General features: G+C 36.7%; 37 protein-coding genes and 1 tRNA gene (2 of these 38 cut by a window edge). 18 read left to right on the top strand and 20 right to left on the bottom strand.

Going from position 1 to position 57,671, the window contains the following annotated elements:
• From VHP32_10855 to VHP32_10840, 4 genes are all read left to right on the top strand, one after another.
• Positions 1-1,582 carry the 3' portion of an aconitate hydratase gene (locus tag VHP32_10855; GenBank protein ID HEX2788394.1) on the top strand. Its footprint begins 677 nt before the window's first position, so the window shows 1,582 of its 2,259 coding nt (coding positions 678-2,259); its start codon lies off the left edge, out of view; it ends in the stop codon at positions 1,580-1,582.
• Positions 1,583-1,648: 66 nt separating this feature from the next.
• The gene (locus VHP32_10850; GenBank protein ID HEX2788393.1) at positions 1,649-2,347 is read left to right on the top strand and encodes a M23 family metallopeptidase; all 699 of its coding nucleotides are present in this window, start codon (positions 1,649-1,651) and stop codon (positions 2,345-2,347) included.
• Entirely contained in the window at positions 2,337-3,179 is an 843-nt protein-coding gene (locus VHP32_10845; GenBank protein ID HEX2788392.1) for an exodeoxyribonuclease III, read from the top strand. The genes VHP32_10850 and VHP32_10845 overlap by 11 nt, the downstream gene beginning before the upstream one ends.
• 15 nt (positions 3,180-3,194) lie before the next feature.
• A complete protein-coding gene (locus VHP32_10840; protein HEX2788391.1) occupies positions 3,195-4,307 on the top strand; it encodes a zinc-binding dehydrogenase in 1,113 nt (370 codons plus the stop codon).
• On the opposite strand, the gene VHP32_10835 is transcribed toward VHP32_10840, so the two are convergent.
• From VHP32_10835 to lpdA, 3 genes are all read right to left on the bottom strand, one after another.
• A complete protein-coding gene (locus VHP32_10835; GenBank protein HEX2788390.1) occupies positions 4,304-4,921 on the bottom strand; it encodes a hypothetical protein in 618 nt (205 codons plus the stop codon). The genes VHP32_10840 and VHP32_10835 overlap by 4 nt on opposite strands.
• Positions 4,922-4,958: 37 nt before the next feature.
• Complete coding sequence (locus VHP32_10830; GenBank protein HEX2788389.1) at positions 4,959-5,384, bottom strand: YtxH domain-containing protein; 426 nt, start codon at positions 5,382-5,384, stop codon at positions 4,959-4,961.
• A 247-nt stretch (positions 5,385-5,631) separates the two neighbouring features.
• A complete protein-coding gene (gene lpdA, locus VHP32_10825; GenBank protein HEX2788388.1) occupies positions 5,632-7,038 on the bottom strand; it encodes a dihydrolipoyl dehydrogenase in 1,407 nt (468 codons plus the stop codon).
• 195 nt (positions 7,039-7,233) lie between these two features.
• Between lpdA and VHP32_10820 the strand changes: the two genes are divergently transcribed.
• Positions 7,234-7,464 (top strand): DUF2905 domain-containing protein, encoded by a 231-nt coding sequence (locus VHP32_10820; GenBank protein HEX2788387.1) that lies wholly within the window; start codon positions 7,234-7,236, stop codon positions 7,462-7,464.
• Here VHP32_10820 and VHP32_10815 read toward each other — a convergent pair.
• Complete coding sequence (locus VHP32_10815) at positions 7,461-8,525, bottom strand: hypothetical protein (GenBank protein HEX2788386.1); 1,065 nt, start codon at positions 8,523-8,525, stop codon at positions 7,461-7,463. The two genes, VHP32_10820 and VHP32_10815, sit on opposite strands and share 4 nt — an antisense overlap.
• 7 nt (positions 8,526-8,532) lie before the next feature.
• Here VHP32_10815 and VHP32_10810 point away from each other — a divergent pair, with 7 nt between their 5' ends.
• The 3 genes from VHP32_10810 to VHP32_10800 are packed head-to-tail and all read left to right on the top strand — an operon-like array spanning position 8,533 to position 12,074.
• Positions 8,533-10,086, top strand: coding sequence for an ABC transporter ATP-binding protein (locus tag VHP32_10810; GenBank protein HEX2788385.1), 1,554 nt, complete (start codon positions 8,533-8,535; stop codon positions 10,084-10,086).
• 2 nt (positions 10,087-10,088) lie between these two features.
• Complete coding sequence (locus VHP32_10805; protein HEX2788384.1) at positions 10,089-11,123, top strand: ABC transporter permease; 1,035 nt, start codon at positions 10,089-10,091, stop codon at positions 11,121-11,123.
• Positions 11,124-11,165: 42 nt separating this feature from the next.
• Complete coding sequence (locus VHP32_10800; protein ID HEX2788383.1) at positions 11,166-12,074, top strand: ABC transporter permease; 909 nt, start codon at positions 11,166-11,168, stop codon at positions 12,072-12,074.
• A gap of 250 nt (positions 12,075-12,324) precedes the next feature.
• Here the strand turns inward: VHP32_10800 and VHP32_10795 are convergent, their stop codons facing one another.
• The 9 genes from VHP32_10795 to VHP32_10755 all read right to left on the bottom strand — a co-directional run bounded on the left by VHP32_10795 (position 12,325) and on the right by VHP32_10755 (position 20,983).
• The gene (locus tag VHP32_10795) at positions 12,325-13,179 is read right to left on the bottom strand and encodes an NAD(+)/NADH kinase (protein ID HEX2788382.1); all 855 of its coding nucleotides are present in this window, start codon (positions 13,177-13,179) and stop codon (positions 12,325-12,327) included.
• Positions 13,176-13,496 (bottom strand): DUF1844 domain-containing protein, encoded by a 321-nt coding sequence (locus tag VHP32_10790; GenBank protein ID HEX2788381.1) that lies wholly within the window; start codon positions 13,494-13,496, stop codon positions 13,176-13,178. The genes VHP32_10795 and VHP32_10790 overlap by 4 nt, the downstream gene beginning before the upstream one ends.
• A 10-nt stretch (positions 13,497-13,506) precedes the next feature.
• Positions 13,507-14,613 carry a lipase family protein gene (locus VHP32_10785; protein HEX2788380.1) on the bottom strand — a complete coding sequence of 369 codons (1,107 nt, stop codon included), beginning with the start codon at positions 14,611-14,613 and terminating at the stop codon, positions 13,507-13,509.
• Between the two features lie 106 nt (positions 14,614-14,719).
• Positions 14,720-15,895 (bottom strand): O-antigen ligase family protein, encoded by a 1,176-nt coding sequence (locus VHP32_10780; protein ID HEX2788379.1) that lies wholly within the window; start codon positions 15,893-15,895, stop codon positions 14,720-14,722.
• Between the two features lie 4 nt (positions 15,896-15,899).
• Positions 15,900-16,757 carry a glycosyltransferase gene (locus VHP32_10775; protein ID HEX2788378.1) on the bottom strand — a complete coding sequence of 286 codons (858 nt, stop codon included), beginning with the start codon at positions 16,755-16,757 and terminating at the stop codon, positions 15,900-15,902.
• Positions 16,754-18,586, bottom strand: a complete 1,833-nt coding sequence (locus VHP32_10770; GenBank protein ID HEX2788377.1) for an ABC transporter ATP-binding protein — start codon at positions 18,584-18,586, stop codon at positions 16,754-16,756. The genes VHP32_10775 and VHP32_10770 overlap by 4 nt, the downstream gene beginning before the upstream one ends.
• On the bottom strand, positions 18,583-19,341 hold the full coding sequence (locus VHP32_10765) for a glycosyltransferase family 2 protein (GenBank protein ID HEX2788376.1): 759 nt from the start codon (positions 19,339-19,341) through the stop codon (positions 18,583-18,585). Before VHP32_10765 ends, VHP32_10770 begins: the two co-directional genes overlap by 4 nt.
• Positions 19,342-19,343: 2 nt before the next feature.
• Positions 19,344-20,156: a glycosyltransferase family 2 protein gene (locus VHP32_10760; protein ID HEX2788375.1), complete on the bottom strand. Its 813-nt coding sequence runs from the start codon at positions 20,154-20,156 to the stop codon at positions 19,344-19,346.
• Entirely contained in the window at positions 20,156-20,983 is an 828-nt protein-coding gene (locus VHP32_10755) for a glycosyltransferase (GenBank protein ID HEX2788374.1), read from the bottom strand. The genes VHP32_10760 and VHP32_10755 overlap by 1 nt, the downstream gene beginning before the upstream one ends.
• Before the next feature lie 76 nt (positions 20,984-21,059).
• Between VHP32_10755 and VHP32_10750 the strand changes: the two genes are divergently transcribed.
• Together VHP32_10750 and sugE are read left to right on the top strand one after the other, a co-directional pair.
• Entirely contained in the window at positions 21,060-22,373 is a 1,314-nt protein-coding gene (locus tag VHP32_10750; GenBank protein ID HEX2788373.1) for a Clp protease N-terminal domain-containing protein, read from the top strand.
• 98 nt (positions 22,374-22,471) lie between these two features.
• A complete protein-coding gene (gene sugE / locus VHP32_10745) occupies positions 22,472-22,789 on the top strand; it encodes a quaternary ammonium compound efflux SMR transporter SugE (GenBank protein ID HEX2788372.1) in 318 nt (105 codons plus the stop codon).
• Between the two features lie 9 nt (positions 22,790-22,798).
• Here the strand turns inward: sugE and VHP32_10740 are convergent, their stop codons facing one another.
• The 6 genes from VHP32_10740 to VHP32_10715 form a co-directional block, all read right to left on the bottom strand.
• A complete protein-coding gene (locus VHP32_10740; GenBank protein ID HEX2788371.1) occupies positions 22,799-24,895 on the bottom strand; it encodes a tetratricopeptide repeat protein in 2,097 nt (698 codons plus the stop codon).
• 1 nt (position 24,896) lies between these two features.
• On the bottom strand, positions 24,897-25,394 hold the full coding sequence (locus VHP32_10735; GenBank protein ID HEX2788370.1) for a DUF6790 family protein: 498 nt from the start codon (positions 25,392-25,394) through the stop codon (positions 24,897-24,899).
• Positions 25,395-25,471: 77 nt separating this feature from the next.
• Complete coding sequence (locus tag VHP32_10730; protein ID HEX2788369.1) at positions 25,472-27,124, bottom strand: acyl-CoA carboxylase subunit beta; 1,653 nt, start codon at positions 27,122-27,124, stop codon at positions 25,472-25,474.
• Between the two features lie 40 nt (positions 27,125-27,164).
• Positions 27,165-27,536, bottom strand: a complete 372-nt coding sequence (locus tag VHP32_10725; protein ID HEX2788368.1) for a four helix bundle protein — start codon at positions 27,534-27,536, stop codon at positions 27,165-27,167.
• A gap of 35 nt (positions 27,537-27,571) precedes the next feature.
• The gene (gene clpX, locus VHP32_10720; protein HEX2788367.1) at positions 27,572-28,855 is read right to left on the bottom strand and encodes an ATP-dependent Clp protease ATP-binding subunit ClpX; all 1,284 of its coding nucleotides are present in this window, start codon (positions 28,853-28,855) and stop codon (positions 27,572-27,574) included.
• Positions 28,856-29,134: 279 nt separating this feature from the next.
• Positions 29,135-29,216, bottom strand: a tRNA-Leu gene (locus VHP32_10715).
• Positions 29,217-29,534: 318 nt separating this feature from the next.
• On the opposite strand from VHP32_10715, the gene VHP32_10710 reads away from it, so the two are divergent.
• On the top strand, positions 29,535-29,771 hold the full coding sequence (locus VHP32_10710; GenBank protein ID HEX2788366.1) for a hypothetical protein: 237 nt from the start codon (positions 29,535-29,537) through the stop codon (positions 29,769-29,771).
• Positions 29,772-29,805: 34 nt separating this feature from the next.
• Here the strand turns inward: VHP32_10710 and VHP32_10705 are convergent, their stop codons facing one another.
• Positions 29,806-31,293, bottom strand: a complete 1,488-nt coding sequence (locus tag VHP32_10705) for a cellulase family glycosylhydrolase (protein HEX2788365.1) — start codon at positions 31,291-31,293, stop codon at positions 29,806-29,808.
• Between the two features lie 304 nt (positions 31,294-31,597).
• Between VHP32_10705 and VHP32_10700 the strand changes: the two genes are divergently transcribed.
• The 7 genes from VHP32_10700 to VHP32_10670 form a co-directional block, all read left to right on the top strand.
• Positions 31,598-33,076: a T9SS type A sorting domain-containing protein gene (locus VHP32_10700; GenBank protein ID HEX2788364.1), complete on the top strand. Its 1,479-nt coding sequence runs from the start codon at positions 31,598-31,600 to the stop codon at positions 33,074-33,076.
• A gap of 111 nt (positions 33,077-33,187) precedes the next feature.
• Complete coding sequence (locus VHP32_10695; GenBank protein HEX2788363.1) at positions 33,188-38,287, top strand: T9SS type A sorting domain-containing protein; 5,100 nt, start codon at positions 33,188-33,190, stop codon at positions 38,285-38,287.
• Positions 38,288-38,316: 29 nt separating this feature from the next.
• On the top strand, positions 38,317-39,267 hold the full coding sequence (locus tag VHP32_10690) for a T9SS type A sorting domain-containing protein (GenBank protein HEX2788362.1): 951 nt from the start codon (positions 38,317-38,319) through the stop codon (positions 39,265-39,267).
• A 122-nt stretch (positions 39,268-39,389) separates the two neighbouring features.
• A complete protein-coding gene (locus VHP32_10685; protein HEX2788361.1) occupies positions 39,390-45,104 on the top strand; it encodes a T9SS type A sorting domain-containing protein in 5,715 nt (1,904 codons plus the stop codon).
• A gap of 340 nt (positions 45,105-45,444) precedes the next feature.
• Entirely contained in the window at positions 45,445-51,108 is a 5,664-nt protein-coding gene (locus tag VHP32_10680; GenBank protein ID HEX2788360.1) for a T9SS type A sorting domain-containing protein, read from the top strand.
• Positions 51,109-51,329: 221 nt separating this feature from the next.
• Positions 51,330-53,651, top strand: a complete 2,322-nt coding sequence (locus VHP32_10675; protein HEX2788359.1) for a T9SS type A sorting domain-containing protein — start codon at positions 51,330-51,332, stop codon at positions 53,649-53,651.
• A gap of 245 nt (positions 53,652-53,896) precedes the next feature.
• Positions 53,897-57,671 carry the 5' portion of a T9SS type A sorting domain-containing protein gene (locus VHP32_10670; protein ID HEX2788358.1) on the top strand. Its footprint extends 335 nt past the window's final position, so 3,775 of the gene's 4,110 nt are visible here — the first part of the coding sequence; its start codon is at positions 53,897-53,899; its stop codon lies off the right edge, out of view.

Here is a 57,671-nt window from a genome sequence, read left to right as displayed (position 1 = left end):
CGGAACGGGCTGTATCGTTGAATATTACGGCGACGGTGCTAACACAATTTCATGCACAGGCAAAGGAACGATTTGCAATATGGGTGCTGAAATAGGCGCGACAACTTCGCTATTTCCTTATGATAAAAAAATGTATGACTACCTTGTTGCTACAGGCAGAAAAGAAATCGGTGACTTAGCTGATGCGAATAAAGAATATTTAATTGCTGATGAAGGAAGCGAAGCTTATTATGACCAGGTGATTGAAATAAATTTAAGCGAACTCGAACCGCATATAAACGGACCTTATACTCCGGATTTAGCTTGGCCAATTTCAAAATTCAAAGAAGCAGTTAAAGAAAATAATTACCCGGCATCGTTAAGCGCGGCATTAATCGGAAGCTGCACGAATTCTTCTTATGAAGATATGGAGCGCGCTTCATCAGTTGCCGAGCAGGCAGTAGAGCAGGGCTTAAAGGCAAAAGCAATTTTTGGAATTACTCCCGGTTCTGAACAGGTTAAGGCAACCATCGAGCGTGACGGGCATCTTAAAATTTTTGAAACTGCCGGTGGAACGGTTCTTGCAAATGCCTGCGGTCCATGCATAGGTCAATGGAAACGCCACGACATAAAAGACGGAGAAAAAAATTCTATCATAGTTTCATATAACAGAAATTTCTCAAAACGTAATGACGGCAATGCTGCAACGCATTCATTCGTTGCATCTCCTGAGATTGTTACTGCGTTTGCTTTTGCTGGAACGCTTGAGTTTAATCCTCTTACTGATATGCTTGTAAATGAAAAAGGTGAGCTTGTAAAACTTAAAGAACCTGAAGGTGATGAACTACCTCAGGATGGTTTTATAAGAGATGAGGAAGGATTTCAGGCACCTCCGGCTGATGGAAGTGGTATTCAGGTAATTATAGAACCTGATAGCAATCGTTTGCAGAAGCTTGAACCGTTTAGAGCACCTGATATAAATAACGATTTCAAAAATCTTGCACTGCTCCTGAAAGTAAAAGGCAAATGCACGACCGACCATATTTCAATGGCAGGTCCATGGCTGAAATACCGCGGTCACCTTGATAATATTTCCAATAATATGTTCATCGGAGCTGTGAATTATTTTAACGATAAAATGAATCATGTTAAAAATACTCTGACAGGAAAATACTCCGAAGTTCCGAAAGTTGCGCGGGATTACAAAGCAAACGGAATCGGATGGATTGTAGTCGGTGAGGAAAATTACGGTGAAGGTTCATCACGCGAACACGCTGCGATGGAACCGCGTTATCTTGGTGCGAGAGTGATTATAGTAAAATCATTTGCCCGAATCCACGAAACTAATTTAAAGAAACAGGGAGTTCTTCCTCTGACTTTTGTCGATACGAATGATTATGATAAAATTTATGAAGATGACAGATTTGATTTACACATAGAAGATTTAAAACCCGGTGAAAGACTCCGCATGAGAGTAATTCATAAAGACCCGACAAAAGATGCTGATGTAATTTGGTTAAACCATACAATGAACGAACAGCAAATAGAATGGTTCAAAGCCGGCAGCGCATTGAATTTGATTGCAAAAAATAAAATAGGTTAAGGATTGATTTTATTTCTATGTTTTGTATTTATGTTTAATTACCCCTTAGAAAAGGGGGTTGGGGGGTTGTCTCAGGATTCTCTGCAATCCCTTGCAAACAAATGGGATGCTCTTGATAAGAAAATCGTTCTTAAACAAGTCGAAGATATAGATGAAGCAGTTGAGGAAATTGATTATCTCAATGCTGAATTAAAAAAGTTGTACTATAAATCAGGCGGAAAAAATGTTAAGCGCAATGATTGGGTTTTCCCTCTGAAGAACTGGACATCAATTTCTCATCGGCAGAACGGCAATGATTACATAGAAGAAAAGTTTGACTATTTTGATGGAAGCAACACAATAGGTCATCCCGCGCATGATATTATGATTCTGGATAACGATAAAGATTTGCTTGATGATTCAACAGGCAAGCCCGTTGATATAGTGAGCATGTCATCAGGGATTGTTGTTGCAACCGATACAACCTGGAAAATCGGCTCACTGCTTCGCGGCGGGAAATATGTTAAGATTTACGATGTAACGAACGACAAGATGATTTATTATTCGCATCTTTCGACTGTCAATGTCAAGCCCGGTGACATAATAAATGCCGGTGATAAAATTGGCGAGGTTGGAAGAACAGGACGCAAGACAATTTTGCCTGAAGGAAAGACACATTTGCATGTTGCGCTTTTATATTTCGATGATGGATATCCAATGCCTGAACCGATTATAAAAGATATTTTTTCAACAAAAGAAAAATTTTTGAAAGAAAATGCCCGTTAAAAAAACTACAAAGACTGTAACCAAAACTACTACAAAGAAACCTTCCAAAAGCTCCAAAGGAAATCAGATTAAAATTTATTCCTGGAACGTGAACGGAATCCGTGCTATCGAGAAAAAAGGTTTTCGCGACTGGATAAATAACTGCGCAGGTGACATTGTTTGTTTGCAGGAAACAAAAGCGCAGCCCGACCAGATTACCGACAGCTTAAAAAACATCGGCAGTTATAAATCTTATTGGTTTTCTGCGCAGAAAAAAGGTTATTCAAGCGTTGCGATTTATTCAACTATTGAGCCGCAGGCAATCGTTAATGGTCTTAACGTCGAGAAATTTGACGTCGAAGGTCGCGTTATTTTTGCCGAGTACGATAAGTTTGTTCTTGCGAATGTTTATTTCCCGAACGGCGGCAGAGGACCTGAGCGTGTTGAATTCAAATTAGATTTTTATGACGGTTTATTTTATTATCTTAACAGAAATTTCAAAGGCAGAAAAGGAATTATCGTAACGGGTGATTATAACACCGCGCATCAGGATATTGACCTTGCAAAACCCGACAGATGGAGCAAGGTTTCCGGTTACCTTCCCGAAGAAAGAAAATGGATTGACCATATTGTGAATCTTGGTTACACCGATGTGTTCAGATTATTTAATAAAGAAGGCGGACAATATACATATTGGGACCAGATTTCGAGAAGCCGCGACCGCAACGAGGGCTGGCGAATTGATTATTTTATGGTGTCAAATGAGTTTGTGCCTTATGTAAAAGATTGCAGAATTTATCCCGAGATTATGGGCAGCGACCATTGTCCAATCAGTGTAACAATTGAAGTCTAAGTCAATTAAATCAAAATGAAAGCTGCAGTCCTGCATCAGGTTGGAAAAATTGAAGACTTAGAAAAAAATCTTCTTGTCGAAGAAGTTGACACCCCCCAAATAAATTCCGATGAAGTTTTAATCCAAATTAATTATGCTGCTTTAAATCACCGTGATGTATTTATTACTCAAGGATTGTATTCGGGCATAAATCTCCCGTGTATTCTTGGTTCAGATTGCAGCGGTGTAGTTGTTGAAAAAGGAAGTAATGTTAAAAATGTTTCCGAAGGCGATGAAGTGGTTGTTAATCCGTCACTCAATTGGGGTGATAACGAAAAACACCAAATAGAAAAAAATTATAAAATACTCGGACTTCCCGATAACGGAACGTTTGCAGAGTATCTTAAAATCAATAAATATTTCGTTCACAAAAAACCCGGCAATCTTTCAATGCTCGAGGCAGGCGCTCTTCCTCTTGGCGGTGCAACCGCTTACCGTGCAACGATTTTAAAAGGTGATATTAAAAAAAATGAAAATCTTTTAGCCGCAAGAAAAGGCAAACTTGGTTACAGTGCTGTTACTTCGCAAAGTATGATTATAAAATCAAATATTAAAAATAATGAAAATGTTTTAGTAACGGGAATCGGCGGGGGAGTCGCAACGTTTGCATTACTGTTTGCTCTTTCAAGAACACCGAATGTTTTTGTAACTTCGGGTAAGGATTCTAAAATTCAGAAAGCAAAACATCTCGGAGCAATAGATGGTGTGAATTATAAAAACGAAAACTGGTCTAAAGAGCTTCTGCAAAAAATGAATTATAAAATCGATGTGATTATCGATGGAACAGGCGGTGAACCATTAGCAAAGCTTATGGAAATGTGCTCTTATGGAGCAAGGATTGTTTCTTATGGCGCAACGCTTGGTGATATTCCGAACTTTGCAGTGCGCAGAATTTTCTGGAAACAGCTTCAGTTATTGGGCACTACTATGGCTTCTGACAAAGATTTCAAAAAAATGCTGGAATATGTTGAGGTCAATAACATAAAACCCGTTATCGATGATGTATTTGAGTTAAATAATATTGCGAAAGCGTTTAAAAGAATGGAATCCGGTCAGCAGTTTGGGAAAATTGTAATAAAAATAAACTAATCTTTTCTTAATTCCTCGAGTTTTTTTCTCACTTCATTCAATTCCTTATCTATATCATCAAATTCATTCTGAAATTCCTGTGAAGAAAAATAATCTTCTTTCTTTTCAGGTATATCAACTTCAGCGGAAAGTTTTAAAGAGGGGGATTTGCGTGTAGCTTTGAATGATTTATATTTCTCAATAAATGTTTTTACTCCCTGAACGATGCCGCTATATGTGTGGATGGTATCCATAATGCTCGGCTCGATGTTGCGCTTAATCTTCTGTTCAAATTCAACGATATCATCGACAGCATATTTCACTTTGTCAACGGCTGAGTTGACTGTATCCATCGTGGTATTAGCTTTTTCGGTAATCATATTTGCCGTATCAATGAATGTGTTAAATTTTTCAATTGATGGTTCAATTTTTGTCTTAATTTCGGCGAAGTTTTTATTTAAGTCATCAACTTTAACTTTCACGGCATCAACGCCTTTTATCAACTTTGAAACCAAAATTACAAAAAAGAGAAAAAGCAAAAGCACGATAATGTTAATTGCAATCTGTGTATAAGTTAAGATTTCGTTTCCCATCGTTATAAAATTGAAAGTTAAGAAAGAGATATCCCCGCTCATAAGTAATGAACGGGGATATTTTAAAGATTATAAAAGATTAATTATCGGACTTATTTTTTTCTTTGTTGTAAGCCTCTACACCTGCATTGAAAGCATCTTTTATCTTGCTTGCTTCAACGTTCATTTTATCTTTTGCAGTTGAAAAAGAATCTGAAGCTTTGCCTTTTGCATCGGTTAAGATTTTGTTGGCATCATGAATTAAAGAATTTGCTTTTTCCTTTGCTTCGTGAATGAGCTTCTCCGATTTTTTCTTCCCTTCATTAATCATTGTCTGGGCTCTTTCTTTTGCAATCTGCATAAATTCAGATGTATCGTCAATGAATTCATCTTTTTTGATTTTGATGTCTGCTCGCAATTCACGTCCGCTTTTAGGCGCATATAGTAAAGCTACAATGCCTCCAACTATGCCGCCTGCAAGTAATCCGAGTAAGAATCCTTTTGTTCCTCTGTTATTGTCTTCCATTTAAATCTCCTTAATTTTATAAAGTTTTCATCTATAGTAATTATAACTTATCAAATTATAACCACTATAGACGTATAAAAATTTATGTATATATTGGATATTAATCAATTGAAAAGATTATATACCCGAAAGTAAAAATGTCACCCTGTACTGGTTTCAGAGCCAAAAACTTTAATTTCTTTATGAATTTTTGCTTGGATTCCCGCGTGACCCATAGGGTACCCCGCGGGAATGACAACCGGGAGTTTTATATATTTATTGCCTCGCCGTGAGCCACGCCTGCTGCCTCAAGAATAGACTCCGCATATGAAGGATGCGCATGAACAGTCTGAATTATGCTTTTTCCTGTTCCTTCAAGTGTTTTTGCCATCACAAGCTCACTGATAATCTCAGTTGCTTCAGCTCCAACAATATGCGCTCCGATTAGCTCATCAAATTTCTTGTCAAAAATCAGTTTTACCATACCTGCAGTTTCTCCAGTTCCGCGCGCTTTTCCGTTTGCAGAATAAGGAAACTTGCCAACTTTAACTTCGTATCCTGTCGCTTTTGCTTTTTCCTCGGTTAAACCGACTGATGCAACCTGCGGTATGCAATATGTACATCCCGGAATGTTTAAATAGTCTAAATCGATTGCATCCAGCCCTTTTATTTTTTCTACGCAATTAACTGCCTCAGCAGAGGCAACATGAGCAAGAAATGGTTTTCCTTTCGCGTCAATCAATGCGCAGTCGCCGATTGCATAAAATCCGGGAACGTTTGTTTTGTAATCCTTATCAACCTTAACAGTATTTTTGTAAAGCTCAATTCCGGCATTTTCAAGTCCCATGTCTTCAATGTTTCCCATAACACCTATTGCAAGCAACACACAATCGGATTCAAGGGTTTCATTTGTCTTGCCTGAAACTTTTGTAAGAACTTTGTTGCCTTTCACTTCTATTGATTCTGTCTTTGTGTCTGTAAAAATCTTGATTCCTTTTTTCTTGAACTCCTTTGCAACAACGTCTGAAATTTCTTTATCTTCTACAGGTAAAATGCTTGGAAGCATTTCAATTATTGTAACTTCAGTTCCGAAAGCATTATAGAAGTATGCAAATTCAGCTCCGATTGCTCCGCTTCCGACGATAACCATTGTTTTGGGCACTTTTTCCTGAATCATTGCTCCGGTTGATGAAAGAATTTTTTTCTCATCGAATTTTATTCCGGGCAGAGTCCTTGCTCTTGCGCCTGTTGCAATAATCGTATGCTTGCTTTTAATTGTCTCAAGCACTTTTCCGTCTTTGCCTGTAATTTTTATTGTCTTATCTTTATTTATGTATGCACTTCCTACAAAAACGGTAATTTTATTTTTCTTCATCAAATATTTTACACCCTGCTCAGATTTATCGGCAACACCTCTTGACCTTGCAATGATTTTTGGAAAATCAAATGAAATATTATCAGCGCTGAGAGCATAATCTTTCAAATGTCCAAGCGTATTCATTATTTCCGCATTTTTCAGCAATGCTTTTGTCGGGATACATCCCCAATTAAGACAAACTCCGCCCAAACGGTCGCGTTCAATAATTGCAGTTTTAAATCCTAATTGTGCCGCTCTCACCGCTGCGGTGTAGCCGCCCGGTCCGCTTCCTATTACAACCACGTCAAATTCTTGCATCTTTTATAGTATGTTTTGTGTTTAATAATATTATGAGAATATATAAATTAACTATACTCTTTTTTTAACTCAATGTAATACGAAATCTAAAGCGAAACTTGTAAAAAATGTTCGAAAAACTCTTTAAATCCATCTTGTTTATTACATCGATTATCATAATAATCGCAATTGTTATTCTTATTTATAATTATTTCGATGAACTCTTATAATTTAGGAAAAATATTAATTTATACGGGGATTGTAATTGTTGTAGTTGGAGGGATTTTAATGCTCTTCAATCGTATTCCTTTTATCGGCAAGTTGCCCGGCGACATTTCAATCAAAGGAAAAAACTTTGAGATTTATTTCCCGATTGTAACGTGCATTGTAATCAGTATAATTCTTTCTCTTATTTTTTACTTGATAAGATATTTTAAATCAAATTAGTAACTCAATAATTCTTCGATTTTATTTTTAATTTGTTTTATGTCGGAGGAATTTAATGTCCTCACGGGTGCGTCTAAATTCTCAAAACAATTTTCAATAACCATCCTTAATACGCGGTTTGAAATAATTTCAAGTTCTTTATGGTCATAAATAATTAATACCTTTCCGCATTTATTTACTGAACCGCATATTAATCCTTCGTTTACATCAGAAATGTTTAAAATTGTAAGAAGGTTGAATTTTAAATCGTCACTATAAAGCTTCTGAACATCATCGTTTAATTTACTCTTGCCGATTAATATCACCAATAGCTCATCACTTTCGCCGCTTAGTTCATAAGCATTAAATTCCTCTGCTGAGCCGGGATTATCATTAAGAGCTTCTTCTTTAATCGTATCAAGTTCTTTTTTTGAAAAAATTTTATTTTCTTTTAAGTAATTTTCAAAACTTTCCAATGAAGTAATTCCGGTTACTTGATTAAGAATCACCAGAGGTTTATTCCCTTTTTTGAAGCTATTAACTCCGGATTTTATATGATTAAATGTTTCAAAAAAATTGTTTTCATCAACTTCAATTAAATTAATAACCGCAGGATTCAAAATATTCAAATTATTAATGTCATCAGTATTAATATTAAAAATAATATTTAATTCATGCTCGCGTGAAGTTAATAAATTATCCAATAATTCTCCTTTCGCATTTGAGTCATAACTCAAATCAACAAGAACAATTTCATCACTTAAATTTTCTTTATGCTCAAACGCTGTCTTCATTGGTATTAAATATTTCGTAATGTCGTTTGAGTTTCTGAAAATTTTATTTTTTTCATTTGAACCCCATAACATTTTATAAATCGATGTGTCGTTATCCGTATAAACCCAATCGCTGTTATGCTTCAGGAGCAGGCAAAGAATAGCCTGAGTAATACCTGATGATTGATTTTGGATTGATGAGTATAAAACCAAAAATTTATAAATTTCCTTGAATTGTATCTCGGAGAGACCGCAGAGATTATCGGTAACGGGTTTTTTCTTATTTGACCTTTTTCGTTCCTGTTCCAATAAGCTAATGATTATTAATTCATTAAATATAAATCAATTGTTTAGTATATTAAAGCCAATTGAAACAAGCATCTACAGTCCAGTGCAGTCTTTAGAGTTTAGAAACATCTCAAAAAACTTCGGTAATTTTTGCGCATTAAAAAATATTTCTCTTCAAATTCCCGTTAATTCAATTTATTGCCTTCTCGGAGAAAACGGCGCGGGAAAGTCTACGTTAATGAAAATCCTTGCAGGCGTTTATCAGCCGGATTCCGGAAGCATTTATTTAAGTGGCAGTGAAATAAATTTTTCTTCGCCGCATGATGCAATTGATAAGGGAATCGGGATGATTTATCAGCATTTTATGCTTATCGAGGACTTTACCGTTCTTGAAAATGTGATTCTGGGCAATGAGTTTGTAAAAAATGCCAAAATAGATTTCAAAAAAACATATAAAATTTTAAATGATTTAATTGCAAAATATAATTTAAATCTCGATTTAAAGAAAAAAATTTCTACGTTGAGCGTAGGTGAACAGCAAAAAGTTGAGATACTTAAAATACTTTATAGAAATCCCGATATAATAATTCTCGATGAGCCGACCGCAGTTTTGTCTCCCGATGAAATTAAAAACCTGTTTGCAATTATAAAAAGATTTAAGGAAGAAAATAAAACCGTTATTCTCATAACTCACAAGCTTAATGAAGTAAAAGAAATCAGCGACTATGTCTCGGTTCTGCGAAGAGGCGAGTTAGTTTTTACCTCTGAAACAAAAAATCTTGATATAGATAAACTTGCATTTGAAATAATAGGAGAGAAGTTTGAAATTTCAGATTTTGAAAAACAAATAATTGATGATGAAAGCGTTCTTCTTGAATTTCTAAATGTGAACACTTCCTCGATTGAAAAAAATAATCTCAAAAATTTTTCATTTAACTTAAATAAATACGAAATTCACGGTATTTGCGGTGTTGAAGGAAACGGCCAAAGTGAACTTGTTGATATTCTTGCCGGATTGGATGAAGACTTTTCAGGGGAATTAAATTTAAAAACAAAAAAAATCTCGGTTGTTCCTGATGACAGAATAAAAAAAGGATTAATTGCCGAATATGATATTCCGGAAAATATTTTTATTAAATCTTCACAAAATATTTATAATAAAAGCGAGCATAGAGATAACTCTCTAAGGTTAATTTCGAAATATGATATCCGGACTCCCGATGTTCTTCAAAAAACAAAATACTTGTCGGGAGGAAATCAGCAAAAAGTAATTTGCGCTCGTGAAATTGAGCTTGGTAATGACATTCTTGTCTTTTATAACCCGACGCGAGGCATAGATATCAAAGCCACTTATTCAATTCAGTCAAAAATTATCGATGAACGCAATAAAGGCAAAGCAGTTTTGCTAATCTCATCGGATATTGATGAGTTACTATCTTTGTCTGATAGATTAAGCATCATTTATCGCGGTGAGATAATTAAGACCTATGAAAAAAATGAATTTCAGAATTTATTGCAGGAGGATAGAAATCTTCTTCAGCAGGAAATAGGAAAATTAATGATTGGAATAAAGCTTAAATAAAATTGAATAAAGAATTAAAGATAAATACCATTTCAATCTCGCTTTCTTTAATTATTACTCTCGTAATAATTACTTTATTCCTGTTTACGCTCTCAAAAAATCCTTTTGAAATATATTCCGTTATGCTCGGTGAAGTGTTCGGGAGTTTTTACGGCTTCGGACAAATGCTTTTTAAGGCAACACCATTAATTATCATCGGATGCGGACTTGCAATTTGTTTTCACGCATCGTTGTTTAACATCGGCGCAGAAGGACAATTAAATGCAGGTTCGTTTGTTACAGCAATTGTTCTTGTTGCATTGAGTGACCTGCCGTTTATATTAGCATTTATTATCTCTGTTGCCTGCGGTTTTTTAGTTAGCGGATTGTTCGGGCTTATTCCTGCAATCATAAAAATCAAAAAAGGTGTAAATGAAGTCATTACAACTATAATGATGAATTTCATAATTCTTTATCTTGTAAATTATTTTTTAATGAATTTCTTTACAGTTCCTGCAACCCAGCGAACGATAAAAATTCCTGAGAGTTTTATGTTGCCGCAGGCATCCGATTTAATTTCCGCTTTTCAGGGTTCTGCATTAAACATAACTTTCATATTTGCAATCCTTCTTGCTTTGATAATTTATTTTATTATTTACAAAACAAGATTTGGCTACAACATCCGCGCGGTTGGCTTTAATGAAATTGCATCCGCATACATAGGTTTGAAGCCTGCAAGAATAACTTTGCTTTCATTTTTTATCGGAGCAGGTGTAATTTCCCTTGCGGGAATTAATTTCGTAATGGGTTATAAAGGTTATTACGAATTCGGTTACACAAACAATATCGGCTTTACTGCAATTGCAGTTGCGCTTCTTGCTCGCAATCATCCCATTGGAATAATTTTTTCAGCCCTACTATTTGCATTTTTGGATTTTGGTGGATTGGCAGTTAATCAGATAATTCCAAAAGAAGTGATTCTTGTAATTGAGGCGCTTGTAATTTTGAGCATCATATCGGTTAATAAACTAACCGAAAATTATTTTAATAAAACTTAAGAAGTCATCCTCGCGAAAGCGGGGATCCCAATACGTCAGAATTTGGAAATTCTTTCAACAATATTTTCAGTTGCATTTTTAGCGCAGGTAATCCGCCTGATGACTCCGTATTATCTCGGTGCTTCCGGTGCGAATTTTTCCGAACGTGGGGGAGTAATAAACATTGCAATAGAAGGATTTATGATTTCAGGGGCATTTTGCTTTGCCTTATTCAGCATAACATTCGGCAATTCAATGCTCGCATTATTTTTAACTCTTCTAATAAATTTACTTCTTGCAGGTTTTTATTCTTTGTTTGCGCTGAAATTAAAGCTTAACCAGATTTTAATCGGTGTCGGGTTTAATATGCTTATTACCGGACTTGCAAAATTTTTTATGATGTTAATTTTTCAAAGCTCAAGCAACACCTCAAGATTTGATGAGCTTCCAAGATTAGAATTTTTAAGAATCATTCCTTTTGTTGGTGATGTGCTGTCCGACTTTATTATTCTTTTTGCCATTGCTCTGATTTTCATTTCTAATTTCCTTCTCTATAAAACGAAGTTTGGTTTGAGACTGCGCGCGTGCGGAGAAAATCCCGAAGCTGCAGAGTCATCAGGCGTGAATGTTCATCTTTATAAGCTGTATGGAATTTTATTAAGCGGATTTCTCAGCGGGCTTGGCGGAATCTGGCTTGCATCAGTACAGAATAGTTACTCCGATGGAATGATTGCTGGCAGGGGATACATCGCAATTGCCGCAATGATAATCGGGAAGTGGAAACCTGTCAATATTTTCTTTGCGTGTTTACTTTTCGCTTTCTTTGAAGCGCTTGAAATCAGCCTGCAGATTGTGGAAACAGGATTCCCAACGCAGTTTATACAAATGCTTCCTTATTTAATAACGATTTTGGTTTTGATTGGATTTATCGGTAAGACGAAACCGCCTGCCGCAGATGGCGTGCCTTATTAATTTTTTTAAATAATAAAGTATCCTCCTTAATAAAGGTAAATACAAAATTTGGAGAAAATTTAAATAGCCACGAGCTTTAGCTCGTGGTTGCTTATTGTTAAAAATTTTGGCTTTAGCCGCAAATAAATTAATGGCTAAAGCCCTAAACTTCAAAATCTTTACTCCACGAGTTAAAACTCATGGCAAAGTATTTTTATCCAAAATAATATATAGTCATCTTAATAAAGGGGAACAAAGGGAGTTGTAAAAATTAGTTTCTTACATCTTTACCCCAGAACAATTTTCTATTCAAGGTATTAAAATAATTCGAACGCTTACGTTTTATTATCTTAATCGAGTAATCGGCTTTAGTAATTTTAAATTCTGCCGGAGCTTTAAAATTTTTGAATTCCTGTCCGTCAGATGTAACGCGCACGTCAACATTTTTATTTACACGAATGTTTATCTCTCCATTATCAGGGAAAATAATCGGTCTTACGGTCAAGGTATGCGGACAAATCGGAGTAGATATAAAAACTTTGCTGTCAAGCGTGATAATCGGTCCTCCGGCTGACATTGAATACCCGGTTGAGCCGGTCGGAGTTGAAAGAATAATCCCATCGGCAACAAACTTGACAACTTTATTTGAACTATAATCAACCTCAAGTTCTATCATTCTTATCGAATTCGCGCGGTCAATAACAATGTCATTCAACGAGTAAAAAAATTTACCTCCCGGCAATCTCGTTTTTAGAACAACCCTTTCGCTTAATCTATAATTTTCGTTCAGAATATCTTTCAATAATTCCGAAAGGTCCTTCACCGAAAACTCAGCCATAAAACCGAGGTTACCTGCATTGATGCCAAGTATGGGTATCCCGCTGGCACCTATTTTCCGGGCGGTATAAAGGAAAGTTCCATCTCCACCTAAAGAAATAATAAAATTTACTTTTTTAAGAATGTTTGAAAACTTTGTGCAATGCCTCGATAAAGATTTATCAAGTCTGTTTTTAAAAGAATCATCTATATAAAACTCAATATCTTTTTTAGCAAAAAGATTTGCAACCTGATTTAAGATTATGCAGACCTGCTCTTTATTTATATTTCCCGTTATTCCGAAAATCATTTGTTTTCTTCGCTTGATGCGGAATCCTGTGACGGTAATTCAGATGCTCCTGCGCTTTCTTTATTTTTCTCATTGACATAATTAAGTTTCAATTCAGCCAAAACAGCATCAATAAATCTGGTTTCGGATTCATCCAGATTACCTGCAGTTTTGTTTTTCAGCATTTCGACCATGTCAATTGAAATTTCAGCCTGCCCTAAATCACGCTCGATTTTATTTGTCATCGGATTATGAATCTTGCCAAGCTGCATCATGGTCTGCAGGTGAAAACTGTGAATGAGTGCTCTAAATAAATCTAAATTCTTTTCTTCGCTCATTATATAAATTTTATTTATCTAAATAATTTTTTTGTAGCAAATACATATAAGGTTGAATCAGATGATTCTCAAATAAATAAGGCAAGTTTAACGTTTTAACATAATCATAATAATCCGGTGTAACCATCAAAACAATAGGAACACCTGCAGGATAATAATCCATTGTCTTCGCGTAGCTCGGCTCGCCAAGCTTTGGAAGATATTTACTGATTGAAGTCATGTATATTAAATTTCCCATATAATCATTCAGAATATCCCGCGCGTTGGTAAGCGAATTTGCAATTTCACCTACCATCAAATCAAATATTATTTTATCTATCAAGCCCATTTTAGAAGTAATGGAATCCAAATCACTGTAAGGATTTACCTTACTGAAATCATCTAACGTTTGAACAGTCAAAGGAGTTTCAGGCACCCAGTCTTCTGAATTATAAACTCTCAGAGACCATCCGCCTTTGGTAATGTTATCATAATCATAAGCATAAAAAAGATTTCCGGGTTTCGGCGGAGCGCTTGAGTATGTTTTGAACTTTACATCACCAGGAATCTGTCCTTCCCTGAAATAATACAAATAAGAAGTAAGCAAATATGAGATTGCGCCTCCCTGGCTGTGACCCATTATAAGATAGTCTTTCACGCCTTTACTATAATATTCATTTATTTTTTTTACAATGTCAGGTGCGAGACTTGCCATGCCGATGAGCCATCCTGAATGCACAAATGCCCGCGGATGCTCTGCGAGCTTATATGCAAAAATATTTTCAGGAGATATTATTATTGTTCCCGTTGCAGGGGTCATTGCGGCATAAAAATCCTCAGCCCATGAATTCGTCTGAAGCGTTGTTCCTCTGATGCTTATAACTCCGACAGAATCATCTCTCAGCCACAAATCCCAGCGGTTATCGAGCCCGACTGAATCAGACCGGTAAACCATTTCATATCCCTGAGGCACAGCAAATGGCAGTGTATTCCATATTGAAGTATCGACCTGATGATCTGTTATGCTGAGCATTGCAGAATATTCTACAGGGTCAAAATACGGCTGCAATTTATTCTGTGCGGTAACAAAATTAAAACTGATAAAAATTAAAAAAATAGAAAAAATGATTTTTCTCATTCTTATTTTTTAATCTTTTTTTAATTTGCAAACTGTTTAATCTTAAATTACTAATTAATAGTGTAATCATAAATCCTAATCACGTAACCCTAATTGTAAATTTAATTTACGTAAAGCTATTTGGTTTTGTATATAAAATAAAAATACTAAGGATTACACTGTAAGTAATATTTCCTATCGGGTCAAATGAACCCCCTGCAAAAAAGAAAACTGATAATGCAAGAAAAATTCCGGTTAACACATACTTATAATTTTGAAGTATTTTTTTATCGCGGATATATTTCAAAAAATTAATACACACAAATACATATATTGAGACATAAATCAATAAAGCAAATATCCCGCGTTCCATATAAATTTGTACAAAGTCATTGTGCCAGCTATTGATGCTTTTATCGACAATTTCATTCTTTAATGGAAAAATAATGCTAAAGGTGTTAGGACCAAAACCTGTAACAGGACGTTGCCCCATTAGCTGTATAAATCCCTGCCACAGAAAATTCCTGTCACTTGTAAACTCGGTAATGTTTAACAGCATACTGAACCGTTCATTCACTTCGGGAACGAAAATTAGTGCAAGAACAGAAACAATTATTAGTAATAAAAGCAAAAATCTTTCTTTCATAATCCCGCATATTAAAATCAAAATTCCTGCGGCAACCCAATGCACACGGTTTAAAGTAAAGAAAATTCCGGCAAAAATTATGATGATAAATATATACCAATAAATTTTTTTCGGGAATATTTTTTCGTTCTTTGCTGAAAAAAGTCCAAGTGATAACACAGAAGTTAAATATATTCCCAGTGTGTAATATCCGCTTGTAGTTGATTGCGCTCTTTCAGACCATTCAAGAAAAAAACTCAAAGAACCGTATATCGATGCAATTAAAGCTGTAGTAAAAAGAAAAGAAAAAATTAAATTTAATTTTTCTGAATTAAGGTTATTAATCGCATACAGGCAGGCAATGAATGAAAAATTAAAAATAATTATGAAAGGAATATTTTTGCTGCTTGCGGTAAAATCAACTGATAAAAAAACCGATATAAGGCTAAGTACCGCAAATAGTGAATACAGATAAACAAGAGTATTTTTTAAAAAAGAAAAATTCTTCTTAAAAATTATTAATGCAAACGAAAAAATTATAGTGAGTGAAACTAAAAACTGCCCTGCCGCGGTAGAAAAAATATTAAAAGTTATAAGCAAAAGAAATAAAATCCATAGAATTCTTCTGCTTGTAGAATCGTACGAATCGAGTTGTAAGTAAGAGCTTAATTTATTCAATCGTTTAGTTGAAAATTTTCTTAAGTCTTTTAGTTACCGGATGAAAAAAAATCAGAATTTTTCTTATCCAATCGGGTTTTTGTTTGTCTAATTGAGCATCAAAATTCCAACGGCTTTCTGCTATGCGTTCCTTCATAACTTCAGGATGCGGTTCATTAAATTTTTTCAGATTGCCAATTTCATCATAATTCTGAAGCTTTGAAATTTTTTCCTGAATTTTCTCAGAATCATTATATAGCAGCTCAAAGTCTATTCGTTTTTTAATAAGCTTTTCAGGCGGACGAACCCAACCGTAATGATAAATCTCTGCATTAATATCTTTGACAAACAGCTTGCTCCCATCTTTATGCCTGAAATCCATCGCATCACCCCATGAAACTATGTCATCTCTTCTTCTGATGACCCGTGATTCTTTTGGGTACCATTTCCGGTAATTATCCTGATAGTAGTCATAGCTTCCGTAAAAATGTTTATATCTGAATCTTAATCCCTCAACTTTTTCCTCATTCAAATATTTTTCCATCGCATTACGGACTACAGGATAATATTTTTCATGCAAGACTTCATCCGACTGAATATAAAAGCACCAATCGCCGGAACATTTTTTTAATGCTTTATTAGTTTCTTCGGATAAAACCAATCCGTCCTTCAGCTTGTCATCCCATTCGCTTTCAAAAATTTTTATCTTCTTGTCATTAATTGTTTCAGCGATTGATTTAACTGCTTCAAGAGTTCCATCCTTTGACTTACCAACGTTAATAATCATCTCATCGCATAAGGGAAGAATGGAAAGAATGGCTTCCTTAAACGGATAAACATACATAATCCCGTTTCTAATAATCGTAAATCCGGAAACTCTCATAAATTTGTTTCCTGAAATCTGAACTGCATGTTATAAAGTTTTTTGTAAAGCCCGCTTGTGAGAAGCAGTTCCTGATGCGTTCCGGTTTCTACAATTTTTCCTCTTTCAAGAACAATTATCTTGTCTGCATTTTGTATTGTCGAAAGACGGTGAGCAATAACAATTGAAGTTCTGCCCTGCATAAGGGTTTCAATTGCCTGCTGGACAAGTATTTCAGATTCCGTATCGAGCGCAGACGTTGCTTCATCCAGAATAAGTATCGGAGGATTTTTCAAGAGTGCTCTTGCAATAGATAATCGCTGTCTTTCACCGCCGGAAAGTTTTACTCCGCGGTCACCGATTAATGTATCATAACCGTTCGACAGTTTTTCGATGAACTTATGCGCGTTGGCAGCCTTTGCAGCTTCAACAATTTTTTCAATTGGAATTTCATTTTCACCATAAGCAATATTATTTTGAACAGTATCATTAAACAAAATCGTTTCCTGATTTACAATGCCCATCAAACTTCTGAGCGATTCAATCTTAATCTTTTTAATGTTTGTTCCGTCAAAAAATAAATTTCCTTCAGTTAAATCATAAAATCTCGGAATCAAATCTACAAGCGAAGTCTTTCCCGCACCGCTTGGACCAACAATGGCAATGATTTGTCCTTTCTTAACTTCAAGATTTATATTTTTAAGTATGTAATCACTTCTCTCATATTTAAATGAAGCATCTTTGAACTCGATATTATTCTTGAACTCTTTCAGCTCAACTGCATCAGGTGCATCTTTTATTTTTGTTTCCGTATCAAGAAGGTCAAAAACTCTCTCTGCAGCCGCAGAACCTTCTTTGTAGCTGTTAAAAACTTGTCCGAAAAGTTTCAGCGAAGGCATCATCTGAAAAAACACTGCAAGATAAAAAATAAATCCTCCCGGCGTCATGTCACTTTGCCCTAAAAGAATTTCCTGTCCAAAGAAATAAAGAATAATAACTATGGTAAGAACTCCAATTGTTTCCGATATAGGTGAAGCTAATGCTCTTTTCCTGAAAATCTTTACCATCAAATCAAAATAAGAATTATTTTCCTCATTGAATTTTTTCTTCTCATAATTTTCCATTCCGAATGCCTTCACTATCCTGATAGCGCCAAGCGTTTCATCGAGTGTAGATGTAATATCGGAAATCTTTTCCTGTGACTTTCTGCTGCTTCGCTTCAGCGAGTTGCCGATTTTACTTAAAATAAAAGCTGTTACCGGTGAAAGAAGAAAAATTATAAGTGTCAGTTTCCAGTTGAATAAAAATAATACAATCGAAAACACGATTATCGTCGGAGGGTCGCGGAACAAGCTGTTCATAACTGCTATCACCGAGTCTTTTATAATCTGAATGTCATTTATTATACGCGATATTAAATTTCCTTTGCGCTCTTCTGTGAAAAAGCTCAGAGGTAATTCAAGGTAATGTTTATATAAGTCGAATCTCAAATCTTTTAGAATTCCTTGTTCGACAAACGCCATATAATATGACTGCAGGTAACTGAAAAGATTTTTTAACGCGAATGTGATGAGAATCAGCAAACATAAATATTTCAGAACATCAAGCTTATCATATTGCGTTACAATCTGTCCGAAATAATTTACAATCATGTCCTTAATGTCAAAGACAGATGTTACCTGTGAGGGCGCAACGGTCGGAGTTTCTTTAAACAATAAATCAATAAACGGAAAAATCATCATTAATGAGAGAAGGTTGAAGATGACAGTCAGCACCGTAAAAACATTTGACAGCATCAGCTTCTTAAAATACGGCTTTACGTATCTGAATATTCTTCTGTAAATTTTCATTTAGCTTCAGGTTTATTTTGTATTTCACGCATCTTCATATATGTCAAAAGTTTTGTTATCATGTGAAAATATGAAACCATCAAGCCTGTTATTCCTTCAAGAAATCCTGCCTGGAAGACAAACTTTTTAATGAATTCAAAAGACGGAATGAAAAATAAATATAAAAAAGTAATTTTTTTCTTATTTGATTTTTCAATTGCTGACAGGGAGGAATAATGATTTATCTTCTCCGTAAATTCTGAAATTGAATTTACAGTATAATGCAAAATATCATTTTTTAATTTTCCGGTATCACCTTTTACTTCATAACCCTCGTGAACAAGTCGGTCAGTGATTTTCACAAAATTTTTATCAAATAATCTTAATTTATAATCAGGATACCATCCGCAGTGCTTTACCCATTTATTAAGAAAAAAACTTTTGCGCGGAATATAAAACCCTTTTGTCTGTAAATTAGCCGGTGACAAAATTGTTTTTATTTCAGTTGCTAAATCACCCGTGCATCTTTCATCGGCATCAAGAACAAACACCCAGTCATTTGAGACTTTCGTTAATGCAAATTTTCTTTGATTGGAAAATCCTTTCCACTCATTAAAAAAAAACTTATCCGTATATTTTTTTGCTATCTCAACTGTTTTATCGGTGCTTCCTGAATCAACAACCACGATTTCATCGAACCATTGAATGCTTTTCAAACACTCTTCAATGTTCTTTTCTTCGTTTTTACAGATTATAATACCGGAAATTTTTTGCATAATCAGACCCGGCTTTTTTGCTTTTGAAAATCGGAAACGGTAATCGGTGGAAGCTCCAGTTTATTTGCAGCTGAATACTGATATTCCCAAAGTTTTGAATACAAAACTAAATTATAAATGGCAGAATATAATGCAAGAATAAATCCCTGCATTTTATCCTTATAACCTTTTTGCCCGATAAACATTCTCAAAAAAGTTGATAGAGGATTTAAAATTAACTTATACCATTTAAATTTTTTGTTTTTATCTATCCTTTCGGAAACGTGCAATGATGTATAGCTATTTATTCTTTCAAGATATGCAAATAAATTTGAATATGTGTAATGATAAATCTTGTTTTGAAGCTTTCCTGCCGTACCATTTGGACGAACCGAACCATGCACTTCAAGATGATTGAACTTAATTTTTCTTTTATTGAATAACCTGAATTGATAATCGGGATACCACCCGCCATGAGATATCCATTTCCCGAGAAAATATACCTGCCTGTTAATTTCAAAACCGCAGTAATTACTTAGAGAGTTTGCATCCAAATTTTGTATTTCTGAGATTAATTCAGGACTGAGCTCTTCATCGTGATCCAAAACTAAAATCCACTCGTTAGAAGCTTTCCTGATTCCATATTCAAGCTGTCTGCTGTAACCTAAATATTCTTTTTGCTCAAGCTTAACATCAAACTTGTTGAGAAGCTCAAGAGTATTATCTTTACTGAATGAATCTATTACAATAATTTCATCTGCCCACTTTACGCTGTTTAAACACCGCTCGAGATATTCACCGCTGTTGTATGTGAGTATTATAACTGATAGTTTCATTAAGCGGTTTTAGTTAATCCATTTTGGCACATAAAATCATCTCTTTGTTTTACTTCTTCATTAAAGTATTTCAAATTTTTATGCTCTTCTTTTGTCTTAGGATGATATAAATGATATTGAATTGCAAGATTGCGGACTGATTTCATTTTATATCCGGCTTTGCGCAATCTGAATTCAATATCAGTGTCTTCGCCAATCCCCGGACCTATATAATTTTCATCAAAGCCGTTTATCTTAATCAAGGCATCTCTATGTAAAGAAAAATTTGAGCCAAGCAAATGAATGTCCTTTCTCAAAATCGTATCTCTCACCATTTTATTTTTTATCAGCAATCCTTCTTCAAGTGCATAAGTACTCGTTTTCTTTTTCAGAAAATTATCTATATACACCGTGATATTTTTTCTCTCGAGATATTTTTTTTCAATGAGTTCGGGAGTTAAGCTTTCCGAAACTCTTTCACCAAGATATACTCTTCTTCCTCCAAGCACTGCATCTTTTTCTTTATTTTGTAGATGCGAGTTCACAAAATCACTATGCGGAATGCAATCGCCGTCAATAAAAATCATATAATGCGCTTTCGCCTGCCTGATTGATTCATTTAAAATTTTGTTCTTGCGAAATCCGTCATCCTCTTGCCAGACGTGATTAATGGATAAACTTGAACTACTGTTGTAGCCACTAATAAACTTTTTCATTTCGTCAGCTGAGCCGTCGTCAGCAATTATTATTTCAAAATTTTTAACGGTCTGAATTTTAAGTCCTGAAAGAACAAGTTCGAGCTCACGAACCTTATTATATACCGAAATTACAACTGTAGCATCGAACATACTGTTAAAATATGTATATATACATAAATCTTACAGTTAATTATATTTACATAAATACATTAATTCGACAATAAATATGGCATTTAATTTCAATAAACTCACGCTAAAATCTCAGGAAGCCCTTCAGGAAGCTCAGCAGATTGCTGCTGACAATTCAAATCAGCAAATCGAACCCGAACATTTATTTGCAGCATTAATTAAAGACCCTGCAGGAATAACTTCCTCAATCTTGATGAAGCTTGGAGTAAATAAAGATTTAATGGCTTCACGTAATGAGGAATTTATCCGTGCATTCCCTAAAGTTTCAGGTGCAAGCGCAGGCAGCGCAACAATTTCAAGAGATACCTCTGATGTTCTCGATGCAGCTTCTAAGGAAGCATCTGCAATGAAAGATGAATATGTTTCCATTGAACATTTATTATTAGGCATTGCTGAAAATAAAAGAAGTAAAATAGGGGAACTGCTTCGAACCGAAGGTGCAAATAAAAATAATATACTAAAAGTTTTAAAAGATGTTCGCGGTTCCGGAAGAGTAACGGGACAAAATCCTGAAGAAACTTTTCAGGCGCTTCAAAAATACGGACGCAACTTAAACGAGCTTGCTGCAAAAGGAAAGCTTGACCCTGTAATCGGACGCGATGAAGAAATCCGCAGAGTGCTTCAGGTGCTTTCACGCAGGACTAAAAACAATCCTGTTCTCATCGGCGAGCCGGGTGTCGGCAAGACTGCAATCGCAGAGGGCATTGCTCACAGGATAATTCAGGGGGACATTCCTGAAAATTTGCGTGACAGACAAATTATTGCTTTGGATATGGCTGCGCTCATAGCAGGCGCTCAATATCGAGGGCAGTTTGAAGAGCGACTTAAAGCTGTTCTCAAGGAAGTGAAAGAATCCGAAGGAAAAATAATTTTGTTCATTGATGAGCTTCATACTGTAGTCGGCGCAGGCGCATCGGAAGGCTCAATGGATGCATCTAACATGCTTAAGCCTGAACTTGCAAGAGGGGACTTGCGCTGTATCGGGGCAACGACTCTTGATGAATATAGAAAATACATAGAGAAAGACCCTGCGCTTGAAAGAAGATTCCAGCCGGTATTTGTAGCACAACCCGATGTTGAGGACACAATAACGATTCTTCGCGGTTTAAAAGAAAAATATGAAGTTCATCACGGTGTTAGAATAACTGACGGCGCAATTGTTGCCGCCGCGCAACTATCCGACAGATACATTGCCGATAGATTTTTGCCGGATAAAGCAATCGATTTAGTCGATGAAGCTGCTTCAAAGCTTCGAATTGAAATAGATTCAATGCCTGAAGAACTCGATACCATTGAACGAAAAATTAAACAGCTTGAAATCGAACGAGAGGCACTAAAGAGGGAATTGTAGTTTTAGTTGGTAGGACAGACATTCCTGTCTGTCCCGACAGGCAAGAATGCCTGTCGTACTAAATAATTATTTACAAAGATTAAATATTCGAGATGAACATCCAATGGCTTATACTCATCATCGCGGGACTTTTTGAAGTCTGTTGGGCAATCGGATTGAAATATTCCGAAGGTTTCACAAAACTCGGATGGAGCATTTTTACCATTATCACGCTTGCAATTAGTATGCTCCTCCTTGCGTACTCATTAAAATCATTGCCTGTGGGAACGGCTTATGCAGTATGGACAGGCATCGGAGCAATCGGCACGGCAATACTTGGAATGTTTTTATTCAACGAATCAAAGGATGTTTTGCGGATTGTTTTTATACTTCTGATAGTAGCGGGAATTGCAGGATTGAAATTCGTAACGAAATAATTTCGTGGATTAAAAAACTTTTTTAAACTTTATAATAAACGTTGCGCCTTTTCCTTCTTTGCTCTCAACTTCGATTTTACCTTTCATAGATTCAACCAATCTTTTTGTAATGGAAAGACCGAGTCCCGAACCCTCATATTTTCTGACTAAGCCCTCGCTTCCTTGTCTGAAAGAATCAAAAATAAATTCCATCTGGTCAGGAGCAATGCCGATTCCCGTATCGGAAACTTTTATAATCAAAAAATTTTCATCCTGATAAAGAATAATATCAACCTTTCCTTTTGAGCTTGTGAACTTAATTGCATTATCTATTATGTTGACAAGTATTTTTCTTAAGGCATATTTATCAAGGTTGACTATGATAAGAGGTTTCGATGTTATCAGGTTCAAGCTGATTTTTTTCTTCTCGGCTTTTTTCTTGAACGTTGTCATCAGTTCATAAATCAAATCCATCAGATTGAACTTTGCATATTTCAGATTGTAATCACTGTTCTCAAGCTCTGAAAATTCAAGAAGCTGATTAATCGAGTTCATTAATCTTTCAGCACTTTCGTTTATAGTCTCTGAAAGCTCATATTCTTCAGTGTTTTTTCCTGAAAGCTCTTTCAAAATTACCGATAATCCCAAAATTCCGTTCATAGGTGTCCTTAACTCGTGACTCATATTCGCAAGAAAATTAGATTTGAGCTTGCTCATTTCCTCAGCTTTTTCTTTGGACTCCTTAAGCATCTTTTCATTTTCAAGAAGAATTTCATTTTTTATCTTAAGCTCATTATAAAAAATTTCGAGCTTATTTTTTTGTTCTTCGATTTCATTATATAAAAGTTTTTCCTGTTTTTCTTTTTCATATTTAATCTTCATGTCGGAAATTCTCTTATTGTACTCGTCCTTGAATAGCGCATCTTTTATCTGCGAATATTTCTCATGATACACATAAGCATTCTCAAAATCTTTTTTTATCGAGCTTAATTCGGACATATATTTATAAATATCAATTAAAACCGTGTTAAGCTTATTTTCTTTTGAAATTTTAAGTGATAAAATAAAGTACTCTTCGGCTTTTTTGTAATTTTTAATTCTGAAATAATATACTCCCATGTTTAGATAAACATTTGCAAGCCCTGTCTGATTTTTCAGTTCACTATTTATTGCAATTGCTTCATCAAAATATTTATCGGGGTTTTCATGCTTCAGCTCCGATACAACCTCAGCGATTTTTGTAAGTGCATAGCCGGATGCGTTCTTATCGCCGATTTCTTTTGCAAGTGCAAGTGATTTTTCCTGATAAAGAAATGCCTGATTAAAATCTTTTTTAAGTGAGTGAATCACACCCATATTGTTAAGAATCTGCGAAAGCCATCTTTTTATTCCGAGAGAATTGAGAATGTCATATGCTTTCTTATAATTCTCGAGTGCAAGGTCATATTCCTCAAGGTTTTTGTAAACGTTTCCAATGTTATTGAGAGTAATCGCTCTTGACTGGTTGCGGTTAAGTTCTTCCTGAACGTTTAATGCTTTAAAATAAAAATCCAGAGCTGAGTATAAATCACCTGTATGCGCATTTAGATTCCCGATACTGCTGTAAGAAAGCGCAAGACCTTCCTTGTCATTATTTTTTAAGTCAATCTCGAGAGCTTTATAAAATAATTTCGTTGCATCGTCGAACTTTCCGATGTCTTTATATAAATTACCAAGATTTAAGCTGTTTGTGCTTATGCCCTTCGTATAATTTATTTTCTCATTTATGGTTAAGGATTGCTGGTAGTATTTAATTGCTTCGTCGGTCTCGCCGAGATTGACAAAGCAATTTGCAAGCTGATTATATGTTCTGCTTGTCTGAATCTCATTATTTAATCTTTCACGAATCTCAACACATTTGAGAAGACTATCGAGAGCGACTTTGAAGTTGCCGAGGCGTGAGTTTATCATTCCGATGTCACCAAGACAATTTGCTATGCCTTCATCATCATCTGCCTTTTTATATAATGCATGAGCCTTGTCGAGGAGCTCAAGAGAATCATTGAAATGTTCGTTCTTTAAAGCAGTCTGAGCTTGTTCTAAAAGTGAATTTGCCTGGGTTAAGGTGTCAGCTTTTTTTTCTTTCAAATTAGTTAGTTTGTCGTTGAGCTTTCTTTAGTTGAAGGTCATAAAAGAAATATAATATCAATCCAAGGATGGGAAATATTAAGTCGGTATATAAAATTATGCCCGCATTGTTCGGGGCATAATCGTGATTGTTTACAATTTGAACTACGTGCCCGATTCCATCTGCAAACAAAAATACCCCACTGCCGATGATTGTTGCTAACCAGAATTTTTCTCTAATCCATATGCATAAAACTCCTAAAACTCCGAACGCAAGATTGGCAAAAGCAACTTCTGTCTGAAAAGGACTACCCGTTGGCCATCCGATTGACTGAGCAACTTCATTTGCCATAAAAATATGCGCATATGCAGCAAACAAACCGGTGATACCAATGGTAAATACGATATAATACATCAGAATGATTTCCAGTTTTTTATGCTTCTCTTGAACATTTGCAGGTTTCCTGAAGATATGTATTGCTGCAAAAACCATACCTAAAACAAAAAAGAAGAGCGTCATATTTTATTGGTTAATTTTCACAAATTAATAAATTAGAACAAAATTCACTAAGCAAATAATAATCGAAAAGTAAGTATTCAGGTTTGTATTACACCGGGATTGAACTTAGGAATGTCTGGATTATGATTTGAAAGCTCAATGCAATAAGAAACAACCTCCCGTGTTTGGGCAGGGTCAATTATTCCATCAATCCATAATCTGCTTGCAGCATAAAGAACATGAGTTTGCTCGTCATATCTTTTTTTGATTTCTTCGAGAAACTCCTTTTTTTCTTTCTCGGTAATTTCCTTGCCTTCTTTTTTCAATTGACCGAGTTTTATATCCAGAAGTACATTGCTTGCCTGTGAGCCCCCCATAACGGCAATCTGCGCATTTGGATACGCAAAAATAAATCTTGGGTCATAAGCTTTTCCGCACATTGCGTAATTTCCCGCGCCGTAACTGTTGCCTACAATAATTGTAATTTTCGGAACAGTAGAGTTTGCGACAGCATTAACCATCTTCGCACCGTCTTTAATAATTCCGCCTTGCTCAGAGCGTGAGCCAACCATAAACCCTGTTACGTCCTGCAAAAATAAAATCGGTATTCGCCGTTGATTGCAGTTCATTATAAATCTCGCACCTTTGTCGGCGCTGTCGGAATAAATAACTCCGCCGAACTGCATCTCGCCTTTTTTTGATTTAACTATGCTGCGCTGATTGGCAACAATACCAACCGCCCATCCGTTGATTCTTGCATAACCCGTGATTATCGTTTTTCCATACTCCGGCTTGTATTCATCAAAATCGCTGTTATCAATAATTCTTGCAATGACTTCATACATATCATACGGCTTTGCAGGGTCATCACCTAAGCAACCATAAATTTCATTAACCGGATATTTTGGTTTAACACTTTCTACTCTGTCAAATCCTGCAACAGGGAAGTCGCCGAACTTGCTTACAAGACTTCTGATTTTTTCTATGCATGTTTCATCATCGGGCATTTTTTCATCTGTTATTCCTGAAATTTCAGTTGTAACAGTTGCTCCGCCTAAAGATTCATTATCAATGCTTTCACCAATCGCTGCTTTAACCAAATGCGAGCCTGCAAGAAATATGCTTCCGGTTTTATCAACGATTAATGCTTCATCACTCATAATAGGGAGGTAAGCGCCGCCCGCTACACATGGTCCCATAATTGCTGCAATCTGCGGAATGCCAATCGAGCTCATCACAGCATTATTTCTGAAAATTCTTCCGAAGTGTTCTTTGTCAGGAAAAATCTCATCCTGCATTGGAAGAAAAACTCCAGCAGAGTCAACAAGATAAATTATCGGCAGATGATTCTCCATCGCGATTTCCTGTGCGCGAAGATTTTTCTTTCCCGTGATAGGGAACCATGCTCCTGCTTTCACTGTCGCATCATTAGCAACGATAACGCAGTCACGCCCCGATACTTTTCCGATACCAAATACCGTTCCCGATGACGGAGCGCCGCCGTATTCTTCATACATTCCGTATCCTGTGAATAAACCTATTTCCTGAAAATACGAATCTTTATCTATTAATAAATTAATTCTCTCACGGCAGTGTAGTTTTTTCTTTTCGTGAAGTTTTTGAATGGCTTTCTCACCGCCTCCAAGCTTAATCTTATCACCGGTGGAATTTATTTTGCGAAGAAGATTTTTTTGGTAATCTTCCCGAGCATTAAACTGATTGTCTTTTTTTATGGTGGATTTCAGTATCATTAATTATTTAGTCAAAAAGCAAAAGTAAAAAGGCAAAAAATTATTTAGTTGATTGTAACATTTTAGTTAGCAGAGCAAATACTTGATTAAGATATTCATAAATTTTATCACAATTATCTTTACTTAAAAAATTTAATTTAAATGAAATTTCGAGTTGAGTGTCCAGTTCAACTAATGACGACCTCGCGATTTGATAAAACCTCTTTCTTTCGATTAAAGAACTTCGAGAAGCTCCTTCTGAAATATTTGAAACAATTGAGACACTTGCGCGTCTTATCTGGTTTGTTAATCCAAAAGTCTCAGTTTTAGGAAAATTTGAAGTAGCATTGTAAATTTCTTTGACGAGACTAACACCTAATTCCCATGCTTTTAAATTTTTGTGATTTAACTTAAGGAATTTTGGTTCGTCCAATTTATTTTTGCTTTTTTACTTTTGCCTTTTGCTTTTTATGCGAAGTTCTTCTTCCCTTCATTCAGATAAACTGCTTTTTTCTTTCCTTGAATTACTTCTTCATCAACGATACATCTTGAAACATTTTCCTTTGAAGGTATCTCATACATTATATCGAGCATGATTTCTTCGAGTATCGAACGCAGAGCTCTTGCTCCCGTGCCTCGTTTCATTGCAATCTCTGCAATCTCTGCAAGAGCAGGCTCGGTGAATTCCAAATCAACGCCTTCCATTCTCATGAGTTTCTGATATTGCTTTACGATTGCATTTTTTGGTTCCTGCAAAATCGAAAGCAATGCTTTTTTATCGAGTGAATCAAGTGTTGCCATCACCGGCAGTCTTCCGACAAGCTCGGGAATCAATCCGAACTTAACCAAATCATCGGGTTCAACTCTTTGCATTATATTGTCGCGTTTTGCGTCGCGTTTTGATTTGACTTCAGCGCCGAATCCCATAGAAGAAGCATCTGTTCTGCTTTCAATAATTTTTTCGAGACCGTCAAATGCACCGCCGCAGATGAATAAAATATTTTTTGTGTTGATATTAATAAGCGGCTGTTCAGGATGTTTTCTGCCTCCACGCGGTGGAACACCTGCGACTGTGCCTTCGAGAAGTTTTAACAATGCCTGTTGAACACCTTCACCCGATACGTCTCTGGTAATCGATGCGCTGTCGCCTTTGCGCGCAATCTTGTCGATTTCATCAAGATAAATTATTCCGCGTTCAGCTTTATTTAAGTCAAAGTCAGCATTCTGCAATAAATGAACAAGTATGGATTCAACGTCATCACCTACATAACCTGCTTCAGTCAAAGTTGTTGCATCTGCAATTGCAAACGGAACATTAAGCATCTTTGCAAGAGTCTGCGCAAGATAAGTTTTACCGGTTCCTGTCGGACCTATTAATAAAATATTACTCTTGTCAATTTCAACATCATCTATGTAATTATAAACCTGTGAATCAATTCTTTTGTAATGATTATAAACTGCAACCGATAAATTTTTCTTTGCCCTGTCCTGACCTATTACATATTCATCTAAAAATTTCTTAATTGTCTGCGGCACCATATTAGTGCGCAGCTTGTTCACGTTCTTGCTCTTTGCGGAAATCGAGTTCTGCTTTATGATTTGCATCGCTGCACCTACGCAGATTTCACATATGTAAACGTCATCGCCGAAAGTATTGGCAGGACCTTTAATCATGTTCGTAACTTTATCCGCTGTTCTTCCGCAGAAAGAACATTTGGGCTGGGAATTTCTCGGTGTTAGATTTTTTGCCATAAGTTTTAAGTTGTGAAGTTGTGATGTGGCGAAAATTTAAATGCGAAGTCGTGAATTTGCGAATTTGTGAAATTAATAAACAGAATTGAAAATCTTAATGAAGAACTTATTTGAGGAATGAATAAACTATAAATTTTATTCAGATTATTCAAAAATTATTCTAATTATTTAAAATTACTCATTTATCCCTATGGGATTATTAATTATTCATTACTAATTTTTAATTGCACATTTTTCATTCACAACTTCATCATTTCACCACTTCGCCATTTAAAATCGTGCGTGATGAGGGAGTCGAACCCCCACGCCTTGCGGCGCTAGATCCTAAGTCTAGTGCGTCTGCCAGTTCCGCCAATCACGCGTCATACATTCACTTAAAATAATACTTTATTTATTTAATTTAAATACAAATCTTAAAAGGAAGTTAGAGAACGAAATATTTTAATTTTTTGGTATTTTTTGCATACTAAACTTTGTATGAATATTAGTTTTACAACTCTTTTAATTTATTTTTTTTAGGGTTTGTTTAAAAACATTTTATTTAACTTCAAAAAGATATCAAAAATCAATTCTTATTCAAAATTTTTCTATCCTAAATTGCTCTATATTTAAATTTTGAATAATTATAATTAATTAACAGTTAGGTAAAAGTATTTAGTTATGCTTTTTATATTATAGCATGATGGAATTAATCGGAACAATTTTTGTGTTCGTATTAACCGCGTGCTTCATTGCAATGGGTTTATATATTGCAATAAAGCGTATAGTTAAATTTGTCAGAAGAAATTATAAAACGCCCGGAGAAGATAGCGAACGAATTAAAAATGCACGGCTTAAGCAATGGGATTCATTAAATGAATCCATAAAAAAAATCAAAACCGCTTCTCAAGATTCAAAATCTTCGCTTTCAAATTAGGATTCCAAACATAGAAATATCTTGTCAATAAATCCTATGGCTTCACCTCCACCTCAACAACATCAGCACCGGAATCATTTTTTAATTTTAATATTATATCATTCTGCCCGGAAGCAACCGTTGCACCTTTGACGGTGACGGTATAACCATTCGGATAAAAAATCTTCGGACAGAAAATTTCAGTCTCGCCCTGAGCATTTGACGGTTTATAAACCATTTCAAAAACTTTACTTGTGTGATTAAAAGAAAAACTTACAGGTATTCCCGTAATAGCCCTTGGATAAACTCTCGTTAACGCATTTAATCTATCCATATGAACATTGCCCGATGTTCGCGGTTTTGTTAAATCTAAAACAATTCCCTGATTTTCACTTCCTCCGGGAAGTCCGCCGACACCGCCGGGAATATTGAACGGAGTTTTATTTGCCCATGCCCAGTATAACCACGACATCATTGCAACGTCCATGTCGTTTACTCCCGCAAGAATTGCAGATGTATCCGTAGTTGCACCCCATTCCGAAGCAAGCAGGGCAGTGCCGGTTGCAATTGAATGCTGCTGCGCCATGCCAAGTCCGCGAGGAGTCTGGACATAAGGATGAAAACTGAACCCTAATCTTTCGCCATTAATCACAGGCACTGTTGTCGCAACACCGAAATCAAACAAAACGTTCGGTTCATAAAAAATTATTGTCGATGCATCATTCTTACGGATTGCAGGTATTAATTTATTATAAAGTCCCGTTAAAAACTTCTCGTCAAAATCACCGCAGCCGATTGCGCTGCACTCTTTCCATCTGCTTCCGGGAAAAGGTTCGTTCATTAAATCATAGCCCATAACTCCCTCAACATTTGCAAAACGTTTTGCAACATGAGCCCACGCAGCTGTGTAATGGTCTTGCAAACCAATGCCGTCAGGACCGGGTTTGTTGTTCCAGAAATTATCGAACGCTCTTTGAATGGCAGGCGACTCAAAATATGCATTCGGAAAATTATAGTTTGAATCAATCGGCAGTCCGTCTGTTAAAGTTGCCCATGCAGGAAAACCTTCTCCATGAAAAACAGAGCCATATATATCCTGATGCATGTCCACTAAAGATAAAATTCCATACTTGTTCAGCATCTCGACAGTTTTAACTATGTCGTTAATGTAATTATCATCGTAAACTCCGGGAGTCGGCTCAACTCCGCTGTAAATTATTCCCACACGCATCGCATTGAACCCCGCATCTGCAATCATCTTCGCATCTTCTTCATTAAAACCTGTTGAAGATATAGTATAAGGAGGAAATTTATTCATCATGTTAAAACCATGCAATATAACCGTCCGACCTTTGCTGTCGGTTAACCATCTACCTGAAGGATTCAATCTGTTGCTATTTGAGCTTGAAACAGCATCGTCTGATGTTTTATTTTTCGAATTGTCAGACGCGGAATTATTCTGCTGAGTATTCTTCGAACAGCTTACAATCGTTAAGACAATTAAAACAATCACAACAAAACAAAAACGATTCAATGTTTTCATTTATGTATATGGTTTTAGTTTAAAAGTCTAAATGATAATACTAAAAAATGTTGTTAATAATATAATAAATGTGATGCTAAAAGCTATAAGACGTGATTGCGTAACTTCACAAAGTTCTTATTAAAAGTCAATGGGGAAGGGAGAAGGATAATATGTTGAGATGCTATTAGTTGAAGTGATATTAATAACTAAATATAAAACCTGTCATTCCCGCGAAGGCAGGAATCCAGACAAAACCCTTTCTTTTCCTATTCATTCTTATTAATTTATTACTTTAGTAATCAATCTGTAAAGGGGTTGTCACGTGTTTAGATTTCTTCTGTCAATTGTAATAACAATTACAATTATTTCCTCATTTTCATATCCTGTTTTTTCTCAATCATACCTTAACTTTCCTATTGATACTCTTGCAAGAGACGAGTATTACAATTACCGCACAATGACAAAGTTCGATGCAAACGGAAAAATTCACATGGTCAATTCGCGCACACTCGGAACACCGAGCAATACGAGGGAAATATTTTACCGCAATAATGTTTCAGGAAGCTTCGTAACAACTCGCGTTACGAATAATAACGTTGATGATAACTACGCAACTATGGGATTCGATGCGCAGGGATTTGTGCACATCGGCTGGGAACGCCGAGACCCCACAAACTTCCAGCTCATTTACGCAAACAACCGGAATGGAAATTTTAACGACACAGTATGGATAACAACAGGCGGTGTTAACAAAGCAACTCCGTTCATGGCAGTCGGAAGAGGCGACAGCTTAGTGCATTTTGTATATTATACTTTTGTAACCGGAAACAACAACGCATACTACAGAAGCTATAATTATATTACCCGCGTTCTTGGTCCTGAAGTTTTTTTAAGCGCAGCAATGACCGGAAGCGAAAATGACATTGAGGTTGCAGTTGATAACAATAATAAAATTCATATTGTATATTCTACGAATGTTAATATAAACGGAGGAGCACTCCGCTATTGGACAAATGAAAGCGGCTCCCTTGTTGAAATGCCGACGGGTATTTCTGCAAACGGAGAATATCCCGACATAACAATAGACAACAATAATGTTATAAACATCGTTTATCGTTTTGCAACCGACCACGTCCTTTATGTTCTTCGCAGGACTGCAGGAACCGGAAATCCATTCGCATCTCCCGTTGCAATTACACCCTCAGGTATCGGCAACCCGGCTTATTGGCGCACGATTGATACCGATGATAACGGCAGACTGTATGTTACTTACCAGAACAGCATTTCATCTGCGCCGCGCGGATTTTTCCTTGTGCACGGAGTCGGAACAAATTTTGTTCAGCCGATTTTGATTTTTGAAGACAGCACCTCAAGCTATGTCACGCGAGGAAATTCATCTGTTGCGGCAAGAGGCAATGGTGAAATTGCAATAACGTTCGAGCCCGCAGGTTCAAGAAACGGACAGGTCATCTCCGACATCTTTATGAAGAAAGGAATACTGAACTTAACAAACATCGAACCTGTAAATGAAGTTGTTGAAGGTTACGAGCTTTCTCAGAACTATCCGAATCCTTTTAATCCATCGACTAACTTTGAATTTAAAATTCCAAACTCAGGATTTGTCAAGTTAACCATATATGATATTAATGGAAAAGAAATTTCAATTCTGTTAAATCAACAAATGACTGCGGGAACATATAATGTTACTTTCGATGGAAGTGCACTCACCAGCGGAACATATTTTTACAAACTTGAGACTGATAAATTTTCCGAAACTAAAAAGATGTTATTGGTAAAATAATAGTTTACAAAACAGCTAAAAAGCTGTTAGGTTTTTGTTAGGATAAGTTTTAAATTAATAATACCCTGAAGCATATAATTTTTTATTAACCAAATAAAAAAGGAGTTAGCAATGCTTAAGCTTTACACTTACTTCCTTTCCTCGGTTCTTTTTTTTGTCTTTACCTTCTCAACATCATTTGCACAATTATCGGGAATAAAAACGATTGATAATACCACTCCGACAGGTGGAAATAATTATCAGACATTTACCGATGCAATAACTGCCTTGAACGGTTCAGGTGTTGGTGCAGGCGGAGTTACGTTCAATGTTTTTGCAGGACAAACATTTAACGAAAATCCTCCAGTTCTTAATGCAACCGGAACGTTAGCAGACCCGATAGTTTTTCAAAAATCAGGTGTAGGAACAAATCCAAAAATTGTTCCAAGTGTTGCAGGAACCTTAACAACTACATCATTAGGAGCTAATGCAGATGGAATTATTATTATTAACGGAGGTGATTACATAACGTTTGACGGCATTGACCTCGACGGAAATGCTGCATTTGTCGCAAATGCTACCGAAAAATTTGAATACGGTTATTATACTAAAAAAGCATCAGCAACAGATGCCTGCAAAAATGTAATAATAAGAAACAGCACCGTAACAATGTATCATGGTGTTACACCTTTTGTTACAATTGGTTCGGGAGTTTTTATTTCAAACATTTCGGGAACCGCAACAGTGGTAGTAACCGATGTCGGAGGTCGTTCGGAAAACATAAAAATCCATAATAATACTCTTACAGGATGTTATATCGGCGTTCAGTTGAGAGGATACGCCGCATTAACACCATTCGATTTTTATGACCAGAATATTGATATCGGTGTAGACGGCGCAAACAATATAAATAATTATGGAGGCAGCTCAAGCACTGCATATGGTATTTATGGCATTTACCAGAACAATGCTGAGATAGCCAATAATATTATTAATACAGGTTCAAGTGTTACTACAACCACATTATACGGAATGTTTATGTCAACCGGTACAAACTCTAATGTTGATATTTACAATAACACTGTAACAATTCACGGCGGCGGAACGACAAGCACAATATATGCAATAAACAATGGCATGGGAAGCACCGGCACAAGTAATACGGTAAACATTTATAACAACATTGTAGAGAATTCTACTTATGCAACTGCAACCAGTGGCTCAATGTACGGTATTTATAATTCAGCTTCTGCTCTCAATGTAAATATGTATGGAAATACTGTAAGGAATAATAACAGAGCCGGAACTTCGGGGGTTCTCTATTTACTTTATAATTCAAGTACCGGAGTAGATGGATTCTCCAATATTTATAATAACTCAGTATATGGAAACTCAAATACAGCAGCAACGGGTGATGTGTTCTGTATATACAGTAACGAAGTTGCTACAGCTACTAAAATGATTTATAATAATTCTGTGTATAATAATTCGGGAAATGATGACATTCATGGTATAAATTCTACGTTAGGTCTTTTGGCTCATATATATAGAAATAATATTTATGATATAACTTCAACAACAACTCTTACTACATCACCATATAGTTCGGGAATCACAGTCGGTTCGGGAACAAACGTTTATGTTTATAACAACTATATTTCCGATTTGAAAGCACCAAACTCTGCAGCAACCGATGCCGTGCGGGGTATTAGTCTTACAACTGCAACCACAAACGCAACAAGAGGCGTCTATTATAATACAATTTTTCTTAATGCTTCGGCTGGAGGAGCTAATTTTGGTTCTTCCGGTATTTTCCATATTTACAGCGCGACAGCTACATCAAGTACGCTTGATATGAGAAATAATAATGTTGTTAACAGTTCCATTAATAACGGAACGGGTCTTACGGTTGCATTCAGAAGAAGTGCGGCAACGAATCTCAATAATTATTCCACAACCTCGAATAATAATAACTTTTATGCAGGAACACCCGGTCCAAGTAATCTTCTCTTCTCTGACGGAACAAATGCAATTCAAACAATAGGAGATTTGAAATTACACCTCGACCCTAGAGAATCGGCTTCGCTAACTGGAAATCCTCCTTTTGTAAACTCTACGGTTGCTCCTTATGATTTGCATATTAATGTAGCATCCCCAACTCAGCTTGAGAGTGCTGGGACACCTGTCGATGCTCCATTAGCAATTACGGCAGACTATGATAATACGCCAAGATATCCAAACCCTGGTTATCCTTTTAACCCGAGCTATCCGCCTACTCAGCCTGACATTGGTGCCGATGAGTTTGGAGGAATCCCGGCAGATTTAACTCCGCCTACGATATTTTACACACAACTTACTAACACAGCTTCAACCGGCAATAGAACTTTAACGGCAGAAATTACCGATCCTGCCGGAGTTCAGGTTGGCGCCAACGGACCAAGATTATATTATAAGAAAAGCACAGACCCTTCATATATATTCGATAACAATCCGTTAATTGCAGGGGATGATTATACTTTCACTTTAAATACTGCAGCTTTAGGAGGAGTAGTAACAGGTACAATAATCCAATATTATGTTGCTGCTCAGGACTCAGCAGGAAATGGCGGAACAAATCCCGCTGGTGGTTCGGGAATAAACCCTCCGGGAACAACACCTCCGGGTTCTCCAAATTCTTATACTGTTGTTCCACAGATTAGCGGAACTTATACCGTAGGAGCAACCGGTACCTATCCGAATTTAACTTCTGTTGCAACGCTTTTAAACAGTGCAAATAGTGAAGTTACAGGTAATGTAATTTTTGAATTGCAGGCTGACTACGACGGAACAACTGAAACTGTCCCGATAAACATGCCTGAGTTTAATAACGGAGGTTTGTTCAGAGGGGGAGCTTTCACTGTTACCATAAGACCTGCTTCGGGTGTAACAGGAAAAGTTACTTCGGGTGACCCCGGCGCTAACTTTGCTTTTGCAGTTATTAATTTTGAAGGAGGTGATTATTATATATTAGATGGAAGACCGGGCGGTCTTGGTACTGTTAATGAATGGACAATAAGAAACTCAAGAGGTTCGGGAACAATAGGTCCTGTATTAAGATGCGTCAATGGGGCTACCAACAATATTTTCCAATTCCTTAATATCGAAAGTAAGGCATCTTTAACCACAACCGGTGCAATATTTTTCCACACATCAACAGCATCGGATGGAAATTCATTTAATATCGTTCGTCAAAATAATTTACGCGGAAGAACAGACTCGGCAGGTATGACAATTTCTAACGGTATCTTATCAAACGGAAGTTTAGCAGCGCCAAACAGCAACAACACCATTACAAGCAACCATATTTATAATTTCACCGGTTCGGGAATCAGCTTGGTTGCAACCAATGACGGCAACGGACCAAACTGGACTATTACTGATAATAATATTTACAATCCTTTGGGCGTTCCTTCTACTGCAACAGTGTCAGGAATTTCTGTTGCTTCTGAATTTAACACTAATACAATAATTACAGGTAACTATGTGGGAGGCAGTGATTCACTTGCCGGAGGTGCACCTTGGGTTAATACTGGGAATGTTCTTTTCTCGGGAATATCATGCGCAGGCGGAACCGGAACGATAACTAATAATGTCGTTTCCAATATGTCAGGAACAGGAACCGGAACTTCAACAAGAATCCAGGGAATATCTCAAACAAGCACTTTCGGCGCATATGTTATCTCTAATAATACTATAACAAATCTTTCAACAACAGGCGCAGCAGTAGGAACAGCTTTTGGAAATCATACTGCAAGGGGAATTTACATCGGTCCGAGCGGTCAGTTTGTAGGTTCGAGTGTTATAGGAAATACCATTGATAATATATCTATTGAAAATGTTTCAGCTTTGACAACCACAAACGTTGCAGCAGGAATGTCTTTGTATAATTTACAGAACACTGTAGTTGCAAATAATAAAGTATCTAATATAAAAAATAAAAGTACGGGAACGACAGCCGGTCAGCTTCCTATGGCTTGCGGAATTTTCACTTCATACTTCAGCAATGGTGTTGTCGTAAATAATTTTGTTACAATCGGAGTTGGCGAAAATACTAATACTCAATTCAATGGTATATGGCAATTAGGTCCAGGAACAAGTAATGTTCACCTCTATTATTATAATACTATTTATGTAGGCGGAACAGCGGGAGGTGATATTGGTTCTTTCGGATTCCTAAGAGGAACTGATACCACTAATACCCAAAATCAAGTATCAACTTTAATAGATAACATAATTATTAACACAAGAATCGGTGGAGCTTCCGTTAATTATGCGATTGGAAATAAAGCAACAACTCCGGGTCCGGGCTGGAATTCAAATTACAATGACCTTTATAACCCAATTGCCGCAACTATCGGATTATGGGGAGTGCTTCCGCAAACATTTGCATCATGGCAATTAGTTACCTCAGGAGATGCAAATTCGGTATCAACGCCGGTATTTTTTGCAGATACAACATCCGGCAACCTCCATGTGACGGGTTCGTCTAACGGAGATTTATTGCTTACAGGTTCGCCGATATCAGGTATTACTACTGATATTGATGGTGACACAAGAAATCCCGACCAGCCTTATATGGGAGCTGATGAGGGTTCAATCCCGCTGCCTGTTGAGCTTGCATCTTTCACTGCTTCGGTAAACAGAAACAATGTAATGCTTAATTGGACGACTTTAACTGAAATGAATAATTCCGGTTTCGACATCGAAAGAAAATTAATTGATGAACAGGGATTAAATACATTTACAAAAATTGGAAATGTTCAGGGACACGGAAATTCAAACGAACCCCAGAATTATTCTTTTAATGATAACGGTCTGCAGACAGGAAAATATGCATACAGATTAAAACAGACTGATTATAATGGAAACTTTGAATACTTCACACTTAGTTCGGATATTGAAGTAGGTGTTCCGAAGGAATTCTCTTTGTCACAAAATTACCCGAATCCGTTTAATCCTGTAACTAAAATTAATTACGACATTCCGTTTGACAGCAAAGTAAATCTGAAAGTATATGACATGCTCGGAAGAGAAGTTGCAAGCCTTGTCCATAATGACTTGCAGAAGGCAGGTTATTATACTGTTCAGCTTAATGGAATTAATATGGCAAGCGGAACATACTTCTTCAGAATCATTGCCCAAGGCGGCGGTAAGGATTTTGTGATGACCAAGAAAATGGTTTTAATAAAATAATTTTATATCAACATAAATAAAAAATAAAAATGAAAAATCTTTTTAAAATACTTTCTCTCATTTTTTGTTTTGCGGTTATAACTTCATCAATTAAGGCAAATCAAGTAGGAACTGTGGTTCCCAACACTTATGGAAATCTGCCCGGAACAGCTACTTTCCTCGGACCTCTTGCAAATGCTCCGAGAACTTATCAATTATTAATTAATTCAAATCAGTTAACCGGAATAGTTGGTCAATATATAACTGCAATCGCCTGGAGAATTCCGGTTTCTTCAACATCTGCGTGGCCTGCTTCAGAAACCATATTTTCAAGTTATGACATATATCTAAGCGGAAGTGTGCCTCCTTCAGACAGAAGCTTGACTTTTGCTCTAAACATTGTCGGCACACAAACTCAGGTTCGTTCAGGCGGCTTAACCGTTGCTCCGGATGCTTACCCTTTCAATGAAATACCAAATCGTTTCGGTCCTGAAATAATGTTTAATACACCATATCATTATACAGGCGGACATTTGCTTGTTGAAATAAGACATACGGGTTTTACAGGCACATCAAGAAGTACCGATGCAATCGGAACTGCAATCCCCGGTTATGGAACAGATTTCAGTGCTTGTTGGACGGGAAACTATACAGGTACCGCAGGTTCGCAGGGAAACTTTTCAGTTGTCCAGCTTACTTCATTAGTTACCGGCATTCATACAGAACCGGGAATACCGGCAGAATACAGCTTAAAACAAAATTACCCCAATCCTTTTAATCCTGCCACAACTATCAACTTTGCAGTCCCTACTAATCAGTTTGTAACATTAAAAGTCTTTGATAAACTCGGAAGGGAAATTGCAACATTGGTTAATGAAATGAAAACTGCAGGCAATCACTATGTCAACTTCTTTGCTGACGATTTGGCAAGCGGAATTTATTTCTATAAAATTCAAGCGGGTGATTTCACGGAAACTAAAAAAATGATGCTTATCAAATAATTTTTTGAAATCCTAACATTTTAAGAAGTAAATAGAATGCCCTGTTTAAAAACAGGGCATTTTATTTTCAATTAATTATATATAACTTTGAAGACTTTTCTAAAATTAAAAGGGGTTATAGAATGAACAGGCTCTACCTTTTTCTCCTTTCCTTATTCTTATTCTTCACATTATCTTTTTCAACGACTTTTGCACAATTAACAGGAATAAAAACCATTGATAATACCACTCCGACTGGTGGAAATAATTATCAGACATTTACTGATGCAATAACAGCCTTGAACGGTTCAGGTGTTGGCGCAGGCGGAGTTACGTTCAATGTTTTTGCAGGACAAACATTTAACGAAAATCCTCCGGTCCTAAATGCTACCGGAACATTAGCAGACCCGATAGTTTTTCAAAAATCAGGCGTGGGTACTAATCCTAAAATCATTCCTTCTGCAGTAGGAACATTAACTACTACAACGTTTGGCAATAATGCCGATGGTATTTTTATAATCAATGGGGGTGATTACATAACATTTGACGGAATAGACCTTGATGCAAATTCAACTTTCGCAACGTTAGTAGAAAAATATGAATATGGTTATTACCTGAAAAAAGCTTCAGGAACCGATGCCTGTAAAAATGTTACAATTAAAAACTGTGTGATAACAATGTATCATAATACAGGAACAATTGTTACTATCGGAAACGGTCTTTACATTTCCAATATTTCAGGAACTTCTTCTGTAACTGTGACAACCACAGGCGGCAGAACTGAAAATGTAAAATTTTTTAACAGCACTATAACAGGTGCTTACGACCCTGTACAAATTCGTGGTTTTGCTGCAACAACACCTTTTGATTTATATGACCAGGGAATTGAAATCGGTCAGGATGGCGCAAATACAATTACAAATTTTGGAGGAGCTGCATCAACTCTTGTTTATGGTCTATATGCAATCTATCAAAATAATCTGAAAATAAATAACAATATTTTTAATAATTCAAACGTCACTGGTGCGGTAATGTATGGCGTGTTTATCGGAACAGCAACGAATGCTAACATTGATATTAATAGTAATTCTTTTGAATTAACAAGTAATTCGCCAACATCACAGTTAACTGCAGTAGGTTTAAATTCAGGTACAACCTCAGGAACTACGAATACTATTAATGTAAATAATAATACAATTACAAATTTTACAAGACCTACTCACACAACCGGTCCAACATACTTTATTTATTCAACTTCAAACTACCCTTTCATTCTTAATATATCGGGTAATAATATCTCAAACCATAACTTCCCGGGAACAGGTATAATATATGGGATTTATCAATTAAGTAATCCCGTAAATGTAAATATTACTAATAATACAATTTCAAACATAAATCGTGCGGGCTCAGGAACATCTGCTTTCTATGGCATTTATAATACATCCGTATCTACGGCTGCCAATGCCACAATTAGCGGAAATACGATTCATACTCTTTCTCATGTGGGAACTTCAGGCATTTTATCAGGGATTACAGTATCCACAACGATTGGAAATGCTGTTTTCAATAATAGAATTTATAATTTATCCAGCGAATCAACCGGAGGTCAGCTTTATGGAATTTATCAGATTGGCTCTGCACCATTTACTTATATCTATAATAATTATATTTCCGATTTAAGAGCCCCATCCTCAACTAATTCGGAAGCTGTAAGAGGTATTTTTGTCTCTGCAGGTGCATCATTCTTATTCTATAATTCAATTTATTTGAATGCAGTAAGCTCTTCTGCAACAACTTTCGGAAGTTCAGGCATATCAATTTCTACTACACCTAATGTGGAAGTTAGAAACAATAATATTGTTAATAATTCTACTCCCGGACCTACAGGTGGATTTACAGTCGCACATAGAAGAAGCTCAACTTTATTAACTACTTATGCAGCTGCTTCAAACAATAATAATTTTTATGCAGGAACACCCGGTCCTTCTAATCTGATATTTTATGACGGCACAAACGCAGACCAGACTATGGGTGATTACCGCACAAGAGTATCACCAAGCGATGCACAATCCTTCAGAGAGCTTCCTCCATTCTTGAATATTGCTGTTGCACCTTATGATTTGCATTTGAATAGCGCCATTCCTACTCAATGCGAGAGCGGCGGCTCGGTAGTATCTTCACCGCTTTCGATTACAACAGATTATGACGGACATGCAAGATATCCTAATGTTGGCTATCCTGAAAAACCCGGTTTTCCTCCAACTGCACCTGATGTTGGTGCTGATGAGTTCGGCGGCGAACCTGCGGATTTCAGCGGACCAACAATAGTGTATGATGCATTAACGAACACAGGCTCTCTTTCTAACAGGCAGCTAACTGCTACAATAACAGACCCGTCGGGTGTTCAGACAGGTGCAAACGGACCACGATTATATTATAAGAAAAGCACTGACCCTTCATTTGTTTTTGATGCAACCCCTTCTGTTTCAGGAAATGACTATACATTTACTATTAATAATGCCTCCATTGGTGGAGTTGCACCGGGAACAATAGTTCAATATTATTTAGCAGCACAGGATCTCGCAGGAAATGTAGGAACAAGTCCGGGCGGTGGTTCAGGTATTAATCCTCCCGGCACAACGCCTCCGGGTTCACCTAATTCTTATACCGTTCTGACATCTTTTTCAGGACCTTATTCAATTGGTCTTGCGGGGGATTATACAACTATAACCGCGGCAGTTACTGCAATTACAGGGGGAGCTGTAAGCGGACCGGTAACGTTTAATTTATTAGATGCAGCATATCCTACTGAGACTTTCCCAATTGTAATTACTGAAATTCCGGGAATGAGCTCGACAAATACCATTACTTTCAGACCTGCAAGCGGTGTTAATGCTCTGGTTCATAATGCTTTGGGAACAGGTTTGTTTACTCTCAACGGAGCTGATTACATAAGAATCAACGGAAGCAATCCTACATCTGACGGAGTTGAATCTTTAACACTAAGAAACGGAGGTGCAACCGCAACTGAGCCGGGAATCATTTTTATAAATGATGCTACAAATAACATCATAGACGGATGTATCATAGAATCGGATAATATAACGACAACCGAAGGTGCAATACAGTTCAGTACATCGGTTTCAGGAACAACCGGAAACGATAATAACACAATTCAGAATTGTGAAATAAGACACATTGCCGCTTCTCCTAATGCTTACGCAGTTGCAATTTATTCAAGCGGAACTGCAGCAAATTCAAATTCAGGTAATGTAATCTCTAATAATAATATTTATAATTTTACAACAAGCGGAGTATCTGTAACAGCCACGGGAAATGGAGACGGATGGACTATTTCCGGAAATAATTTTTACAATAATTATACTACTCCTCCATCAACTGCTATCACTGTTATAAACTTTATTCCGGGTGTGAACTCAAATTCAAACTTTATTTTGTCAAACAAAATTGGCGGCTCGGCAATTAATTGCGGAGGAACTCCATTTGTTACAACCGGTGCTGCAACTTATACGGCAATTTCCACTAACGTAGGTACAACCGGTGCTACCAAAATAAATAACAATACAATTAAGAACATTGATATGCAGGCAACTGGTACAGCTGCATTTAATGGAATTAGCTGCGTTACAAACGGGCTGGTCGAAGTCGGTGTTGATGCATCAAATAACATCGGAGGTCCTACTGCCGGTGAGCAGATAAAAAATGCAGGCAACTCAACTACTATAGGGATTTCAAGCACTGTTGGCGCTGCAGGCGGTATAACCATTTCTAATAATATAATTCAAAACCTTTACAGCTCAGGCACAGGAACTGGTATTGGAAACAGAGGAATTTCACATACAGGAGCAGGCAATCTTCTGGTTTCGAATAATACAATATTTAATAACAAGTCCGATGCATCAACATCTGCCGATGCAACTTCATCTGTGCTGGGTATTTATACTTCATCTGCAAATACATCACAATTGATTGAAGGGAATACCATCTACGGTCTTGAAGCTACACATACAACAGCGGCTGTTACTGCTCAGGGCATCATCACAACCCTTGCAACATCAAGCGGTACTGTTTCACGAAACAGAATATACGGACTAAAAAATGCAACAAGCTCAACAGCGGGGGATATATTCGGTATTCATTTCTTCCTGGGGCAATGGACTGCTACAAATAACCAGGTTACAATTGATCAGAATACCATCGGATGCAGAAATGTTGGAATTTTTGATTCTTCTTCAACGACCGCGAGGAATGCAACATATATTTATAACAGTGTGTTTATTTCCGGCTCAAATGATGTTTCAGCAACTACTAATTCTTATGGATTTTTAAGAAGCAATTCAGCAAGCACGATTTATTTCAGAAATAATTTACTATATAACCAGAGAACAGGCGGCTCGGGATTCAATTATGCAATTGGTAACAACGTCGCAGCACCTGCAACCGGCTGGGGTGTGCAAGCGAGCGAATTTAACATGTTTATTAATACTGACCCATCCACCATGGGTGAATGGGGAACCGGAGTGAATCAAACATTTGCTGCATGGAAAGCATCAGCAACTTGCGATTTAATCAGTATGAGTTTCGCCAGTTTGTTTATACCCGCAAACTCATTCTTCGTAAATACGGCGACCGGTAATCTCAATATTGTAAATACAAATGAACCTTGCTGGTATATAAACGGAAGTGCGAGCCAATTGACAACTCCATCTGTAAATAATGACTTTGATGGTAACTCACGAAGCACAACCATAGCAGGTGGCGCGACCGACATCGGTTCGGATGAATTTACTCCAAATTCTGTTACACCGCCTATCATTAATTTCCCTGTAGTTCCAGGTCCTAATAACCTTTCAATAGGTGGAAAACCGCTGGGTATTTTAAACGTTGTATCAGCAGGCACGCTTACAAGCATTGACATATTATACTATTCGGGAGCAAATCCTCCGACTCCTCCGCCAAGCACTTTATATGGAAACGGTTATATAATAATCAACCCGAATGTTGGCGCAGCCGGTTATACTTATGACATAACTTTCTATTATATAAATGAAGTCTTGGGAACTATCCAATTTGAAAGCAATATAAGATTAGCAAAAAGCAACGACTTAGGAGTTACATGGACTCCGTATCTCATCCCGGGTACAGGGGCAGGACAGTATCAACTTGATTCAAATAATAATTTCATTACGCTTTATGGTCTGAATTCATTCTCAGTCTTTGCTTTAACCGACGCTACAGCTCCGCTTCCTGTTGAGCTTGCATCTTTCACTGCATCTTCTGAGAGAAATAATGTTAAATTAAACTGGACGACTTTAACTGAAATAAACAATTCCGGTTTCGATATTGAAAGAAAATTAATCGATGAACAGGGAATAAATACATTTGTAAAAATTGGAAATGTTCAGGGACACGGAAACTCAAGCGAACCAAAAAATTATTCTTTCAATGATAACGGACTTCAGACAGGAAAATATGCTTACAGATTGAAGCAGACTGATTATAACGGGCACTTCCAATATTTTAATCTCAGCAGTGAAATTGAAGTCGGAGTACCGAAAGAATTTGCTTTATCACAGAACTATCCTAATCCGTTTAATCCTGTAACGAAAATTAATTACGACATTCCGTTCGACAGCAAAGTAAATCTGAAAGTATATGACATGCTCGGACGTGAAGTCGCAAGTCTTGTGAACAACGATTTGCAGAAAGCGGGTTATTACACAGTTCAGCTTAACGGAATCAACATGGCAAGCGGAACATACTTCTTCAGAATCATTGCGCAGGGCAGCGGTAAGGATTTTGTGATGACCAAGAAAATGGTGCTTATTAAGTAACAAAACAAACATTTCAAAAATATTTCTTTAAATTCAAAAAGGGGCTATAAAGCCCCTTTTTTGGAGTTATTTTACTGTTTTTTTAAGAGTCAATTTTTCGAATTTCCCATTTTTGTTAGGTTATTGTTAGGATTTTTTTTTAATTATATAGTTATTTTAATTCCAGGACAATTCAGTAAATTTTTTCATTTTTTAATTTGGAGGATACACAAAATCGGATAATCCACCGAAATTTCTGCTAAGAATTTTCAGAATTATCTTAATTTAGTAATATTCCCTCAATTACTTTTTTAAAAAAATCAAAAATTATTTTCTTTAAAAAACAAAACATAAAACTTTTATGAAAAAGCTATTCCTCATTTTGGTGTTTAGCATCTTTGTTTCAGTAAATGCATTCGGACAGATTGCAGTTACGGTAACTGGTGCAACAAATACAACACCAAACCTATTGCCAGCATATCCTTCATTAGCGCTGGCTCTTACGGATTTAAACAATGTTAATGCAATGACAGGTCCTGTAGTCTTGACATTAACTGCCGGCGGTTCTGAAACTGCTCCGCCTACAGGATTTGTAATAGGTAGTGCAAGTCTCAATCCTGTGTTAAGCGCAACAAATACAGTTACGATTGTTAAATCAGGTGGAACTGTTACAATCAATGCAGGCATCGGAACTGCAACACCAACAAGTGCTGCTCCTGACGGTATGATTGCAATTGTTGGTGCAAACTATATTACAATTGACGGTCTCACACTAACAGATGGTAACGTTGCCAATCCGGCAACAATGGAATTTGGTATCGGATTATTTAAACTCAGCTTATCAGATGGTGCTCAAAATAATACAATCCAAAATTGTACTATTAATATGCAGCGTATCAATAATGCTTCAGGAACTGCACCAATGGTAGAAGGGTCTGTCGGTATTTTGGTTATCAATTCAACAAATACTGCTGCAACTACCGCTCTCGTTCCCGATGCAGCAGCCGGTTCAAACTCAAATAATAAATTTTATGCTAATGCAATTAACAGCGGTAACTATGGAATAGCGCTTTCAGGTTATGCAGCTCCATCACCTTTCGATAGAGGTGATACAGGAAACGATATAGGGGGTTCAAGCTTAGCAACAGGTAATACAATTTTAAACTTCGGTGGAGCTCCTGCAGCAACAAATCCTGCAGCAGGTGTCCGTGCTAACAATCAATGGAGCATTAACATTTCTTATAATACAGTAAATAATAATGACGGTGCAGGTGTTAACCACGTTACCACTTTAAGAGGTATCTATGGACAGGCAGGAACAAGTGCTAACGTTACTATGAATAATAATACTTTGACAATTCATGGTGGTGGAACAACATCACAGGTTGCCGCTCTTGAAAATGTTATCGGTTCAACTGCAGCCGGAAATACTGTAAATATTAATAATAACACTGTCACTGGTGATTATCTAACTGCTACATCAGGTGTGTTTTATGGACTATTTAATAGTGCAACCGCGGCTAATGTTAACATGAATAATAACAGTGTTACTAATATGAGTTATAGTGCTGCCGGACTAACAGGAACCGGTGTAAATTATATGATATATAATTCTGCATTAGCTACAAATGTAACTGCAAGAGAGAATTTGGTTAACAGCATAACAAGAACGGGAACAACCGGAGGAACTCTTATTGGTATTTATTTTGCTGCCGGAACGAACCAAACTGCAAAGAAAAATACTGTTACTAATCTAAGCCATTTCGGAACAGGTACCGGTGGTATAATGTATGGTATCCAGACATCAACCGGAACAATCGTTTGCGATAGTAATACTGTTCATAGTATCGTAAATAATAAAACAACAGGAACCGGCGTGCTTTATGGTATTTACAATATCGCCTCTCCTACAAATGAAAATTTTAATTATAATACCGTTTACAACATTTCTCATTTAGGAACGGGTATTACTTACGGAATGTACCTTAATACCGTAACCGGTGTAAGAACTGTTTCTTACAATAACATTAATAACATAAATAGTACAGGAACAACTGTTGCAGGTCTTAATATGTTAAGCAGTTCTCCGACAGTTTTCGGAAATAAAATTTATAACATAAACAGCACAAATACCGCATCACCGGTTGTTTCAGGTATGATTCTTGGAAGTGTCGGGACTGCAGGTGTTGCAAATATTTATAACAATATTATTGGCGATATCAGAGCTTCGGGAACAGGAACATTAATTGCTCCTGTTGTCAGAGGTATTAATATAACTTCTGCAACAGCAACTTCGCAGGTTAATTTGTCGAATAATTCAGTATACCTTAATGCGCCTGTTGGAGGAGCTAATTTTACTTCTACTGCTCTTTGGGTAACAACCTCAGCAACAGCTACAACTGCTGCATTAACTATGAGAGGTAACGTTTTGATTAACATTTCTACTCCGGGTGCTACAGGTTCTACAAATGCATACCAGCGTTCTTCAACTACATTAACTAACTATACAAATACATCTGACTATAATCTATTTTATGCAGGAACCCCCGGTGCTCAAAACTTGATTTTCTATGATGGAACAAATTCTGACCAGACTTTAGCTGCTTTTAAAACCAGAGTTTCTCCGCGTGAACAAAACTCTGTAACTGAAAGCCCTACTTTCTTAAGCACAACAGCATCAAATTCAGACTTTTTGCGTCCTGATTCAACCATTGCTACTTTTCTTGAAAGCGGTGCTACAACTGTGGGTGGAATTACAATTGACTTCAGAGGCATTGCAAGATATCCTAATGCAGGATATCCGAATAATCCAAGCTTCCCGGCTTTTGCTCCTGATATAGGTGCGTATGAATTTGGTGGTATCTGGAACGATGTAAATGGACCAACTATTTCATACTCAACTTTAATTAGCACATCAAGCACATCAAACAGGTCATTAACTGCAACAATAACTGACCCTTCAGGTGTGGCTACCGGTGCAAACGGACCAAGACTTTATTATAAAAAATCAACAGATGTCTCCTATCAATTCGATGCTTCTCCTGTTGTTTTAGGTGATGATTATACCTTTACAATAAATAATGCTGCACTTGGCGGAGTAACCGCCGGCGATATAATCCAGTATTATGTCGCAGCTCAAGATTTGATTCCAAACGTGAGAACAAATCCTACAGGTGGTAGCGGGGTTAATCCTCCCGGAACAACTCCTCCGGGGTCACCTAATACTTATAACATAACTAGTGCTCCGCTTTCAGGTACATATACAGTAGGACTTACTTTATTTAATAGAGTTACAGGAAAAAATATCTCTGTTCAAGAGAGAACCAGAACAGTAACAAAAGAAATGCCTGTTATTGAAGACCAACCAGTTCAAAAAAATAGTGTTGAATCTGTAACTGCTTCACTTAATGATGAAAAAGTAAGAACCACAACTGTTACAGTTGAAGAGAAATACTCTGTTCTTATCGAAAATGATCGTGAATATAATGGTTCTTTATATCATGAGTTAACAAATGCAGAGAGACAACAATTTGGGTTGTCATCAGATAATATGGCTGTTTATGCAACAATAACTGCTGCTCTTGCAGATCTTAATGCAAGAGGAGTTGGTGGTCATACTACTCTTTCACTTGTTGATGCAACATACCCGACGGAAACTTTCCCATTAATGTTTAATATCAGTAACGTCGCTATGCCAAGTTCAAGTGCAACAATTACACTTAAACCTGCAACCGGTGTAAGCCCTACTATTTCGGGTTCATTGGCTTCTGCAGGATTAATAAAAATTATGAACAATTATGTAGCAATTGATGGTTCAAATGTTGTTGATGGTACTTCTAAAGACATGACCATCACAAATATTTCAGCTACATCTCCATCAGTAATTCATTTTGCTTCAAATGGTACAACTCCGATTACAAACGGAATGATTGAAAACTGTATTATAATAAATGGTATTAATTCTGCAACCGCTGTCGTTGTTTCTGATAATACTTTGGGTACAGCAGGATATTTTAATGATATTACAGTTCAGAATAATTCTATACAAAAAGCTTACATAGGTGCATATAATATTGCAGTTGTTGCACCCGGAAATGGAAGCGGATTGGTTTATTCAGGTAATGACTTAACAACCTCAGGTGCAAATTCTATTAGATTCACCGGTATATATGTTCAAGGTGTGGACGGTGCAAATATTTCACTAAATGCATTTGCAAATTTTGACGGAACAAGTTCTGAGGATGACAGAGGTACATGGTTTGCTACATCTACCAGAAACTCTGTTTTTGAGCGTAACTTCGTTGATTCTTTAAGATATACCGGAACAGGCGGGTATGGATGCTATGGTATTGCAGTGTCATCTGGTACAACTAATTGCAATAACGTTATAAAAAATAATTCCATCTCAGGACTTATGGGTGACGGATGGAACTTTGCAAGTATTATTGGTGATAATAATCATGGTATTTATGTGTTTTCAGCTGGACAAACCGGTGTTGATGTGTTCTATAATTCGATAAACTTATACGGAAACACATTAAACCAGACCGATGCACTTTCAACCGGTATTTGTGTTGCAACCGGTTCAACTGCTGAATTAAAAAACAATAACATTGTTAATAATCTTGGTTTATTAGCTGCAACAGGCAACGGTTCCACAGGTATTTATTTGCAGACTGGTGCCTCACAGCTTGAAAGTTCGGATTATAATAATATTTATGTAAACCCATCAGGTTCAGGTATTAAGGTTGTTGGAAAAGCAGCAACTACTAACTACGCTACCATCCAAGATTGGAGAACTTTCTCATCTACTGATGCAAATTCAATTTCATGGGATCCGCAGTATTTATCAAATGATTTCTTATTGCCGCAAAGCGGAGCTTTTAACGGAACCGGAATACCGATTTCAAGTGTCAATAACGACATATTAGGAAACTCAAGAAGCACATCGGTAGCAAATGGTCCTACAGACATCGGCGCTTTTGAAAAGAGCGGTGGAACAACCACTTCAATGGTTCAAACAATCAATGCTGATGGAACCTATAATTTCGGATTCGGCGGCACAATAGTCGGTTCGATTATAATTACAGGATATACAGCAGATGCTCCTTTCGATATTACATGGATTCGCTATTCAGGCCAGACACCTCCGGGAGCTCCGGGTGGTTCTCAGTATGCAATTGGATATGACAGCATATGGATATCAAACGGCTCATTCAGCGCTACAAGCTATGAACTTCGTGTCAACGTTAATAAGAATAGTTTTTATAACATATCAGATACAAATAATATTATTCTTGCAAAAACAAACAGCAATGGTGCGGTTTGGCAGGATGCTCCTGGAACAACCAATGATTACGTCCCGGGATATCCTATGGGATATGCTTATGCAACAGGTTTAACCTCATTCTCATTGTTTGCGGTAACAACAACAGATGCTCCGCTTCCTGTTGAACTTGCTTCATTTACTTCAAATGTTAACAGAAATATTGTTAAACTTAACTGGACAACATCTGAAGAACAAAACAATGCAGGATTTGACGTCGAAAGAAAACCTGCGGGTTCTGAAACCTGGAGTAAAATCGGTAATGTAGCCGGCAGCGGTAATTCTTCACAACCGAAGAATTATTCTTTCACTGACAACGGACTTAATACCGGAAGCTATAACTATAGATTGAAACAAATTGACTTCAACGGAAATTTCGAATACTATAACCTCTCAGGTGAAGTAATAGTCGGAGTTCCTTCTGATTTCAAATTGTCACAAAACTATCCTAATCCTTTCAACCCGACAACGAAGATTGATTATGACTTGCCGGTTGACAGCAAAGTTAACTTGAGAGTTTATGACATGCTTGGTCGTGAAGTTGCAAGCATCGTAAACGAACAGGTAACAGCAGGATATTATACCGTTCAACTTAACGCAACAAATTTTGCAAGCGGAACCTACTTCTTCAGATTAGTTGCTCAAGGAACAAACGGAAAAGAATTTGTGATGACAAAAAAGATGCAATTAATTAAATAGATGAAATAATTTCAAAAAAAAAATATTTTAGTAAAATTTGTTCAAAAAAGGGGCTTTTTAAAGCCCCTTTTTTATTTAGCAAAAATAATTTTAAATTTTAAAATAACAATAACTTAAATATTTTGTTTGTAGTATTTTTTATTACTTTTCAAATAAATTTGTTAGGATTTTGTTAGGATTAATATTTAATTATTAATGATAATTAAAAATTATAAAAACATATGAAAAAATTTATATCACTTTTTTTATTTGTTCTCTTTATAATATCTTTAACTCAAACATCTTTTTCTCAGGATGTTGCATCAAAAAACAGCGGACAAAAAATTCAGAAACTTACTACCGGTGATAACAATATGTCTCTTTTTACGGTTGTGACCAGTAATGGTTCGACTTCAGCAAACGGAAGAGCGCCTCAAGGCGGAAGAAAATATATAAATACGAAATATTTAATTACAGCTGCTGAAATGACAGCTTCAGGATTTACTGGTACTGTTTATTCTATTGGATGGAGATGGAACGTTCCTTCCCCTCCTGCAGCAACTGTTCCTGTCAGTCAGGGTATTGAAACAACCGGAAGATTAATAGTTTATTTAAGAGATACAGTAGGTACTACAATTGGAGGAACTTTCATCGATACTAACGGTACGGGATATACAAAAATTATAGAAGGCACAATAACTATTCCTGCGGGTACAGACGAAATTAATATCGATGTTCCCGTTGGCGGACCTGGAACTTCACTATTTACACCTACTCCTGGTAACGCCGTGATGGTAATTTTTGTTTACCAAACACTTGGAACACTCGGAACACCTGCTGCAGCTCCTAACGTATACTGCCTAAATTCGGGTGCATTATTAACATATCAATCTCAAACGGTTCCTGGAGTAACAGGTTCAGCATCTGCATTCCGCCCGGAAACAAGACTTGGCAATACAATTCTTCTTGCAGCAGACGTTGGTGCTCAAACAAATCTTTCACCAACTGGAACAGCTAATAATTTCGTTACATATACCTATGCTCCAAAGGCATCAATTAAGAATTTTGGTTTTACCACTCAGGGACCTTTTAATGTAACAACTGAAATAACTGGTCCTGTGCCATATACAAATACTAAGAGCGTTTCATCACTGGCAGCATCGGGTGCAACTACTCTGACATTTGATTCGACATTTACACCTACATATGGAACTTACACAATGAAAACATATACTCAGTTAGCAGGTGATATGGACCATGCTAATGACACTACATGGAGCACATTTAATGTAGCCAATCCTAATTATGGAGGCGGATTCTCGAACAGTGGTGGTTATTATTATTCAAACTCAATTATTGGCAGCGGTGCACCATCATCGCCTGAATTTAACTGGATTGACCCCGTTGCGGCGGGTCATACGCCTATTACTTTTGCCGATCCGGATGATGGGACTTTCCCGGTGGATATGGGATTTAATTTTACTTACATGGGAACTACCTATAATACCGGAGCAACAAATCTAAATATTTACACAAATGGATTTTTAAACTTAGGTACTCCAGTATCAGGTGCATTTTACGGCGTAACATCTTTCCCAAATCCAACTACAACTTTTAATTTAATTGCTTTGGGGCTAATTGATTTGGATTTTACCAATACATTTTATCCCGCGGCAAAAGTTTACTATGGCGGTGATGCTTCCAAGTTTGTAGTAACATACTATCATGGATATAGATGGGTATCTGGCGGTACTTCAACCGATTACATAACAATGCAGATTATTTTCTTTGCAAATGGAAATATAAAATTCCAATATAATGATGCTGAATCATTCAACTATACTACAACATTCACGCCATTCTGTGATATAGGTATGCAAAACAGTGACGGTACAAATGGTCTGCAATATAGAGTTGAGGGCTCTGGTGGTCCAATGTTCTCTTCTCCTATTGCAGTAGAATTCGGACAAAATCAGGGAGCTCTTCCTGTTGAACTTGCTTCATTTACTTCAAATATAAATCGAAATAATGTTAATCTGAATTGGGCAACTGCAAGTGAAATTAATAATGCAGGATTCGATATCGAAAGAAAACCTGCCGGATCTGAAGTTTGGAACAAAATTGGAAATGTTGTGGGTTCAGGTAACTCTACACAGCCAAAGAATTATTCTTTCAACGATAGAGGTTTGAACACAGGTAAATATAATTACAGATTGAAACAAATTGATTACAACGGAAACTTCAAATACTTTACTCTTTCAGGTGAAGTAATTGTTGGAGTTCCGAATGAATACAGACTGTCGCAAAATTATCCTAACCCATTTAACCCGACAACGAAAATTGATTACGACCTTCCGTTCGACAGCAAAGTCGGTATCAGAATTTATGATATGCTTGGTCGTGAAGTTGCAGTTCTCGTAAATGACCAGATGAAAGCCGGTTATTATACAGTTCAGATGAATGCAATCAATTTTGCAAGCGGAACATATTTCTTCAGAATAATTGCGCAGGGTGCAAATGGAAAAGAATTTGTGATGACAAAAAAGATGCAGTTGATTAAATAATTCATAAATATTACTGTTGTAAATTTCTTCAAAAAGGGGCTTTTAAGCCCCTTTTTTTATTTTCTATATAAATACTTACAATAAAAATAAATATTTGTTTTCACTATAGTTAAAATTATAAAAAATAGTCAAATCCTAAAAAAAACTTGATTTTGTTAGGATTTTGTTAGGATTTAATTTAAATTATATTAATCAGTTTTTAATAATTGATATTTAATTAATCTAACTTCATAAAGGAGAATACTATGAAGAAAGTTCTTTATTTTTCTATTTTGGTGTTTATGATGATGTCCTTTTTCGCATCAAACTCAAACGCGCAAATCACTATAGGTGCAAACCCATATACTGATTTGAAAAGTGCATTTACTGCAATCAACAACGGCGTTGAAACCGGAGCTATTACTATTAACATTAACTCCAGTTTCACTGAACCGGATTCAGCTACATTAAATGCAAGCGGAACCGGAAGCGCAAGTTATACTTCCGTATTAATCAAACCTACTGCTCCCGGCTTGACAATCACAGGTAATACCGTAAGAGCTGTAATCAATTTGCTTGGCGCAGATAACGTAACAATCGACGGTAGAGTTGGTGTTGGCGTTACAAGAGAACTAACGATATTAAATAATGCTACAACAACACTGTCAGCAGTTATTAAAATGTCTAGTATGGGAGTCGGTCTTGGTGCCACAAACAATATAGTTCAGTATTGTAATATTAAGACCGGACAAAACTTGCCTACGGTTGCATCCTACGGTATTTATATTGCAGGATTAACGATGACTGCAACCGGAACAGGTGCAGATAATGATAATAATACAATCTCTAACAACGCAATATCAAAAGCCGCGCATGGAATTTATACACGCGGAACTTCAACTGCAAATCCAAATCAGAACACAGCCATTACAAATAATATTATTGGCGGTGATATTGCTGCTGATTATGTAGTTGTGAATGGAATTGACATGACAAATTCCAATCTCGTTACCATATCAAACAATAGAATTTATAATATGATTGTTGTTCATACTGCAATCGTAAGAGCAATCAATTTATCGGCAGGTATGACAAACGTTACTATTAATGCTAACGTTATTCTTGATATTAAAAATAATACAACAGGCAGCTTCGTATCAGGTCAGGGTATTTTTATTTCAGGAACCGGAGCTGTTAATGCAACAATCTCCAATAACTCAATCGCAGGAATTTCAGGTGGTCTTGGTTCAGGAACTGCAACAAATAATGTCTGGGGAATAATGGTTGCTGCCGGAAACTCCTATAACATTTTTTATAATTCAATTAGTATAACAGGAACTCCTCCTGCAACCGGTTCTGTAGATAGATTAGGTTGCTTGGCTTTTAACAGTGCTGCCTCAACAGGTTTGGTAGTTAATAACAATATTTTTTATAACACACGTCCACCGGGAAATGTAACTTCGGGAGGTTCTTATAATATTTATTCTGTTGCAACAGTTGCAAACCTTACTTCAAACTATAATGATTTTTATATTTCAGGAACTAGAGTTTTTACGGGATTTATCACAAGTGCTGACAGAGCAACTTTGGCTGACTGGCAAGCAGCAACAACCCAAGATGCAAATTCCATTAACGGAAACCCGTTGTTTGCAAATGCTTTGAATTATCTTCCTGTTGGCTCTACATCTCCATGTTTAAACGCAGGAACGCCGATTGCTGTTACAACTGATATTTTGGGTGTTACAAGAAACGTAACAACTCCAACCATTGGTGCCTATGAAAACCCTGTAAATGTCTCTGATGCAGGTGTTACCATTCTTTATACATTAGGTTACATTCCGGTTAACTTCGGTGCTAACCATGTTATTACTGCAATTGTTTCAAACTTAGGAAATCAGGCAATAACTAATCTCAATGTAACTTTGGATATTAGTGGCGCAAACTCTTTTAATAATGTTAAAGTAGTCGCTTCATTGCCGATTGGCGCATCAGAAACGGTAACTTTTGATCCATTTACTCCTACGGCTACAGGAACTAATAACGTTATGGTATCCGTGCCTATTACCCCTGACCGTCCTTTTGAAGACCCATCTTCATATGATTCAAAAATTATCTCAACAACACCTCAATACGGTTATTTTGAGAGACCTAACTTGCCGGTATATTCCTTAACTCCGCCGGTGCGTGATATGAATAAAAAATCTGCATCAGCTGAAATGGAAACATTAGTTTGGGAAAAACCTGAAGTTGAAAATGATAACGCAGGTGCAAATTCATTTTCTGTAACTCAAGAGGCAACCGTAAATCAATTCTCCTATGCAATTGGAACAGTTGCAACAGGTGGTGTTGGTTTTAATGGCGGTACCGGTGATTTTGTCGCTAAATTTACAACTGCTATTGCCGGAAGTTTAAACCAGGTAGATGTAAATTTTGTTAATGGCGGGCAACCATTTATAGTTGGTGTATGGGATGCTACTGGTTTAGGAGGCTCTCCCGGAACATTAATGTATGAAACCGATACAATGACATCTGCTTCTGGTGTATTCACTGTTATTATAAACCCGGCTTTAGCAATACCAGCAGGCAGCTTCTATGTTGGCGTCAGACAAATTGGAACAGTTAACGTTTCGTTTGCATATCAAACTGAAAATCCTATCAGGAGCGGAACATTCTATTTTGCATCACCAACAGGAAGCACAACATGGAATGATTTTGCCCCGAATAATTTCTTCAGATTTATGATTTCACCAAAATTTGCTCTGGCACATGATGTCAGCGCGGATGGAATTGACCAGGTAGGAACGAATTATTACAACCCGGGAACAATCGCAATTCCAATGACCGGAAGTGTTATTAATCTTGGCACAAGTACTGAAACTTTTGATGTAAACAGGAAAGTTTATGACGGCAATACTGTTGTTTATGACAATACTATTACAGTAAATAACCTTGCATCAAATGCTTCTGCAGTAACTACATTCGCTAACTTCACGACTTTTGTTTCCGGAACTACTTATACCATTGTTGACTCAACGAGACTGGGAACAGATCAAAATATCCCTAACAATAGATTCAGTTCAACATTCACACCTTTTGTTGCTAAGACTGCATGTATTCTGTGGGCAGATGCCGGAAGCAGAGATTCATTGATTGCTCAAATGAATACTTATACATCAGATTATGATGTAGTCAGTGCAACCGGTTTCACCGGTTCGTTCCGTGCATGGAAAACTGTATTTTATGTGCTGGCTTCAACCGGTAACTGGACAGCCGCTATCAGAGATTCATTAAAAGCTTATCTTGATGCTTCGCCGTTTGAAGGGTTAACCACCAAAAGAACGCTTGTAATTTTTGGTAATGACTTAGGGTATAACAACGACCCAATAAGAAATGGTGCAGCTCTTGCCGCCGATACACTTTTCTATAGACAATATCTTGGTGGAACCTATATGGCAGATAGCTGGCTTACGGCAGTTCCTACTGCTACCAGAAAGTTTTACGGAGCAGGACCATTTTCTTCAGTAACTGCTGATTCAAGTTCAGATTCTTTCCCTGACATGGTCAGACCTTCTGATTCAAATCCTCAAGGACAACGTACGTCAGGTTTCTATCCGCTTACGGTTGATTCTTCAAGTAGCGGTGACTCTGCTTGCGCATTATATTATTCCGGAACTTATAATCTCTTCTACGGAACAAATACATATTCTGCATATAGAACCAGAATAGGAGTTGTTGATAATCCGCTTGGTATCTTCGTTGCCATCAAAGACTGGATAGAAGCAAACGGCGGTATATTGCCTGTTGAGCTAATGTCCTTTACTTATAATGTTAATAGAAACATTGTAAATTTAAACTGGTCTACTAACTCTGAAATAAATAATTCCGGTTTCGACATCGAAAGAAGAATTGCCGGATCAAACACATGGTCAAAAATTGGAAATGTTGAAGGTTCAGGAAATACTAACGAACCAAAAAATTATTCATTCACCGATAACGGATTGCAAACCGGAAAATATAATTATCGTTTAAAACAAATTGACT

The sequence above is a fragment of the Ignavibacteria bacterium genome (assembly GCA_036262055.1).
Taxonomy (GTDB): domain Bacteria; phylum Bacteroidota; class Ignavibacteria; order Tepidaquicellales; family Tepidaquicellaceae; genus DATAJP01.
The sequence above is the reverse complement of the archived record's forward strand: the minus strand, read 5'-3'. Positions and strand labels throughout refer to the sequence as shown.

Bases quoted from the DNA above. Each gene is read 5' to 3' on its own strand.
- lpdA (HEX2788388.1), bottom strand. From the start codon at position 7,038: ATGCAAGAATTTGACGTGGTTGTAATAGGAAGCGGACCGGGCGGCTAC.
- VHP32_10845 (HEX2788392.1), top strand. From the start codon at position 2,337: ATGCCCGTTAAAAAAACTACAAAGACTGTAACCAAAACTACTACAAAG.
- VHP32_10820 (HEX2788387.1), top strand. From the start codon at position 7,234: ATGAACTCTTATAATTTAGGAAAAATATTAATTTATACGGGGATTGTA.
- VHP32_10760 (HEX2788375.1), bottom strand. From the start codon at position 20,156: ATGAAACTATCAGTTATAATACTCACATACAACAGCGGTGAATATCTC.
- VHP32_10785 (HEX2788380.1), bottom strand. From the start codon at position 14,613: ATGAGAAAAATCATTTTTTCTATTTTTTTAATTTTTATCAGTTTTAAT.
- VHP32_10795 (HEX2788382.1), bottom strand. From the start codon at position 13,179: ATGATTTTCGGAATAACGGGAAATATAAATAAAGAGCAGGTCTGCATA.
- VHP32_10695 (HEX2788363.1), top strand. From the start codon at position 33,188: ATGCTTAAGCTTTACACTTACTTCCTTTCCTCGGTTCTTTTTTTTGTC.
- VHP32_10705 (HEX2788365.1), bottom strand. From the start codon at position 31,293: ATGAAAACATTGAATCGTTTTTGTTTTGTTGTGATTGTTTTAATTGTC.
- VHP32_10835 (HEX2788390.1), bottom strand. From the start codon at position 4,921: ATGAGCGGGGATATCTCTTTCTTAACTTTCAATTTTATAACGATGGGA.
- VHP32_10690 (HEX2788362.1), top strand. From the start codon at position 38,317: ATGAAAAATCTTTTTAAAATACTTTCTCTCATTTTTTGTTTTGCGGTT.
- VHP32_10775 (HEX2788378.1), bottom strand. From the start codon at position 16,757: ATGAGAGTTTCCGGATTTACGATTATTAGAAACGGGATTATGTATGTT.
- VHP32_10765 (HEX2788376.1), bottom strand. From the start codon at position 19,341: ATGCAAAAAATTTCCGGTATTATAATCTGTAAAAACGAAGAAAAGAAC.
- clpX (HEX2788367.1), bottom strand. From the start codon at position 28,855: ATGGCAAAAAATCTAACACCGAGAAATTCCCAGCCCAAATGTTCTTTC.
- VHP32_10735 (HEX2788370.1), bottom strand. From the start codon at position 25,394: ATGACGCTCTTCTTTTTTGTTTTAGGTATGGTTTTTGCAGCAATACAT.
- VHP32_10675 (HEX2788359.1), top strand. From the start codon at position 51,330: ATGAAAAAATTTATATCACTTTTTTTATTTGTTCTCTTTATAATATCT.
- VHP32_10750 (HEX2788373.1), top strand. From the start codon at position 21,060: ATGGCATTTAATTTCAATAAACTCACGCTAAAATCTCAGGAAGCCCTT.
- VHP32_10680 (HEX2788360.1), top strand. From the start codon at position 45,445: ATGAAAAAGCTATTCCTCATTTTGGTGTTTAGCATCTTTGTTTCAGTA.
- VHP32_10710 (HEX2788366.1), top strand. From the start codon at position 29,535: ATGATGGAATTAATCGGAACAATTTTTGTGTTCGTATTAACCGCGTGC.
- VHP32_10730 (HEX2788369.1), bottom strand. From the start codon at position 27,124: ATGATACTGAAATCCACCATAAAAAAAGACAATCAGTTTAATGCTCGG.
- VHP32_10770 (HEX2788377.1), bottom strand. From the start codon at position 18,586: ATGAAAATTTACAGAAGAATATTCAGATACGTAAAGCCGTATTTTAAG.
- VHP32_10830 (HEX2788389.1), bottom strand. From the start codon at position 5,384: ATGGAAGACAATAACAGAGGAACAAAAGGATTCTTACTCGGATTACTT.
- VHP32_10685 (HEX2788361.1), top strand. From the start codon at position 39,390: ATGAACAGGCTCTACCTTTTTCTCCTTTCCTTATTCTTATTCTTCACA.
- VHP32_10755 (HEX2788374.1), bottom strand. From the start codon at position 20,983: ATGTTCGATGCTACAGTTGTAATTTCGGTATATAATAAGGTTCGTGAG.
- VHP32_10790 (HEX2788381.1), bottom strand. From the start codon at position 13,496: ATGAGCGAAGAAAAGAATTTAGATTTATTTAGAGCACTCATTCACAGT.
- VHP32_10810 (HEX2788385.1), top strand. From the start codon at position 8,533: ATGATTATTAATTCATTAAATATAAATCAATTGTTTAGTATATTAAAG.
- VHP32_10840 (HEX2788391.1), top strand. From the start codon at position 3,195: ATGAAAGCTGCAGTCCTGCATCAGGTTGGAAAAATTGAAGACTTAGAA.